This is a genomic window from Pontibacter sp. HSC-14F20 (assembly GCF_019599265.1).
Taxonomy (GTDB): domain Bacteria; phylum Bacteroidota; class Bacteroidia; order Cytophagales; family Hymenobacteraceae; genus Pontibacter.
In genome coordinates this window covers 113,323-169,073 of sequence record NZ_JAHZTC010000010.1, presented here as the reverse complement: position 1 = coordinate 169,073, position 55,751 = coordinate 113,323, and the positions used below count along the sequence as shown (strand labels likewise).

Annotated in this window: 50 protein-coding genes and 1 tRNA gene; 27 read left to right on the top strand and 24 right to left on the bottom strand. The window is 50.3% G+C overall.

Translation table 11 applies throughout. The features are described from left to right. Positions 1-145 precede the first annotated feature (145 nt). From K3G39_RS11990 to K3G39_RS11930, 13 genes are all read right to left on the bottom strand, one after another. Positions 146-1,345 (bottom strand): carboxypeptidase-like regulatory domain-containing protein, encoded by a 1,200-nt coding sequence (locus K3G39_RS11990; RefSeq protein ID WP_220626394.1) that lies wholly within the window; start codon positions 1,343-1,345, stop codon positions 146-148. A gap of 55 nt (positions 1,346-1,400) precedes the next feature. Then, positions 1,401-2,024, bottom strand: a complete 624-nt coding sequence (locus tag K3G39_RS11985) for a hypothetical protein (protein WP_220626393.1) — start codon at positions 2,022-2,024, stop codon at positions 1,401-1,403. A gap of 82 nt (positions 2,025-2,106) precedes the next feature. After that, positions 2,107-2,550: a hypothetical protein gene (locus K3G39_RS11980; protein WP_220626392.1), complete on the bottom strand. Its 444-nt coding sequence runs from the start codon at positions 2,548-2,550 to the stop codon at positions 2,107-2,109. Positions 2,551-2,553: 3 nt separating this feature from the next. Next, a complete protein-coding gene (locus K3G39_RS11975) occupies positions 2,554-3,042 on the bottom strand; it encodes a hypothetical protein (RefSeq protein WP_220626391.1) in 489 nt (162 codons plus the stop codon). Between the two features lie 30 nt (positions 3,043-3,072). Beyond that, entirely contained in the window at positions 3,073-3,588 is a 516-nt protein-coding gene (locus K3G39_RS11970; RefSeq protein WP_220626390.1) for a GDYXXLXY domain-containing protein, read from the bottom strand. Next, complete coding sequence (locus tag K3G39_RS11965; protein ID WP_220626389.1) at positions 3,578-4,654, bottom strand: DUF4401 domain-containing protein; 1,077 nt, start codon at positions 4,652-4,654, stop codon at positions 3,578-3,580. The genes K3G39_RS11970 and K3G39_RS11965 overlap by 11 nt, the downstream gene beginning before the upstream one ends. After that, the gene (locus K3G39_RS11960) at positions 4,644-5,609 is read right to left on the bottom strand and encodes a DUF2157 domain-containing protein (RefSeq protein WP_220626388.1); all 966 of its coding nucleotides are present in this window, start codon (positions 5,607-5,609) and stop codon (positions 4,644-4,646) included. Before K3G39_RS11960 ends, K3G39_RS11965 begins: the two co-directional genes overlap by 11 nt. A 72-nt stretch (positions 5,610-5,681) precedes the next feature. Then, positions 5,682-6,104, bottom strand: coding sequence for an inner membrane protein YiaA (gene yiaA / locus K3G39_RS11955; RefSeq protein ID WP_220626387.1), 423 nt, complete (start codon positions 6,102-6,104; stop codon positions 5,682-5,684). A gap of 82 nt (positions 6,105-6,186) precedes the next feature. Next, complete coding sequence (locus K3G39_RS11950; protein WP_255594271.1) at positions 6,187-6,753, bottom strand: Crp/Fnr family transcriptional regulator; 567 nt, start codon at positions 6,751-6,753, stop codon at positions 6,187-6,189. A gap of 275 nt (positions 6,754-7,028) precedes the next feature. Next, complete coding sequence (locus K3G39_RS11945) at positions 7,029-8,039, bottom strand: TQO small subunit DoxD (RefSeq protein WP_220626386.1); 1,011 nt, start codon at positions 8,037-8,039, stop codon at positions 7,029-7,031. A 567-nt stretch (positions 8,040-8,606) separates the two neighbouring features. Further along, a complete protein-coding gene (locus tag K3G39_RS11940; protein ID WP_220626385.1) occupies positions 8,607-9,260 on the bottom strand; it encodes an ABC transporter ATP-binding protein in 654 nt (217 codons plus the stop codon). After that, a complete protein-coding gene (locus K3G39_RS11935; RefSeq protein ID WP_220626384.1) occupies positions 9,257-9,565 on the bottom strand; it encodes a hypothetical protein in 309 nt (102 codons plus the stop codon). The genes K3G39_RS11940 and K3G39_RS11935 overlap by 4 nt, the downstream gene beginning before the upstream one ends. A gap of 90 nt (positions 9,566-9,655) precedes the next feature. Beyond that, positions 9,656-11,170 carry an alpha/beta hydrolase gene (locus tag K3G39_RS11930; protein WP_220626383.1) on the bottom strand — a complete coding sequence of 505 codons (1,515 nt, stop codon included), beginning with the start codon at positions 11,168-11,170 and terminating at the stop codon, positions 9,656-9,658. A gap of 197 nt (positions 11,171-11,367) precedes the next feature. Between K3G39_RS11930 and K3G39_RS11925 the strand changes: the two genes are divergently transcribed. After that, on the top strand, positions 11,368-12,285 hold the full coding sequence (locus tag K3G39_RS11925; protein WP_220626382.1) for a glutamate--tRNA ligase family protein: 918 nt from the start codon (positions 11,368-11,370) through the stop codon (positions 12,283-12,285). Between the two features lie 86 nt (positions 12,286-12,371). Here K3G39_RS11925 and K3G39_RS11920 read toward each other — a convergent pair whose 3' ends face one another. Beyond that, positions 12,372-12,899 (bottom strand): DUF2911 domain-containing protein, encoded by a 528-nt coding sequence (locus K3G39_RS11920; protein ID WP_220626381.1) that lies wholly within the window; start codon positions 12,897-12,899, stop codon positions 12,372-12,374. 208 nt (positions 12,900-13,107) lie between these two features. On the opposite strand from K3G39_RS11920, the gene K3G39_RS11915 reads away from it, so the two are divergent. From K3G39_RS11915 to K3G39_RS11895, 5 genes are all read left to right on the top strand, one after another. Continuing rightward, on the top strand, positions 13,108-14,466 hold the full coding sequence (locus tag K3G39_RS11915) for a mechanosensitive ion channel family protein (protein ID WP_255594267.1): 1,359 nt from the start codon (positions 13,108-13,110) through the stop codon (positions 14,464-14,466). Between the two features lie 105 nt (positions 14,467-14,571). Continuing rightward, positions 14,572-15,018: a PepSY-like domain-containing protein gene (locus K3G39_RS11910; RefSeq protein ID WP_220626380.1), complete on the top strand. Its 447-nt coding sequence runs from the start codon at positions 14,572-14,574 to the stop codon at positions 15,016-15,018. A 180-nt stretch (positions 15,019-15,198) separates the two neighbouring features. After that, entirely contained in the window at positions 15,199-16,956 is a 1,758-nt protein-coding gene (locus K3G39_RS11905) for an ABC transporter ATP-binding protein (protein WP_220626379.1), read from the top strand. A 222-nt stretch (positions 16,957-17,178) separates the two neighbouring features. After that, positions 17,179-17,808 carry a hypothetical protein gene (locus tag K3G39_RS11900; RefSeq protein WP_220626378.1) on the top strand — a complete coding sequence of 210 codons (630 nt, stop codon included), beginning with the start codon at positions 17,179-17,181 and terminating at the stop codon, positions 17,806-17,808. A 66-nt stretch (positions 17,809-17,874) separates the two neighbouring features. Further along, a complete protein-coding gene (locus K3G39_RS11895) occupies positions 17,875-18,948 on the top strand; it encodes a J domain-containing protein (RefSeq protein WP_220626377.1) in 1,074 nt (357 codons plus the stop codon). Positions 18,949-19,004: 56 nt separating this feature from the next. Here the strand turns inward: K3G39_RS11895 and K3G39_RS11890 are convergent, their stop codons facing one another. The 3 genes from K3G39_RS11890 to K3G39_RS11880 all read right to left on the bottom strand — a co-directional run bounded on the left by K3G39_RS11890 (position 19,005) and on the right by K3G39_RS11880 (position 22,333). After that, on the bottom strand, positions 19,005-20,399 hold the full coding sequence (locus tag K3G39_RS11890) for a CPBP family intramembrane glutamic endopeptidase (protein ID WP_220626376.1): 1,395 nt from the start codon (positions 20,397-20,399) through the stop codon (positions 19,005-19,007). Between the two features lie 319 nt (positions 20,400-20,718). After that, positions 20,719-21,468: a bifunctional 2-polyprenyl-6-hydroxyphenol methylase/3-demethylubiquinol 3-O-methyltransferase UbiG gene (locus K3G39_RS11885; protein ID WP_220626375.1), complete on the bottom strand. Its 750-nt coding sequence runs from the start codon at positions 21,466-21,468 to the stop codon at positions 20,719-20,721. Positions 21,469-21,847: 379 nt separating this feature from the next. Beyond that, positions 21,848-22,333 carry a hypothetical protein gene (locus K3G39_RS11880; protein ID WP_220626374.1) on the bottom strand — a complete coding sequence of 162 codons (486 nt, stop codon included), beginning with the start codon at positions 22,331-22,333 and terminating at the stop codon, positions 21,848-21,850. 171 nt (positions 22,334-22,504) lie between these two features. On the opposite strand from K3G39_RS11880, the gene K3G39_RS11875 reads away from it, so the two are divergent. From K3G39_RS11875 to K3G39_RS11850, 6 genes are all read left to right on the top strand, one after another. Beyond that, positions 22,505-23,041, top strand: a complete 537-nt coding sequence (locus K3G39_RS11875) for a hypothetical protein (protein WP_220626373.1) — start codon at positions 22,505-22,507, stop codon at positions 23,039-23,041. Between the two features lie 180 nt (positions 23,042-23,221). Beyond that, positions 23,222-26,593, top strand: coding sequence for a transcription-repair coupling factor (mfd, locus tag K3G39_RS11870; protein WP_220626372.1), 3,372 nt, complete (start codon positions 23,222-23,224; stop codon positions 26,591-26,593). 190 nt (positions 26,594-26,783) lie between these two features. Beyond that, on the top strand, positions 26,784-28,385 hold the full coding sequence (locus K3G39_RS11865; protein WP_220626371.1) for a PAS domain-containing protein: 1,602 nt from the start codon (positions 26,784-26,786) through the stop codon (positions 28,383-28,385). 71 nt (positions 28,386-28,456) lie between these two features. Beyond that, a complete protein-coding gene (locus K3G39_RS11860; protein WP_220626370.1) occupies positions 28,457-28,864 on the top strand; it encodes a response regulator in 408 nt (135 codons plus the stop codon). A 157-nt stretch (positions 28,865-29,021) separates the two neighbouring features. Then, entirely contained in the window at positions 29,022-29,849 is an 828-nt protein-coding gene (locus K3G39_RS11855; RefSeq protein ID WP_220626369.1) for a hypothetical protein, read from the top strand. 227 nt (positions 29,850-30,076) lie between these two features. After that, positions 30,077-30,511, top strand: a complete 435-nt coding sequence (locus K3G39_RS11850; RefSeq protein WP_220626368.1) for an acyltransferase — start codon at positions 30,077-30,079, stop codon at positions 30,509-30,511. A 14-nt stretch (positions 30,512-30,525) separates the two neighbouring features. Here the strand turns inward: K3G39_RS11850 and K3G39_RS11845 are convergent, their stop codons facing one another. After that, positions 30,526-31,113, bottom strand: a complete 588-nt coding sequence (locus tag K3G39_RS11845; protein ID WP_220626367.1) for a hypothetical protein — start codon at positions 31,111-31,113, stop codon at positions 30,526-30,528. Positions 31,114-31,176: 63 nt separating this feature from the next. Between K3G39_RS11845 and K3G39_RS11840 the strand changes: the two genes are divergently transcribed. From K3G39_RS11840 to K3G39_RS11830, 3 genes are all read left to right on the top strand, one after another. Next, the gene (locus tag K3G39_RS11840) at positions 31,177-31,761 is read left to right on the top strand and encodes a uracil-DNA glycosylase family protein (RefSeq protein WP_220626366.1); all 585 of its coding nucleotides are present in this window, start codon (positions 31,177-31,179) and stop codon (positions 31,759-31,761) included. Positions 31,762-31,820: 59 nt separating this feature from the next. Next, positions 31,821-32,969, top strand: coding sequence for a methionine aminotransferase (locus K3G39_RS11835; protein ID WP_220626365.1), 1,149 nt, complete (start codon positions 31,821-31,823; stop codon positions 32,967-32,969). A 353-nt stretch (positions 32,970-33,322) separates the two neighbouring features. After that, positions 33,323-34,099 (top strand): amidohydrolase, encoded by a 777-nt coding sequence (locus K3G39_RS11830; protein WP_220626364.1) that lies wholly within the window; start codon positions 33,323-33,325, stop codon positions 34,097-34,099. On the opposite strand, the gene K3G39_RS11825 is transcribed toward K3G39_RS11830, so the two are convergent. Together K3G39_RS11825 and K3G39_RS11820 are read right to left on the bottom strand one after the other, a co-directional pair. After that, entirely contained in the window at positions 34,091-34,468 is a 378-nt protein-coding gene (locus K3G39_RS11825; protein ID WP_220626363.1) for a hypothetical protein, read from the bottom strand. The two genes, K3G39_RS11830 and K3G39_RS11825, sit on opposite strands and share 9 nt — an antisense overlap. Then, positions 34,468-36,720: a T9SS type A sorting domain-containing protein gene (locus tag K3G39_RS11820; RefSeq protein ID WP_220626362.1), complete on the bottom strand. Its 2,253-nt coding sequence runs from the start codon at positions 36,718-36,720 to the stop codon at positions 34,468-34,470. Before K3G39_RS11820 ends, K3G39_RS11825 begins: the two co-directional genes overlap by 1 nt. Before the next feature lie 107 nt (positions 36,721-36,827). Here K3G39_RS11820 and murF point away from each other — a divergent pair, with 107 nt between their 5' ends. The 4 genes from murF to ppk1 all read left to right on the top strand — a co-directional run bounded on the left by murF (position 36,828) and on the right by ppk1 (position 43,203). After that, a complete protein-coding gene (gene murF, locus K3G39_RS11815) occupies positions 36,828-38,114 on the top strand; it encodes a UDP-N-acetylmuramoyl-tripeptide--D-alanyl-D-alanine ligase (RefSeq protein WP_220626361.1) in 1,287 nt (428 codons plus the stop codon). A gap of 461 nt (positions 38,115-38,575) precedes the next feature. After that, positions 38,576-39,781, top strand: a complete 1,206-nt coding sequence (hflX, locus tag K3G39_RS11810) for a GTPase HflX (protein WP_220626360.1) — start codon at positions 38,576-38,578, stop codon at positions 39,779-39,781. Positions 39,782-40,510: 729 nt separating this feature from the next. Further along, on the top strand, positions 40,511-41,005 hold the full coding sequence (locus tag K3G39_RS11805) for a histidine phosphatase family protein (RefSeq protein ID WP_220626359.1): 495 nt from the start codon (positions 40,511-40,513) through the stop codon (positions 41,003-41,005). Between the two features lie 95 nt (positions 41,006-41,100). Further along, the gene (ppk1, locus tag K3G39_RS11800) at positions 41,101-43,203 is read left to right on the top strand and encodes a polyphosphate kinase 1 (protein ID WP_220626358.1); all 2,103 of its coding nucleotides are present in this window, start codon (positions 41,101-41,103) and stop codon (positions 43,201-43,203) included. A gap of 80 nt (positions 43,204-43,283) precedes the next feature. Here the strand turns inward: ppk1 and K3G39_RS11795 are convergent, their stop codons facing one another. Both K3G39_RS11795 and K3G39_RS11790 read right to left on the bottom strand, forming a co-directional pair. Beyond that, positions 43,284-44,333, bottom strand: a complete 1,050-nt coding sequence (locus K3G39_RS11795; RefSeq protein WP_220626357.1) for a DUF6268 family outer membrane beta-barrel protein — start codon at positions 44,331-44,333, stop codon at positions 43,284-43,286. A 79-nt stretch (positions 44,334-44,412) separates the two neighbouring features. Next, a complete protein-coding gene (locus K3G39_RS11790) occupies positions 44,413-48,222 on the bottom strand; it encodes a metallophosphoesterase (RefSeq protein WP_255594265.1) in 3,810 nt (1,269 codons plus the stop codon). A 318-nt stretch (positions 48,223-48,540) separates the two neighbouring features. Between K3G39_RS11790 and K3G39_RS11785 the strand changes: the two genes are divergently transcribed. The 3 genes from K3G39_RS11785 to K3G39_RS11775 all read left to right on the top strand — a co-directional run bounded on the left by K3G39_RS11785 (position 48,541) and on the right by K3G39_RS11775 (position 50,480). Then, positions 48,541-49,854: a Pycsar system effector family protein gene (locus K3G39_RS11785; protein ID WP_220626356.1), complete on the top strand. Its 1,314-nt coding sequence runs from the start codon at positions 48,541-48,543 to the stop codon at positions 49,852-49,854. 68 nt (positions 49,855-49,922) lie between these two features. Next, positions 49,923-49,997: transfer RNA gene (locus K3G39_RS11780), tRNA-Arg, on the top strand. Positions 49,998-50,144: 147 nt separating this feature from the next. Continuing rightward, the gene (locus tag K3G39_RS11775; RefSeq protein ID WP_220626355.1) at positions 50,145-50,480 is read left to right on the top strand and encodes a hypothetical protein; all 336 of its coding nucleotides are present in this window, start codon (positions 50,145-50,147) and stop codon (positions 50,478-50,480) included. Between the two features lie 71 nt (positions 50,481-50,551). Here the strand turns inward: K3G39_RS11775 and K3G39_RS11770 are convergent, their stop codons facing one another. Beyond that, entirely contained in the window at positions 50,552-50,920 is a 369-nt protein-coding gene (locus K3G39_RS11770; protein WP_255594264.1) for a T9SS type A sorting domain-containing protein, read from the bottom strand. Between the two features lie 162 nt (positions 50,921-51,082). On the opposite strand from K3G39_RS11770, the gene K3G39_RS11765 reads away from it, so the two are divergent. The 5 genes from K3G39_RS11765 (at position 51,083) to K3G39_RS11745 (ending at position 54,630) form a co-directional block, all read left to right on the top strand. Further along, on the top strand, positions 51,083-52,192 hold the full coding sequence (locus K3G39_RS11765; RefSeq protein WP_220626354.1) for an NAD(P)/FAD-dependent oxidoreductase: 1,110 nt from the start codon (positions 51,083-51,085) through the stop codon (positions 52,190-52,192). A 182-nt stretch (positions 52,193-52,374) separates the two neighbouring features. Continuing rightward, entirely contained in the window at positions 52,375-53,496 is a 1,122-nt protein-coding gene (locus K3G39_RS11760; protein ID WP_220626353.1) for a type III polyketide synthase, read from the top strand. Continuing rightward, on the top strand, positions 53,477-54,178 hold the full coding sequence (locus tag K3G39_RS11755) for a methyltransferase domain-containing protein (RefSeq protein WP_220626352.1): 702 nt from the start codon (positions 53,477-53,479) through the stop codon (positions 54,176-54,178). The genes K3G39_RS11760 and K3G39_RS11755 overlap by 20 nt, the downstream gene beginning before the upstream one ends. 39 nt (positions 54,179-54,217) lie before the next feature. Further along, a complete protein-coding gene (locus K3G39_RS11750; RefSeq protein WP_220626351.1) occupies positions 54,218-54,394 on the top strand; it encodes a hypothetical protein in 177 nt (58 codons plus the stop codon). Between the two features lie 23 nt (positions 54,395-54,417). Continuing rightward, positions 54,418-54,630 (top strand): hypothetical protein, encoded by a 213-nt coding sequence (locus K3G39_RS11745; protein WP_220626350.1) that lies wholly within the window; start codon positions 54,418-54,420, stop codon positions 54,628-54,630. A 2-nt stretch (positions 54,631-54,632) separates the two neighbouring features. Here K3G39_RS11745 and K3G39_RS11740 read toward each other — a convergent pair whose 3' ends face one another. Beyond that, positions 54,633-55,535 (bottom strand): histone deacetylase, encoded by a 903-nt coding sequence (locus K3G39_RS11740; RefSeq protein ID WP_220626349.1) that lies wholly within the window; start codon positions 55,533-55,535, stop codon positions 54,633-54,635. Positions 55,536-55,751 lie beyond the last annotated feature (216 nt).

Here is a 55,751-nt window from a genome sequence, read left to right as displayed (position 1 = left end):
TTTGCTCACATAATGCTCCAGGTACTCTTTATCTGATTCACTCAATTTTATTTCTATCTTCTCCATGCTTCCTCCTGCTTTTAAGGAAGAAACGCAATCATTACCTACTAAGTTGACTGTGTACTAGTGGTGGCCTTGATTAGGGTTAGAGCTTATAGTCGAGCGGCAGCATATCGCCTACTTTCTCCCAGGCCCAGTATCCTTCAAACAGCACATCAAGCGGGTTCAGAAAATTCCCCGAGGCTTCTACTTCTACCACATTTGACTGCAAAGAGAAAACTGATGTTTGGTATGTTGGCTTGCGCGCGCTGGATCCATTTATAAAATTGGAGGTACTGCTGACGTAAGCCGGTTCTTCCTGCTCGCCGGTATACACCACTTGCAGGAATTGCTCAAAAGACAAACGGGCTTTGCCTTTGCCAAGTGTCAGGTACTCGCTGTAAGGCACAGGCTTTATGTCTAACTGTTCTACAAATCGTGGCAAACGGGCGCGTTTCAGGATATCGCTGATGCTATCGGAAACAGTGATCGTGTTGCCATTCGCGTTCAGGTACGCCCGGGCGTCAGCTATTTCTTCTTCAGTTGGCCGGTTGGGGTTAGGCAAGCGGTAAAGGCGGCGCAGGTTAAAACCCTCTTCTTCAAGGCGCTTCTGCTGCAGCGTTCTGGCAAAGTGCATGGCGGAGCCTCTGTAAGCCGATTCCCTGTTCTTATCCCAGCGGCGCTGCTTGCTTTTGCTGCCTTGCATCGGTTCGTAACGTGGGTAACCCTCGAAGGTAATATACCCTTCTTTTGTTCGGTAGGTAAAGTCTGTCAACAAGTATTCGACCTTATAGCCTAGCAAACTATTTTCGATCAGAAGCGGCCCTCTGGCTGAAACTGCCAATACACCACTGCGTTGGTCAAAATCAATGGTCAGTACTTCCGGGTTTAAAAGCTTGCAGCCTCTTGCAATCCAGCTCCGTCCAGGAAAGTTTTCTTTGAATACCTGCAGGTTTTCATACCACTGCGCATCTCGCTTCCCTTGCACTTCTACTACTCCCAGCATATGGGCTTTGGGTGTCAGCTTAAAGAGGATGGATGCAGGCAGGCTATCAGACTGCACCCTGTGCACCAGCGGCTCGTAGCCCAGGTATGAGATGACGACTTCGTAAGTGCCAGAGGGCATCGCAAGCGCAAATTCGCCCTTATCGTTGGTGTTCGTGCCCCGCGTAGTAGTGTTCAGGTAGACTGACACAAATTCTATCGGATCGTTGGTGGCAGCATCCAACACACGGCCTTTCAGCGTCTGGGCCTGTAATGTAAGAACGAACGAGAAGAAGAAGGAGAAAAGGAGTGCCTGTTTCATATATTTGAAACTACTAATATTTCTCCTTTTAGTCAACCCTATACCTTGTGTGCGTTCAATATGCCCGCCACAGCCCTGTCGTATCTTCTGCGGCGGCACCGTCGGCAGGTATAGGAGATTCCTGCAGCACGGGGTTCTCCTCCTGGTTAAAGCGGTCAGCACTAAACATGAAGGACACGATACCTAACAGAAACAGAAAAACAAAAGGGAAAACCATGTTGCGGTAAAAGAACTTGCGCAGCGGCTCATGTAGTTTCTGGAAGCGCTTCAGGTATAGGAATAGCAGTACGCCCACCAAAATGTAAAGCGGAACCACGGCATAGAAAATCACCTGCCAGCCAAACCAGTTCTGGTAGCGGAAAATAAGTGCCAGTAGCCCCGTCACGAGCGAAAAACTACAAAATGCACCCAAAAGCGCCAGCCATACATTCGACACAATGTAGAAAAAAGACAAGCCGACCTGCACCAGCAGTAAGAGCATCAGCACGGCCATGGCAAACACGAACACAAAACTGCCGCCTGTCAGTCCCAGAAATTTCATGGCCACACCTACTACCGCTATCCCCATCGCGATGTAGAGCAGCAGCGTGAATGAGCGGATAAACGAAATCAGCTGAAGCCGTACATCGGCTACCAACGATTGTTTTTCGTGTCTGAAAGGGCGATGTTCAAAGGTCATGACAGTTGTTTTCCTATACCTGTATCATACGTGTGCATTAACAAGCAGGGCGAATCACAGGCTATCTTAGCTGCACTAACGACTATTGCGGGCTGTTCACATATAAGGAGTCTGCCACCTGCAGGAAAAGCGTGTCTCGCACGTTGTTTGTGAGAAGTAGGGTTTGGGTTTCCAGGTCCAGCGTAAGAATTTCAGAAGCAACCGTATCGCCGGTGTCGCGCTTGAGAGCCCCGTTCAGAATGATAAGTTTGAAGAAAAGAATAAAGCCAACCACCGCCACGGTATGGACCAGGAGGACTCCTTTGTTATACCTATCGGCTGGCTTCGTAAATAAGCTTATTAACCGCCTGATCAGCAGCACAGCGCCTACAACCAAAACCAACAAGCCCACCAGGTGGTATGCCGCAGGTGCATGTGCGTATTCCCAGCCAAAGAGCAAGTACGTGAGCCAGACCAGCGCAGCACCACACGCGTAATACAAGAGACCCCGTGCTAAACCTGTTACAAATTGCTTTTCAATACGCATATCCTATCCCTGTAATTTATTTTCGGTCAGGTCGCGGAGTTCTGCCTGCAGGTCGTGTGCTACTTGTTGCATTTCCTGCATGGCCTGCTCTTTGGTTTTGCGCTGCAGCAGGTGCAGTTTCACGTTATCCGACAGCTTGATGTAACCATCGTATTCCACAAGCTGAAAGGTACTCATCGATGCCCTCGACTCACTCACCTGCTTGTAATTATTCTTTTTCAGGAACAGAAAACCGATACCGGTCAGCGGCAGCATTTTACCGAACGTTATACCTGCAAAGCGTACGCCTTCGCGGTAGGTCCTATTTGCCATATCGAATTCTGTGCGATAATGTGTAAACTGCGTGATGATGGCGGTTGGAAGAAAAGCATAAGCCGCTACTGAGCCGTTTATAATCATGGTGACAGCAAGTGCTGTGGTGATCCAGCCGAATGCCCGGGCGCTCCCACTGAAGTAGTGGCCTGTGTTATAGCTATGTAAAGTTGCTACCATACGCATCTGAAATGATGGTCAAGGTAAGGTTTATTTCTGAGATCTCTGCTCCCGATTTGGCACGATGAGCTGCCTGTTTTCATCATAGAGCCCTACGAGTATGCTGTTGCCTGCTTCGTCTACTTTCAGCCCGCCATAGGCCGCTTTTTCGAAAGTTTCGGCCTGCCTTTCTTCAAAAAAGTAGGATTCCGCCCCTAAGTTGAGCGACCAACCGCCTTTGCTATACCTGAGCAGGATTTCGTCGTCGTGAAGCGGTTCATTTTCGGGTTGATAACGTACGAGTTGCGCCACGTTTTGCGAGTCCAGCTGCACGACGGCATAGCCGCGGTTAGGGAGTTTCTCCAGTTCCTGCGCCTGGCTGATGGCGTAGCTGAGCACCATGTAATCGCCCTGCATGAGCGAGCGCGGATCTACCGGAGCCAGGCTGAGCAGCACTATCTGGCCGTTATTTAAAATGTCTTCCTTATCAACTACAGACAAATTGAAAAAGGCCAGCACAGTCACCAGGTTGACCAGCACGATGATACTTTTGAGGTTACGCTTCATGGTTTCGCAGATAACGGTTTAACAGGTATAGACCAGCAAGAAAAAGGCTACCCGTGAGTACCAGCACCCCGGACTTAGCCAGGAGCGTCATGTTCAGGTCGTAGTAGTAGAGCACCAGAAAGTAGGCCAGCGCCAGCAGCCCCACCCAAAAGCCTGTTCTGTGACCGATGTAAAAACTGGAAAGCACCACCAGCAAAGCACCCGGCACAGATGGCGCCAGCACAGTCGGCAGCAACACCACTGCGCAGCAGGTATAGAAAATGGCCAGTGTTTTCTGATCCTTCACGCCACTTTCGCGCAGCACGCGGTGTAGCAACAGCAGCAGACAACCAATCAAAAACAAACCCGACAGCCAGAAGTGGGTGATGTTGGTGGAGAGTAATTTCTGATGCACAAACAGCACCAGCGTGTTGATCAGCGAAAAGACCACCCCCATGCGGACCGGCCCGAAAACCAGCGCAAAGCGCCGCGACAGGGCCAGTAACTTTGCTTCGTACAAACTCATTAGGGTCAGTATACCTGCCAGCACCATGATTAGGGCATGCGACAGGTTGTATACCTTGTGTATAAAAATCAGGCTCAGCAGACTGCCGTTGAGCACCAGCACCGAAATGAACACAAAGAGGCTGCTCCTAGAAAAGACCAGAACGAGCGTTGAAGCTATACCTAAGATCAGAGCCACGGCCGTCGTATTTTCGGACAGTATTCCGGTACCGATGGCCAATAGCACGTAGCCGGCAATGTTTAGCGATACACCGATGGCTTCTGCCGTAAAGGTCTTTTCGATACGCATAAGCACCTCTGCCCCACCCAGAAAACCAAGGCCAAAAATCAGCATGCCTATACCTGAGTTGTAGAGTCCGGCAGCCATCAGAAAGCCCAGCAAAGTGGACAAGGCCAGCATGCCGCCCAAAATGGTGAGCAATTTCACAGGCCAGCGCTTGAGCAGCGAAGTCGAGTGCGCTACTTCTGATGTGATGGCGGCTTCGTCGTAGGTGAAGTCAGGTTGCTCCAGCGAGATCTCCTGCAGCAGGGCTTCGAGTTGTAGAGTTTCTTTATCGGCCATGCCACTGTCGGTTAAGTTTGTCTAAATACTGAATCAGCAAAGTGATGCTGCCCACCACAAAGAGTGTGGCAAACAACAGCATAATCTCCGGCACGTTCTCCCCGATCCGCACCAGGATGGCCGTTACCACCGCTATGCCGCTAAAGGGCAGGGCCGTCAGGTAAAAGATGTCGCGCACCCGCAGGCCGTAGGCTATACCTGCGCCATACATGGCCGCGCCGAGCAGATAAGCCAGGCCATAATCGTGGTCTATACTTTCGAAAAGTGCTGAGATCATACTGACGGTGATGACGGTGATTGCCGCTAGCCCCATCAGGCGCGGAAACCAGCGTTGCTGTATACTGACGCGGCCTCTTGCAGCTAAAACTTCCCAGATGACAACAGCCGATGCATTGAGGATGAACATCACATCCATCACCACGGCAAAGGACCAGTGAGTGGCCACCTGCTGGGTATAGAGCACGGAGGTCGTGTTGAGCAGCACCAGGAATATGAACCACAGCGGCTGAAACCTGGCCACCAACACCCACAGCACCACGCACATCGTCCAGCCTAGGAAAAAATCGTAGGCATTGGCGCCGGTCTGGTAGATCTGCCCAAACACGGCAAAGAGTACGCCCACCAGCATGGTGCTGGCCGTAAGCAGCACGTTCTTCACCGTGCTGCTGAGCTTGGTAAACACTGCCGCAAACGTCACCGCCAGTATCAGCAACTCGATCAGGCCCAGCTTCACGAACTTGTGCATATCGGCCCAGTTGTAGGCAAAGAAGAAGATAATGCCCGAGATCAGAAAGCTACCTCCTAGCCCCAGCAGAAACAGCCGGACAAACTTTATCCAGTCCTGCGGTCCGGCGTATACCTGCTCTTTGCGCAGCCATGCGGCTATACCTGCCTCACGCCAGTTGCTGTGTCTTGCGATGCTGTAGATAATTTCGCGGGAGAGTTGTGATTTCATAGGATCAATTGAAAAGATGCTGTCATTTCAGAATGCAAGCTGATACGCTTTGAGTCTGCTGTAAAGTGGCCTTTAGTAATACTGCTCCGCATCATGCTTTGCAGGCATTTCTCTGCCTAAACTGTCACGGGTATTTTTCTGCACAGCAATGGCCGCGAAAAGGCTTAACAAAAACGACATGCCATAGAAGCCTTTTTCACTCAGAAGCAAGTCTGCATTCCAAAGCCCTACTGTCAGCAGCACGATCGCCAGAATGGTAGAAAACCAGCTAAGTGCATAATAGATATTGGTCACCGGTATACCCTCCAGTTGGTCGCGCACACTCTTTTGGAGCGAGATGGCGGAGAATAAACCAAACATGAGTATGGCAAAATAATAGCCCTTTTCGTTCAGCAGCATGTCGGCATTCCAGAGGCCGATGATGTAAGCGGTAATACCGGTCAGTAAGGTAGTCCAGGAGGCTGCTACAAATGCGTTGGATGGTTTCTGATTCATTTTTGTCTTTCGTTAAGTGATGAATCAAAGGTATAGCAGTCCCTAAAGCTTTCTTTTGACAATTGTCAAAAAAGGAAACCCATCACACCTGGCTCCGGATCCTGCTCAACGTTTCCTGACTGATGCCCAGGTAAGAGGCAATTTGCCCGAGCGGGATTCGCTGCAGAATATGGGGTGAAGTTTCCAATAGCTGTTCATATCGCTCCCGTGCTGTTTTGAACTGCATGGCCATCAACCGCTCTTCCAGCCGAATGTAGTACTGCTCGTTTATAATCCGAACCAGGCGCTCCAAGTCATGGTGCTGGTCAAACAACTGGTTCAGGGCATCGAAACTAATCCCCCACAAGGTAGAGTCTTCCAAAGTTTGGATATTCTCTATACCTGGCTTTCGGGAAATGAAGCTGTAAAAAGAGGTAATGAAGTTATTCTCGAAGCCAAACCAATACGTCACTTCCTTGCCGTCCAGGTTGTTGTAGTATCCGCGCAAACAACCTTGTTCCAGGAAGTATAGCTTATTGCACACCATTCCCTCTCGTACCAAAAAGGCATTTTTTGGAAGCTCCACCCGCGTTAATGCTTTGGAAAGCGCCTCCCATGCTGCGATAGAAATAGGGTGGTATTGGGAGATGCAGTGGTGTAGTGCATTCATTGAGAAAGGCTTTGATTTGGGTATGGGTCAGTGGGTATTAAGAGTATATGAATGAATTTTAGCAGGCGTAGGTACCACGGAAGACAAAGTGACTTAACACTACTGCCCAACAGAAATACCACCTTTTAAATTTAGCAAAAGTTTTATCTCAAGCACTCTCGCCATGGCTTTTTAGCAATACCTTGGTGCGCTTCCTATCTCTCTGAGTTGCCGCAGTCATTAAACAAAAAACTGCCGGAGGTGTCAACGGCAGTTTTTTGTTTCTGAATAGTACGCTAATCTATATTTGCCATCCATTCGGCCCCACTGATGTCAGTCAGTTTCAAGGTATAGTTTTCTTCTATCCGAACTTCTCCTAAATCAACGGTAATGTCAGCTTTGGCACCAAGGGGCAAAATCAAACTATGCTTTCCTGCTTTAATTTTTGCCACATAATGATTGCTGATCCGATCCGCAGGAAATTCAGCTAACTCTTTTTGATCTATCGATTTTACCACCTTGTTATTTCCGTCCAGCACCTCAATCCCAATCAGAAATGAGCCATAAACATCTGCCCCTTCCACCCGGAACAGTTGAAAGGTCAGTTGAGAACCATTGTGCTGAATATTAGAGATTTCAACTTTTGGCTTTACAGATTTATTATGAAGTGTGCCAAACACACCTCCATGGAAATATTGGTTGGTGAACAAAGTAAGCCCCAAAATGAGTATGGACATTGCAAGTACTACCGGACGCAGATTTTTCACAGGAAGATGCCCTGAACCCAGAAACGAAAACCATTTCTTTTGGGCAACAGGATACCGATGCTTCATCAGGTAATGATCAAGGGAATAGGCGCTGCTCCCCGTGAGGAACAGAACAAATCCACTTGACACGCCTAACACACCAATTTGCCATTCGTCCAGACAAGTCGTGCCAAGCCAACCCGAACCTAATAAAATGCCCATAGCCAGGAAAAACACTCCTACGCTCATCAGTCGGGTAAACAAGCCTAAAATGATGAACAAGCCTACAACTGCTTCTACAATCGTAAAAGTTACCATTGAAACCTGCAGGGCTTCGGGGTTAGAGACCAGGTATTCAATGATCGGCTTGATCCCTAAGGCATTCGGAAGAAAGTGATTGAATTTTTCGCCGATGTAGCCGGCTTCTTCAGGAATAAGTTTATTGTCCAGGATCAGACGCCTCCAAAAGGCAGAAAAGTAAGTCCAGCCTATTACCCAACGCAAGGGCAATGTAAAAAGTCCGGCCAAGGTATGAGCCGGGTCTTCAGTATGATATTTCATTGATTTTATATTTTATTAAACGCAAAAAAATGATGCAACTCTAGATTGAAAAATCAGGCTACATCCAATTTCAGTCGTTTATATAAAATATACTTTGGAGGGCTATTGCCGGAGCAATTTTTTGAATATTTGCCGAATACCTTATCCGCACAAATTGCGCCATACTGGCCTTCAGCATCACCAATAGGTTCAATTTGCTTCCTGGCTTGCGCTTGTACGACAGTCGAAGTTCGCTGGTCATGGGAATACTGGCAAGCGCTTATCGGGGCGACGGTTTTTGATTTGTTGAGCGGTTTGGCATATGCCACGTCTACCATCCCGAACAGTGTCCCCTTCACCATACAGGTGCTAAAAGCAAACAAAACAAGGCACATGAGTAAAATGTGCTTGGTGGTAGCGAAATGTTTTGTTGTTTTCGGCATTACTACAAATCTACACATTCCGACTTTGAATTGCCAGCCGCTATGGTTAATGATCCATTTTGCCCTGGATTATACAGTCAGAATGGGTTATGAGCGGTCTTGGTTGCAACACGTGTTGGTTTGTTTAGAGCTATGTTGCTATGCCTTATACCCTGGCATAGCCAAGTTCCTCTATCTCTTCAGCAGTACTGACCAGATGTGTCTTACCGTTCGTCAGCAGGTATAAAGTATCACAAATATCCAACACATGCCTGAACATGTGGTCAGTTATGATGAGCCCTTTGTTTTGCTTTTCCTCTGAAAGGAAGTCCTTTACCTTATCAATCTGTATGGGATTCAGGTGGGTGAAAGGCTTATCCAGCATGGCGAACTGTGAGGCCGATTTCACAATGGAGTAAATTTCCATTAACCTTCGCTCACCACCTGACAGCTTACCTACAGAGGACTTATACCTTGTCGCGAATTCCGGGAACCGATGCACGAAAGTTGGGAAATCCAATTCAAAGTCGCTGAACACCCTTCTTAGGCTAATATGTGGTGGTATGAAGTTGAACTGTGGCAGGTATAGGAGTAAGTCGGGCCGCTTGAAAGCTTCGAACTGGATTTTGTGATCGAATCGGACGGACTTGTCACACTTCAGCGTGCCGTAAATGATTTTCATCAGGCAAGATTTGCCTTGTCCGTTCCGGCCCAACAGACCAGTTATCCCACCTGTTTCGCATTTCATATAGACGTCGGAAAGTACCCTTCTGCCATCAAACGCCAGTTGAATACTGTCTACTTCCAGTTTATGACTCATCTGATTTGGTAGGCTAGTACAGCGAAAAACATGAACAGGAAAAGCTCGAAGCCCAAAGTAGTTGCCCAAAGCAAGGTTCTTGACACCCCCAGGTTCTGGTAATAGTAGTAATGGTTGCTTTTATAGCTGTTAATAAAGTAAAATATAAGACCGAGGGTGGCTACTTTAAACCAAAATAGTAAACCGAATATCATGAAATCGTAATCCCAAAGTAGCTTGATGCAGCAAATCGAGATCACCACAGAAGCCAGCACAAAGCTTCTGTAGAAAGTCCAGATTAGTCTTGCTGTTTTGTATAGTTTCATGATAGTTGAATGTTTAGTGGCAGGTTTGGTTAACGTGCTTTGCTATGAGTTGGCATAGCTAACTTATAGGTTTTGTGGGCAGCCGTATTTCTATAATTCGTATCCGTGTTTTTTTAAGAACTCTTTTCTCAAACCGGCAACTCTGCCAGAAAATCGTCTGTCATACCAAATATAGTGTGGAGCACCTTCTAGTGTTTCGAACACAAGTTCATTGCCTAATTGCTTCATTTGCTCTGCGAAAGAAACGGCTGATTCATATGCTACACTTTGGTCGTTCGTGCCATGAATGACCAGTAGGGGCGGAAGCCCTTTTCTAAGCAAATGCTGCGGTGATATGGATGTTACCATGCTCTTGTTGTTCAGTGCCCTGCTTATCCAGTTAGTGCCTTCATCCCATAGCAAGTCGTATACACCGGCATTTACTAATAAAAGGTTGGGAACCGGACTAAAGCTTAAATTGTCGGAGCTCTCGTTCACTTCATTTGCCAAGGCAGTACTTAACACCAAATGGCCACCTGCCGAGTTTCCGGATGCTACAATACGGTTTGAGTCTATATTGTACCTGCCGGCATTCATGCGCAGCCACCGAATAGCGCTTCGGGCATCTTTTACAGCTTCATAGGGAGTGGTTTCATGCCTGTCTGCCAGCCTGTATTCAACAGCCACAGCAACCCAGCCTTTCTTTTCATAGTCTGCACAATTGTAGAAATTCCACTCCGGCGTCCCCTGCGTCCAGCTACCGCCGCTAAAGTAAACTATTGTGGGCCTGGCTTTGCCGCTATGGGACGTATCGGGCAAGAAGATGTGCAGGTCGAGCGTATAGCCATCCACTGTTTTATATGCTTCAACTATATGGCCTTTATATGAATTGGCGCTTTCGGTATATAGGCTGTCTATGGCCTTGGTATAAGTGGGATTCTGGCAGGTAGAGAGAAAGTTTTTTATCGCGCTGTTGATATTCTTGCTTCCAAACTCTTCCAGGTGATGGTGGAGGTAATGGTAATTCCAGTAGTCTCTACATTCATGATTAGTGAAATAGGAAGGTACTAAGTTTAGGTACGCATCAAGCCGTTTATTATCGGAGGTCCTGTATTGCTCCTTTTTTACTTCAGCAGACGATTGGTGCCGCATGAAAGCTTCTACATAGCCCTTGAAATCTTTACTCAATAAAAGCTCGGGGCTATTAAAATCTTTTAGGTGTTTGTTCAGTTTCCGCCGTGTAGAATTACTTAATTTAATCGCACGTCCTGTATAATTTTCATGAAAGTAAGGATAGTTTAATAGTATAGTGTCAAAAAAGTACTCTATATCCTTCATCTCGTTTGGTATAAATTTCTTGTCAGGTTTACGAAATGCACTGTAGTGTTTATTAGCTAACTGGATAAAGGGTTGCTTTAGAGAATTAAGCTCTTTTAGAAACTCACGCTCTGGCAGGGAGTAGATAGCAGACCTATTGGGGTAATATGCTTTGGAAAAATCATCACTGACAGCTTTCATTTCAGCATAGTACACAGCTAGCAATGTATCCGTGTGCTGTTTGCTTTGTCCATAACAAATTATCATGAAAATGTAAAAAATGGATGTTACTATCAGTTTCTTTATCATGACCTTAAGATGTCTTGGAGTGTCATATTATGGCTGCTAACTCGTTCAAAAGCCTAAACATACGCTTTTCCGCATATTATCAAACATAGCGAAATTCCTTAATTCCCCACCTTATCTTTCATAATTTTAGCAGTTTAAAATTTGACTTAGAAGATACCCGCTATACCTTTGACCTCATCAAACCCAGCGCTATACCTGTGGAAACGAAGCAGCAAATAATAACCCGCATCGCCCCGACCCCCAGCGGCTACCTGCACTTGGGCAATGCGCTGTCGTTTGCCATTACCTGGGCGCTGGCACGCAAGCAACAAGGTATAGTCGCACTCCGCATCGACGACCTCGACAATGCCCGCTTCCGCCCCGAGTACCTGCAGGACATTTTCGACACGCTCGATTTCATAGGCCTCGACTACGACGAAGGGCCGCGCAACCCACAGGATTTTCAGGAGAACTACTCGCAGCTTTTGAGGCTGCCAGCTTACCAGGCGCAACTGGACAAACTGGTGCAGCAAGGTATGGTGTATGCCTGCCCCTGCTCCCGCAGTCAGATAGCGGCCTTGTCGCCGCAGGGACTCTACCCGCTCACCTGCCGCGATGAGCAGCTGCCACTTGATACACCCAATGCTGCCTGGCGCGTTCGTATACCTGACGACACGGTTATCACCTTTCAGGACCAGCTGCTGGGCAACTGCACAGTGCCGCTGGCCCTTGAGATGCCCGACTTCGTGGTGCGCCGCAAAGACGGTATACCTGCCTACCAGATCGCCTCGATCGTGGATGACCTGTCCATGGGTGTGAACCTGATCGTACGGGGCGAGGACCTGATGCTTTCCACGGCGGCACAGCTTTTCCTGGCGCAGCACACCAGAGCCACTGCCTTCACCAATACAGCTTTTGTACACCACCCGCTTATCGTGAGCGAAGGCAACAAGCTCTCCAAATCGCACGATGCATTGTCTCTCACCGAAATGCGCAAGTCTGGACTCACCTCACAGCAACTCTGGCAAAAACTGGCTGGGCTGCTCGGCTGGTACAACGAAGGTATAGCTGACGCACAAAGTTTCCTCAGCAGGTTCCGGCTCCAGGACCTGCCGCGGCACATCACGCAGGTATAGCCGCTTGCAGGCGGGCACAAAAAAGCCCTGCTGCTTTCCAGGCTATACCTGAATCCACAACAGGGCTTCTTGCTTTATATCAGACTTTACTTCGCTGCCTGTACCTTAACCGGCACTTCCAGGTTCTCCCAGCGCAGCACAATGCCATCTTTGGTCACATCGTATACCAAGCGCTCGCTCATCGAAGACGCCTTTCGCGGCTTGGCCATCACGCGCAGGGCATCCTGCTTCTCGTCGTACTGTGTGCCCCACTGCTTGTTTGTTTTGTTAAAAATGATAGTCCACTCGTCCTCACCAGGTATAGTATAGAAACTGTAAGTACCGGCGGACAGCTTTTTACCTTCCACCATCACGTCCTGGTCGGTGGTAATGGTAGTGGCCTCGTTTGCACCTGCACGCCATACCTTGCCATACGGCACCAGCTCACCCCAAATGGTGCGGCCCTTTACAGACGGACTGCTGTAGTTGATAGTGATGGTGGTATTCCCAACCTTGCCTGTGGCAGTAGCAGCCGGACTTGCTTTAGGCTTCGCATCCTGCGCCCAGGCGGTAGATGAAACGAGTATGCCAATGAGCAACATGGCGAGTACATTTGTGATTCTCAGGTTTTTCATAGTGTTATATTTTGGTTTGGAAGGAAAGATAAGCAAATGAGCAATATTCTACTACAAGATTATCAACCAATTAGCTAACGTATACTAGCCGTTTTGGATTGTGCAGGCGAAGCAAAGGTTTTCGGAGCCCGCAAACCTTCCTTTGCAGCACCACGGCTTTTCTTGCGTATAGAAGGGAAAAGCTCAAAAAGAGAAAGCTGCGGAACCTATGCCTTCTTATAATCGAAACAGAAGAATTTCTAAGCGAAACATACGCCTCCCCACTCCCGGCACCGGCACGCAAAGTATGGGGCAGCCACAAAGCTATACCTTTACTCCTACACGCAGAAACCTGCGCACCAGATTACGAAAAAGAAAACGCGCCCGCAGCTCAGCCGTGAAAGGAGCTCAGAACCGGCTACGCAATTTCCGGCAAGCCTCGCTTTTGGCCGTGGCTATTACAGGTTTGATTTTGATGCTGTTTGCTCCAAGCGAGGCAGGTCTGGCACAGGATAACTACCCCGACACGGTTGCAGTAGTAGAAGAGGTGGCGGTGCAGGACCTGGTACCCGGCGATACTGTTACAGCGACCGCGGTGGCGAAAACCGGCTCTTCCAAGGATGCCGCAAAAGAAGCAATCGGAGCGCTGCAAGGGCTCTGGGAAGGCTTCATTTTTAATCTGCCTAAACTAATTATCGCCTTTTTTACCCTCGTTTTAGCCTGGGTAACCGTTCGCGTGCTGCGGGCAATTCTGCAACGCTCAATCGGCAAGTGGCAAAGTTCAAGCGCTATTATATCTTTGGTCTCCATTGCTGTGTGGCTGCTGGCGGTGGGGGTGGCCCTGAGCGTGGTAGCAGGAGACATACGGGCGCTGGTTGGCTCTTTCGGCCTGATTGGCTTGGCCCTGTCATGGTCACTGCAAACACCCATCGAAAGCTTTACCGGCTGGCTCATGAATTCGTATCAGGGTTACTACCGGGTGGGCGACCGCATCCGGGTAGGCGAGGTTTTTGGCGACGTATACCGCATCGACTTTCTGACCACCACGGTTTGGGAAATCGGAGCGCCTTATCAGCCGGGCTTTGTGCGGGCCGAGCAACCTACAGGCCGACTCGTGACTTTCCCCAACAACGAAGTTTTAACGGGCACTGTGATCAACCTGACCGGCGACTTCCCCTTTGTGTGGGACGAACTGGATGTGGGTGTAGCCAACGAGTCGGATATGCCGCTTGCCATGCGCGTGATCGAAAATGTGGCGCTTGAGCTGCTGGGGGATTATATGAAAGCTCCTGCTGCCCTGTACTCGCAGCTATTGCAGCAGGCCGGCCTGGATGACACCGTGCCCGACAAGCCACAGGTCTTTGTCTCCATGGATGAATCCTGGACCAATATTACTATTCGCTATTTGGTAGGGGCACGCGAGCGCCGCAGGTGGAAAAGCGAGCTCACGCTACGTATTACAATGGAGTTAAACAAACCCGAGTATATAAAGAAAATTATACCCGTATACCCACGGCAGCAGGTACAGCTCATCAACCCCGATGGTACTCCTTCACACGTAGTCTCCGGAAGCCACGACGAACCTTAAGACACAATTATTATCATATCAACAATTTGCAAACTTCAGACTTGCTTCAGAATTGCACCGTATACTTGTACCATACCAATTTTTAAAACTTAAAAACAAGTAGTTATGAAAAAGATATTAGTAGGATTTGCTTTCGTAATAGGCTCAGCTGTAGCTGTTCAGGCACAGGACGTAGCCGAGAAGGATGTTCCCGAAGCTGTAAAAAGCGCTCTGACACAAAAGTATGCCAACGCTACCGACCTTGAGTGGGAAAAGCACGGTGAAAACTACGAGGCCGATTTTGATGTGAACCGCATCGACCACGCTGTTATGATCGACCCATCCGGCAAAATACTGATGACCAGACGTGATCTGATGGAGAAAGACCTGCCACAGAATATACAAACTGCCGTCAGCCAGAACTACAAAGGTATGCGCGTGGATGACATAGAGCAGGTTGAGAAAGACGGCAACACCTATTATCAGTTGGAGCTCGACCAGAAAGGAAAAGACAAAAAGATTGTGATGTCAAAAGACGGAAAAGAAGTAACAGACCCAGCTTATTGGGACTAACAACTTATTCCATAAAAATTAAATGGAATGCCCGGGGCTATGCTTCGGGCATTTTTTTGCTCTCGACCGAACGCCATACCTGCCATCTCAGAACACACTGCTCCAAGTAGAAGATAAGCAACCTGTATACTTGCGCCGCATACACGCGTAGGAAGAGAACCCGAACTTATACCATCTTTCATGCGCGTACTCTGGAATTATCTGCAGCCTCACCGCGGGCTGGTTATACTCTCACTTTTACTGGCCGGCACCAGTCAGGTACTGGCTTTGGTCGACCCCATTATTTTCGGGAAGATCATCGACAAATACGCTACGCCACCTTTTACCATGACGAGCGAAGAACGGGTGAAAGGTGCACTCTGGCTGATGCTATTGGCAGTGGTCGTCGCTTTGCTCTCACGGCTGGCAAAGGCTTTTCAGGAGTATTTCACCAATCTGGTGGTGCAGAAATTCGGGGTGCAAATTTTCAATGATGGTCTTAAACAGACCCTGAAACTTTCTTATCAGGAATACGCCGACCAAAACAGCGGCGAAACGCTTTCTATTCTGCAGCGGGTGCGCCGTGATACAGAACGCTTCATCAACTCTTTCATCAACATCCTTTTTTCGTCTTTGGTGGGTGTAGGTTTTCTGGTATGGTACGCCATTACCAAGCACTGGGCACTGGTCCCAATTTTCATTATCGGGATGGTGGTGCTCGGGGGACTTACCAGTATCCTGAGCGCCAAGATCAAAACCATGCAACGGTCCATCAATCGGGCCACCAACAAAATGTCAGGCGTCATTACGGAGTCGCTGCGCAACATTGAACTTGTAAAAAGCCTGGGACTGACCTACCCCGAAATACGGCGTTTGCGTGAGCACACCGAATGGATTTTCTCCCTGGAAATGGCCAAGGTCAAGCGAGTGCGCACGCTCTCTTTTCTGCAGGGCACGGCACTCAATTTACTCAGGCAGTCCATTTTGTTCACACTGCTCTGGCTTATTTTCCGAGATGTGCTCACCACCGGTGAACTGATCTCGATGCAGTTTATTTCAGTCAGCATCTTTGGCCCGCTGCAGGACATGGGCACCATCATCCTGACCTACCGCGAAGCCGACGCCTCGCTCCACAACTTCGCCGAACTGATGAACAAACCAGTCGAGACCCGGCCTGAATCGGCAATTGATGTGGGGCCGCTGCAGCAACTCCGTTTTGAGGATGTAGTGTTCCGGCATAAGGGAGCGCCGCAGAACTCCGTGGATGGTATTTCCTTCGAGGCCAATACCGGTGACACCGTTGCTTTCGTAGGGCCGTCGGGTTCAGGGAAATCCACTTTGGTAAAATTACTGGTGGGCCTATACCTACCAGCCAGCGGGGAAATTCTCTATAACGGCACGCCCGTTAGGGAAATATGGCTGAACGAAGCGCGTCGGCAGTTAGGCTTCGTGACGCAGGAAACGAACCTGTTTTCGGGCACCATCAAAGAAAACCTGCAGTATGTCAAGCCGGACGCCACGGATGAGGAAGTGATCAGAGCAATGGAGAAGGCCTCGGCCACCCACCTGCTCACCCGCTCCGAGCAAGGTATACACACCCAGATAGGTGAGGGTGGTCTGAAAATGTCGGGTGGTGAAAAGCAGCGCCTCTCCATTGCCCGCGCCCTCATCCGGAATCCACGTCTGCTCATCTTCGACGAGGCCACCTCCGCCCTCGACTCGCTTACTGAAGAGGAGATTACTGCCACCGTGAAAGAAATATCGGCTTTACGCGAGCAAATCACCATCCTCATCGCCCACCGCCTCAGCACCATCATGCACGCCGACACCATTTATGTGCTGGAAAAAGGCAAAATAATAGAGCAGGGTAACCACGCAGAACTAGTGGAGCAAAAAGGCCTGTACTACGCCATGTGGCGCCAGCAGATCGGCGAACGCAAGGTGGAGCTGATCCGGTAAGTCGCTCAGCGCCTGCTATACCTGTAAGCGTCTTTTCTGTTAAGTGATTTACTGCTTTATACCTGCTTTGAGCAAAGAGGGCTATGTGAGAAGACTGCTTCGGCAAATGCACAGTTTCATACATCATGCTATCACTTATACCTGCCGCAATACCATGCATTGCAACTTTATACCTGCAGCTCAGGTATGCAAAGCAACTATTTAAAATTGAAGATTATACCTATGAATCGATACCTACTAGCCATCACCGTTCTGCTGACCCTCGCCTCCTGCGGCTCCGACTCCGCCGACGGTAACTATAACCGCGCCGCTGATGATGAACTGATCGAAAGCCAAGTCGACTCCGACACCAAAGCCTCTATCGACAGCGTGGCCCGTGCTACCGACGAAGGCGCTATTCTGCACCCGCTTCCCGACACGCTGACCACTCTGTTGCAACAGCGCCAGCCGCGGGCAGAGGTGGCAGTCCTTACTGACCAAACCATGTCGAACCGCACCCAGCAGGTCGACAATCCGGTATACCTGCGCGGTAACCTGAACGGCAACCGCAACCCCGACTATGCTGTGCAAGTGCTGCAGAACGACTCTATTCATATACTTGCTTTCCTGGATTACGGCACACCGAGTGCCCGTGAAATGAAAGTAGCGGCTTACCCCTCGCAGCAACTGAACGACCGCAGGTATAGCACGCTGCAGCTTAAGCTCGCTCCTCAGGACTCACTTGTGCGCAACCCGCGTCAGCAGCAGTTCACCAACCTTAAAACCGATGGTATATCTGTGCTCGACGGCAACCGCACGACGCTGTACTTGCTACAGAACAACCGTTTTATACCTTTCGACGCGCAGCAGTAAGGTATAGCGCCGGCTAATGCGTAAATTGCAGGTGCTATACCTTGCCTTTATACCTATTACCTGCTTATGCCTGCTTTTAAGTCTGACAAACTTGTTCCCTCGCTCACCCCACAGATCACCTCTCCGGACCAGCGCAAGCTCAGCCAGTTGCAGCAGGAGTTCAACAAAAAAGTGGCGCAAATAGAACAGCTGAAGCAGGAACTGGCCACACGGCGCGACAGCATGGATCTTGCTCAGAAGCGCATCGAAAAGGACCTGCGCCCTATCATCATGCAGCAGGTAGCACAACGTGTGGAGCTAGCCCATTTACTGGACGATGCCTTTGCCTTGCCCTTGTTCAGCTTCAGGGAGAAAGAAAAACTTGCCCAACTGATTGCCAGCATCGCATTTGACCTGATCCAAAACTACGAGCGAAAAGACTTAATTGCCCTGCACGATCGGTATGCCGAAGTGCCGTACGCCGAGCGTGATGCATACCTGGCTGAGGAGGATGATTTTCCGGAGGAAGGTATAGCCGAAGTGGAAGAAGCTATACCTGACAACTGGGATGAGCTCGATGAATTTGAGCGCCTACAGGCCCAGCTGGACCGTGAAGAGGAAGAGCGGGAACAGGCCAGGCAAAACCGCCAGAAAGGCCGCAAAACCAAAGCTCAGCAGGAAAAAGAGGCGAAAGCAAAGGCCGAACTCAGCAACATCAGCAAGGCTAGTCGCCGCGTGTACACCGGCCTGGCCAAGCAGCTGCACCCCGACAAAGAGCGTGACGAAACCAAACGTGCCTGGAAAGAAGAAGCCATGAAGCGCGTGACACAAGCCTACCACCACGACGATTTCTTCGAGCTGCTGCGCCTTCAGATGGAGTTTTTGCAGGAGCAAGGCCAGGCACTCGACAAGCTCCCCGACGAACAGTTAGCTTACTACATCAAAATCCTGAACGACCAGCTAAGCGAGTTGCAGGCAGAACTCAACGGTTTTATCTCTGGTCCCAACGCCAGCTTTTACGACCGCTTCTGCGGCAGCCCCAAGCAAATGAACCAGAAATTTAAGCAGGCAAAGGAAGGTTTAACTTATGAACTGGAGCAGCTGAAGCAGAATCTAAAAGTGCTGCAGGACCCTGTGCAGATCAAAGTCATTCTAAAATAGAACAGCTACTCACTTGTCTCCCTGACCTGTGAACGGCTGCTTTAAAGATTTCTTTGCTACTTAAAAGAAACCACCGCCAGGTCAGCCAGCTCCATCCTGGACTGTAGCAAGATTCCGTATTTTGTTTTCAGATCTTCTTTTGCCTGCTCAAAGTCGCCTTTGGGCAGCTTAAAATTATACTTACCCGACTCCAGGAGATCGTTTTTCGCAATTAGTCCTACCTTAAAGTTTTTCTCGATAGCGCCTACCAATTCGCCCAAGGTCACGTTCTCGCATGTGATACCTTCTTCGTTATACATCACCGTAGACTTCCCAATGTCTGCCACAGCGTTTGTTGCCAGCAGGCTGGAGTCGGTAATCGCCACGTCCCAGGCATCCATTTGCTGCAAGCGATAGGTAACATCAAACTTATAGACTTCCTGCAGTTGTTCCAGTACCAGTTGCTTGTTTTGCTTTATGTCTTTGGAGGCCGCATGGGTTTTAAAATGCAGGTCTATGGCTGTGTACGGATGTCGCTTTTTGTCAAGTTCTACAAGAGATTCCTCTTTATCCAGCAGCGCCAGGATAACATCGTGTAGCTTTTGGTTTTCAAATCCGATTGAGTCGGGGCCCATAAATTTAGAGGCAAGAGCTGTTTGGTCGTGGCGCACGTACTCCTCTACCTGCAAGGTATAATTCACGTTTTGAAGATCTAATTTTTCGAAGCTACTCATCGTGGCCAGCGCCAATCCGAAGAACAAGGCATTGTGGCTCGCATGCAGAAAGTAGCCCCAGAGGAATCCGTACTTCACACGCATGTATCCCATCAGCATACCCCCTATCACTTGGGGCGCAATTAGTATTGGAATGAGCAATACAGCCGCTGATGCGTAGTCAAAATCGGTGAAATTAGCAATGTGAATCAGACCAAAAGCGAAGGCTACCAGGTAAAAGAACACACCGTATACCTTGTTCCACACCTTTTCAAGAAAATTAGTTACTGCGTCGCCGTTTAGTGCGTACAATACCAGTGCCATACCCAATATAACCCATACGCCTATGGCGCCCTCCAGGGGCAGCAGCGAATAGGCAAAACTGCCCAGCGTAATGACCACCACAAAAGCCAGGAAGGCCATGTAGCCACTTTTAAACCGCAAGCCATAACGGAAAATCAGCTCTTCGAGCAATGGCACCGCCAACACACCCAGCAGCAGGAACGCCCAAACCGGGAAAGAGCGCATCATTTCGAGCACGGAATGGGTGTTACCAGTATCCCAACCTATCATTTCTACTAACTCGATGATGCCTGTCAGAGCAAACATGAGCAGCACATCAATCAAAAGCACATACAACAGAATACGCAACTTGATGGAGCGGCTACTAACAGCAGCAGGCTGGTCTTTCGGGTTTTTCAGGAAAAGCCAGATGTCGGAGACAGTTTGTTTTAGCTGGAGGGTAAAGGAATGGAGCATGAATAAAATTTAATTCTGCAAAATGATTACAGCTTAAATATAATTAAAATATAGGTATATCCTATTATTGTATTCGATTACTCTTCATTTTAATACAAAAATCTACCTCCTTTAATTGTAATTCATAATGGTAATAGTTTTGAGAGAGACAAATTAAAGCTAATATCAAAGGCAAACTACTTGATAGATTTGCTCTATTAAGTAATTTGCCTAAAAAGGTACCGCTATAAAAATTTTTCAGCAGCTTCAAACCTCCCCTGCTGCAGCAATGTCAGGGGCTAAACAGAAGGAAACAAACTATAAACCTATATGGAAGCTACTATCTTACGCGCTCCAATACACAGTAAATGTTGTATGTAAAGTATTCCCGCATAAATGGAAAATTTGAAAAGACGTTGAACAACTTCATAGAGAGTTTGTCACTAACGTTGGTTCTAAAATCAGTTACCACCATGCCCTCCACGCTATTGAACATATTGATATATTCTTTTAGAGAACAGCCATTTAAGCCAAGATCATAAATGCTCTGCACCTTCTCCTGGCGGTTCTTGTTGATCTTACTCAGATAATGCTGCTCCCCCAATATAATGTGTGTCCAGGGTAGTTTGTGCTTTAGCCTACGGTGGTCACCCCATGGCGAGTTATACAGAGGACCGAACCCTGTCACGATCTTTCCTCCAATTTTTAATTTATCCTTCATATCTGCCAGCAATACATCCAGACTAAGAATATGTTCAAATGAAGCTTTGGATATGATCAGGTCAAACCCTTCATCAGGCAGATCTCTTAAGTTGCAACAAACAAAACTAATGCGGTCGGCTATCTCAGGGTATTCGCTCTGTACTATTTCTCGGGCATCCTCTATTCGGTTAGGTTCTATATCAACACCTACTACTTGACTTGCACCTCGTTGCGCCATGTCTACCGTAAGTGCTCCATACCCACAGCCAAGGTCGATTACCCTCATTCCCTCGTACTTTATATCCGGAAATCGCTCTAAAAAAATAGGGTTCTTAGAGTTCTTCTCAATCAGGAAATGCTTCATCTTTTTTATAGTTTGCGTTGCCATACTATTTTTTTAGGTTAATAATTGATATGCATTCTCTCTAGTTCTAACCATTCTGATACAAAACCACATAATAGCGCTTTCTCTAAGCAAGACCTATCTTAGCTGTTGGGGTGACCTAATCATCTAAAATCACAATTTAGGATTAGTTAGCAGCTTAATGCTTGTGCTCAGCAAATACACAAAGTTTAAACTTTGTCAATACAATATTTAACTATATAGATCAATGGATTTAAATAAATTACGGTAAACACAATTCTATGTTTATAAAATACAAACAAATAATACCCTTAAATCTTAACAAATCGGTTTTGCTTGGGCTTTAGAAATGCAATAGATCAGGAGATACCTATTGTTTGTATAAGAGAGAGGTGACTTGAGGCTAATTACGAGAAAGGGGTGCTGTCAGATCCTTGATTCCTATCTGCAGTTCCTGGGCAAGAGGCTGTATTCTTAGCATAGCGGTTTCTTTCTTGCTGTCACATGAAAGAAGTATCTTGGTGCCGTCCTCCAACCATAGGAAGCTATCAAACGCAGTGGAAGCGATGGGACGCCAGGAACGGCGCGAGTTGGAAGCAATATATCTGTTCTTCTTGAGGAAAATACACTTTGTGCCAGGGTATGGTTCTCTGGCTCCAACAGTATAGCCTAGCATATTCATTCCTAAGCAATAAGTACCGTGGTAAAGATCAATTTCGAGGCACTTATACTGGACCAATGGGAAGATCCCGAACAGAATCATAAGTACACCAACCACAGGATAGATTGTAAATAGCCATACGCCCCCAGCTATAATAACAATAGCGTATACCTTCGTTCCGAACCCGACAGGATCAGTCAGTCTGTAGCGTAGTAGAGGTGTTTCCATGGAGTGTACAAGGTATAGATTTATGGGAGATTAGCCTTACCAACAGTTAAAGTGAAGCAGTAAATTGCCCATTCGGTTTCCTTGCTTTTCGAATTTGCAATCCGAAAACGGATTACACAATAGAAAATGTACTTTTTCTATTTTATTCAGCAATACCTATATTGTAAACGTATGGCTTACGCGAACTCTCTTCCGCCTATTGTTATAAAGATCTGCAGATGGTTTAATGCCTTCTGCTTACTATTAACTTTTTTAGTATGCCTAGATGTTTTCTTGCTGCCTAAGGTGATTCGAAACGAGAAGATATTGGCTAGAGAAGCAGTATATGTTACGACTCGCTCTAAATTTACAGGAAAATCAAGTAGAACCCAGCTTGATAACGTGACTCTAATTACAGAGAACTTTTACTACCCATACGACAAAATTCAGGGTTTTAATCCCAAAGAAGCTGACTCAGTAAAACTCGTTACCACTTATCTATTCAGTATTGTTAAGACAGGTTATGTCAAAAGATTTGGTGAAGAAAAAGAGTTAATTCAAAATGCAGGCATATTTGGTACTTTCTGCTTTCTCCCAATCAGCTTCGGCCTGATTGCTATTGTCGGAGTAGCCATGCGGAACAATAAGGAACAGCTCTTAAATGCAGCTGTCATGAATTTTCTACTATTACCCATCCATTTGTGGATCATGGGCTATTTCGCCGCCTAGTTCACAGACTTAGATTTAAAATACTTGTAGTATAAAACAATTCCGCTTCCCCGCAACTTTCTCCCTCTCCTCTCAGTTCTGATAAAGCATTAGTTTATTTACCTTTGTAAACTACAACCAGCAGAACACGACTATCGAAAAGTCCTGTGTTCTGCCTTTGCTGTTTTGTGATATACCTGAATGAAAGTAACTGATTTTCTAGAGCTGTACCGACTCGACGGGGTGGTGCAGACCATTGCCGAGCGACTCAAAGCCGATAAACCCTACCGTCTGCAACTCAAAGGCATGGCGGGTAGCCTCGATGCCGTGATGGTCTCGGCAGTCTATACCTTGCACCCGCAGCACCAACTCTTCGTTTTGCACGACAAAGAGGAGGCAGCCTATTTCTATACCGACCTCAAAAACCTGCTCGGCGATGAGAAGGAGGTCATGCTGTTCCCAACTTCTTACAAGCGGCCCTACAGCTTCGACGATACCGAGAACGCCAACATCCTCATGCGGGCTGAGGTGCTCAACCGCCTCAACACCAAATCCGACAAAGGGGAGCTGATCGTGACTTACCCCGAGGCGCTCACCGAGAAAGTGATCAACAAAAAGTCGCTGGTGGAGAACACGCTGGGTGCTAAAGTAGGCGAAAAGCTGGACGTGAACTTCCTGAGCGAGATGCTGGCTGAGTATGGCTTCGAACGCACCGAGTTTGTGTACGAGGCGGGTCAGTACGCTGTGCGCGGCGGCATTGTGGACGTGTTCTCCTACGCCAACGACCTGCCCTACCGCATCGAGCTTTTTGGCGACGAGATCGAAAGTATCCGCTCCTTCGACCCGGACACGCAGCTGAGCGTGGAGACAAAGAAAAGCATCTCGATTATACCTAACGTGCAGACCAAACTGTTGCAGGAAACCCGTGAGGCTTTTTTGGATTTTCTGCCGAACAACACTACCATCTGGTTCAAGGATGTGCGCCAGACGCTGGATGTGATCGACGAGTATTTTGACAAGGCGGCGCAGGCATTTGACAAGTTAATGGAGGGCAGCGGCGGCACCCAAATCGTGTCGGACCCGGAACAACTGTTCCAGACGCAAAAGCAGTTCAAGAAGCTGCTTGAGAAGTTCAGCATCGTGGAGTTTGGCAAGCGCTTCAACTTCAAAGACACCGAGGTGCTGCAGTTCCAGTCCAAGCCGCAGCCTTCATTCAACAAGGATTTCAACCGATTGGTAAAAGACCTGCACGAGCAGCAGACCAAGGGCTTCGTGAATGTCATTGCCACGGAGTCGCCACGCCAGATCAACCGTCTCACCACCATCTTCGATGAGCTCGACCACGACATGCGTTTTCAGCATCTGGCTGTGTCGTTGCGCGAAGGATTTATTGACGAGCAGCTCAAGATCACCTGCTATACCGATCACCAGCTGTTCGACCGCTTTTATCAGCACAAAGCCAAAGAGGGTCGCTCCAAAACCAAAGCAATGACCTTAAAAGAGCTACGCACCCTGCAGCCCGGCGACTACATCACGCACATGGACTACGGCGTGGGCCGCTTTGCCGGACTGGAGAAAGTAGAAGTGGGCGGTCGTTTGCAGGAGGCGATTAGACTGGTATACCGCGACGACGATCTGCTTTATGTCTCCATCCACTCCCTGCACAAAATTAGCAAGTATAGCGGGAAAGAGGGCGGTCCTCCGACTATGAGTAAGCTGGGCTCGCCGGAGTGGGAAAACAAGAAAAAGAAAGTAAAGAGCAAAGTAAAAGATATTGCTGCCGAGCTTATTCAGCTATACGCCAAGCGCAAGGCTGCACCAGGCTATGCCTATACCCGCGATGGCTTCCTGCAGGCCGAGCTGGAGTCGTCGTTCATTTACGAAGACACCCCAGACCAGGGCAAGGCCACCGAAGACGTGAAAGCTGACATGGAACAGCCGCACCCAATGGACCGTCTTGTGTGTGGCGACGTAGGTTTTGGCAAAACAGAGGTAGCCATGCGCGCTGCCTTCAAAGCTGCCTGCGACGGCAAGCAGGTTGCCGTGCTGGTACCGACCACAGTGTTGGCCATGCAGCACTTCAAGACGTTCCGCGACCGACTCGAGCAATTCCCAATTACAGTGGATTACATCAACCGCTTCAAAACGGCCAAGGATATCAAGAACACGCTGCAACGTGTAGCCGAGGGCAAAGTGGACATCCTGATCGGAACGCACCGCATCGCCAGTAAGGACGTCAAATTCAAAGACCTTGGCTTGCTCGTGATTGACGAAGAGCAGAAGTTTGGTGTGAAAACCAAAGAGAAGCTCAAGGAAATGCGTGTGAATGTCGATACCCTCACCCTCACCGCCACGCCTATACCTAGAACACTGCACTTTTCGCTGATGGGTGCCCGCGACCTGAGCGTGATTGCCACGCCACCGCCCAACCGCCAGCCGGTTAAAACGGAGTTGCATGTGTTCGATGAAGTACTGATTCGCGACGCTGTGGCTGCCGAATTGAAACGGGGCGGACAGGTATTTTTTGTGCACAACCGTGTGAAAGACATCGAGGAGATCGCCAATATGATCCTGAAACTGGTACCGGATGCCCGCATCACCTACGCCCACGGGCAAATGGATGGCGAAACGCTTGAAAAGCGCATGATGAAGTTCGTTGACGGCGAGTACGATGTGCTCGTGTCAACCAACATCATTGAGTCTGGCCTGGATATAGCGAACGCCAACACGATCATCATCAACCGGGCGCACATGTTCGGCTTGTCGGACCTGCACCAGATGCGGGGCCGCGTGGGCCGCTCGAATAAGAAAGCATACTGCTACCTGCTCACACCACCTGTGGCCGGTCTGCCAACCGATGCCCGCAAACGCCTGAGCGTGCTCGAAGAGTTTTCTGATCTTGGTGAAGGTTTCAAGATTGCCATGCGCGACCTCGACATTCGAGGGGCGGGTAACCTGTTGGGTGGCGAGCAAAGCGGCTTCATTAATGATTTGGGGTTTGAAATGTACCACCAGGTGCTCGATGATGCCATCAAAGAACTGAAAGAAACCGAATTCCGGGACCTGTTCCTGAAAGATAACCTGGCAGAGTTTGTGGAGCCGGTACGCGACTGCAACATCGAGACCGACATGGAGGTGCTTATACCTGACTGGTATGTGGGCAACATTTCCGAACGCCTCAGCCTCTATAGCAAACTCGACAGCACCAAAGACCTGCAGGGCCTGGAGAAGCTACGTGACAGTATTATAGACCGCTTCGGTCCGCTGCCCCAGGAGGTACAGAAACTGGTCGAGATCGTGAAGTTGCGCTGGCAGGCCCAGCAGCTGGGTTTCGAGAAGCTCACTATCAAAAAAGAAGTGATGAAAGGCTACCTGCCGAGCGAGAATAACGATGCTTACTTCCAATCCGAGACCTTTGGCAACATCCTGAAGTATGTGCAGCAGCACTCACGCCGCTCACGCCTGAAAGAGGCCAAGGATAAACTGATCGTAATTGTGGAAGACATCCGGAACATTGCCGATGCCCGCGAAGTGTTCGATAGCCTCGACGTAAAAGCCACTGTAAAGGGATAGGCGCTACCCTAGCAAACCCTTAGGAACGTATAATCTGGTCAGTTACGCAGCCCTGTATGTTATTATGGCCTGCGTAGCTGACCAATTATTTTTTTTGAGCGTTCAACATTTAAGGCAATATTTAAACTAAATTTTTCTATTTTAGATGATTATACGCTACGAAAACTGAACTTAAGCCAAATTTATACCTGTGCCATCAAAAATCGCGACATCCCCACCTACGCTAGAGCCCATCTTTAGGGCCCTGACCGGACTAAATCTTGTCCTGACGCCTGACCTTGTCATTGTAGAAGCTACAGATACGCTGCTTGAGAAAATCCACTTGAAGCGCGAAGAGATTATGGGCCAGCCGGTGTTTCATATCTTTCCGAATAATCCCGATAACCCGCAGGAGGACTCCGAAGGCTCCATATATCACTCCATGCAGCATGCGCTGGTCTACAAAAGACCTTCCAGTGTCGAAGAGCTCCGTTACGATATTCCGACAGCAGAGGGCTTTAAGGAGTGCTACTGGAATGCAACCAGCGTTCCCATCGTTGATGCAAATTGGGAAGTACAGTATCTGTTGCAGGAGATACACGATGTAACCGACAAAGTTCTGATTGAGCGCCTGCACCAGCAAAGTCAGGAACAGCTTAACCTGATCAGCAACGCGACCAAAGCCATTGCCTGGGAATACGACATTGTAAACAATCGTATGAGCTGGGGCGAGGGGCTTCTGGAGATTTTTGGCTACAAGCCTGAGGAAATGGGGCAGAACGGCGAGTCCTGGGATTCGAGGGTGCACCCGGATGATTTCGAGGAGGTGCAACGCAGCATACAGCAGGCGCTGGCCAACAAGCAAAGCGCCTGGACGGGCGAGTACCGTTTTCAGAAAGCAGATGGCACTTACGCCTATATTCTGGACCAGGGCTACACAACATATAATATTGAAGGTGAGCCCATTCGCACCATCGGTTCCATTATTGACATTACACAGAACAGAGACACACAGGAGGCTCTTCGGGAAAGCGATGCCCGTTTTCATCATCTGCTGGAGGTGCTCCCTCATATGGCCTGGACGGCCTCCCCCAAAGGCAAGGTGCTTTTCTTCAACGAAAACTGGTATAGCTATACTGGTATGCAACGCGGCCAGACCGATGGCTGGATCGGCGTAGTTCATCCGGAAGACTCGGCTATGGTGCTCACCAACTGGCACAATGCCGTGGCTTCAGGCACTACTTTTGAGATAGAGTACCGCATACGCGGCCACCTGGACGGCAGCTACCGCTGGTTTCTGGAACGTGGCCTGCCGATGCGCGATGCTAGCGGAGAAATCTCACTCTGGATCGGCACCTATACAGACATAGACGATCAGAAAAATCAAGTGGATGAAAGTAAGGATGATCGCCTGGAGAACATGCTGCGCCTTTCGCCGGTGCACCTGTGCATGTTGTATGGCCCGGATTATGTGTGCCAGTATGTGACGCCCGGCGTATACAGGCTCTATGGCAACCGAAACTACATTGGCCGCACCGCCCGCGAACTTTGGCCTGAGTTTGAATCGATCGGCTTTTTTGAGCTGCTCCACAAGGTATACACCGAAGCGCGGACCGTATACATAAACGAATACCGTACACAAATTGACCAGGATCTGAATGGCAACCTGCGCGATGCGTACATTAACTTTAAATACCAGCCTTTGTTCGACAGCACATCTAATGTGGAGGGTATTATGATATCGGCCATTGAGATCACCAACATGGTGATTGCCAGGCAAAAAGCAGAGGCGTTGGCCAGGGAAAAATCCTGATCCTTCTGTTTTTTTGACTTTGTTTAAAACAAAAAAGGCCATAATTTGTAAAAGAACTCAAAATACCAACTATGAAATCAGTAAAAACTATCCTGCTGATAGACGACGACGATACGACCAACTACCTGAACCAGCGCCTGCTCTCCCGCATGGAAGCCGCATCGGATATCAGGGTGGTCACCAATGGTGAAGAAGCCCTCGACTACCTCAATAAAGCTTTTAACGGTGAGGAGAACCATCCCAAGCCGGACCTTATTTTTGTTGACATCAAAATGTCGGTGATGGATGGATTTGAGTTTCTGGATGAGTACCAGCAGTTTGAGGATGATAAAAAGCTGCGAACCGTCATGCTCATGTTAACTTCTTCAGCAAGCTTTTATGACCTGGAGCGGCTCAAAAAATATCCGGAGGTACGCAAGCATTACTCCAAGCCCCTGACAGAGGCCGATGTGCGTGAAATCATGGAGACTTATTTCTAGCATTGCCCCGGATGAAGACATAGGAGGCGCCCTTGCAAAGGAGCGTCTCTTTTTTTATACCTGAGCCTAAGCCAACTATAGCCTCTGTAGCCCGTAAAAAATAACGCCATCGCATGGCAATACTTTTTACACCGCTTTTTAAAACGCAAATAAAATCATGGAAAACAGAGGAGAAAACCACGGACGTCCAGGTGCTGAGAACCAGCGCATTGGTCGTGAGCTATACAACAAGGACAGAGAACAGCAGCCGCAGCGCTACGCCTACAGAGGGCAAAACCAGAGTCAAAAAAAGTGGGATGAGCACAACTACTTCCATACCGGCCCAAGCCCGAGGGGAGCACAGGACCGTGACCGACAGGCTGAAACCGGACGCCATTATACTGGCAACAGACCGGCACCCTACCAGAGCGACCAGGGAGCCTACCAGTCCGGTCACTACGGCAGCCGCAGCGAAAGCCCTTACCGCAACGAAAGCCATTACCTGAACCACGGCTACAGAGGCCAGGAAAGTAGCAGCCAGCAGCCATACCGTTCGCAAATGGGCGGTGGTTCGCAGCCCGGCAATTACAACGAGCCTCCAACCTCGCAGGATAGCCTGTGGCGTGAGGGGCCAGGTACCCGCAGCCGCTATAAAGAAGACGACTACCGCTACGGCAGCGGTTCGCACAATTGGTACAATGAAGGCCGCTACTCACCAGACGTAGAGCCAGAAAACCGTGACAAGCGCGGATTTTTTAAGCGCATGCGCGATACCTGGGACGATATCATGCAGTCCGACAACCCGGATTATGAGCCACACAACAGATACGACCCTGAGCGCCGTGCCGAGCAATTGAGTACCCGCCAGCGTTACGGCGGAGAGTCGTACCGCGACCGCAATTTTGACCGTGGCTACGAAGGCGGTCCGCGCTGGGCCGATGAAACCGACTCCGGTCACGATGATTATTACAAAGATGCTAACAGAAACCAACGCAATCTCCGTTAATGCGTATAGCAGACAGATTAGGTTACTTTGGTAGTAGATTAGTAATGAAGGCAGCCCACCGGCATCGGTGAGCTGCCTTTTTTTGTGCTGAAGTTATACCCTGACAAACATCAGGCTCGTGTGCCCGTACATAAAACCCGGTGCTGCAACATGTCTGCCTGCAGCCACTCCGACCTGCAGCACCGGTGCTTGTTATTAGATGTTCAAGGAAATAAAAAGGAAAAGAAATGCATCACGAGGAAGAAGAAAGACATCATGAACGCCCACACCGTTCGCATACACGCCACGAAACAGAGCAGCAGAACTTTCGCAATCGCTGGGAAGAGCGCCGCCCTTTTATGAATGACCGGGAGAGAAGGCATTACGAAGAAGAAATGCGTTTGCGGGAAGAACGGGAGCGACATAAGTACAGACAACAACAAGACGAGCGACAGCAGCATGAAAATATCAGCCGTCACCAACACGGTTTTTCTGACGATCACCATGCTCCCCACAGAAGAGACGAGCGCCGTGAATGGCGCGATGGCAGTGAGCATTTCAGACCGGAAAACCAACATTCTCGTGACAGGTGGCAGCAGCATGAGCAACTCCCTCCACTCCGCGAGCAGCGCCGCCGTCAACAAAGCCGTCACGATGAAGACTGGGAAGAACGCGGCTGGTAATTGGATCTTGTGGTTTAAAAGCGCTTCCTGAACCCGGCTCCAAACGACACCAGTTCCGGAATGCCGGGCACCAGGTTAAGCGATAGGTCATATTGCCCTTTTAGCTGATAATTATATTCCACTTCGCCGCCGTACCAGTAAAACTTGTACTGCCAGTCACCGCTTTGGTTAAAGTAGCCATCGTCTTCGTAGTTTTGCAGTCGGTTCCAGTCGCGGCGGTAGACCAGGGTAGGACCAAAGCCGCCATTGAGTGAGTGCCGCCCTGTTTTGAAAATCTGCCCGCGCCACCCCAAATGCGTAAAGCCTGCCAGCGAAGAGGCACAGTCGGAGTACAGCCCCTGCTCTAGCCGCACACTAATGACTTCGCGCACCACAAAACGGTCGTAACCTACTATACCACCAAAATTCAGGACGGCTATACCTTGCTCGTCGAGCCTGTTTTTGAACAGTTCCGGGTATGGTGTCTGGCGCAAGTGCACCGACAAACCAAAGAACTTGACAGTGAAAGCATTTTTATAAGTAGGCGGCGACTGCGCACAACCCGCAGGTATAAGCGAAAAGCACAGGAACAGGAGAAGCACAAAACGTATAAAATGCTGCATACAACCTGATTATACAGGATAGAACGCATTTTGTTAGCAGATCGCTATACCTTTGCACTTAGTATGACCACTCCGTTAGATATTCTACTCGAACAGGTACGTGCCTGCCGCCTCTGTGCCGAACATTTGCCGCTCGGGCCAAGACCGGTACTACGGGCAGCACCCTCCGCACAACTGCTGATCGTGGGGCAGGCACCAGGCACTAAAGTACACATCAGCGGTATACCCTGGGATGACCAGAGCGGCAAGCGCCTCAGGCAGTGGATGGGTATAGCACCGGAAGTATTTTATGATGAGCAACAGGTGGCGATCATCCCGATGGGCTTCTGCTACCCCGGCAAAGGCAAAAGCGGCGACCTGCCTCCCCGCCCCGAATGCGCCCAACACTGGCATCAGCAACTGTTGCCCCTGCTACCCAACGTACAGCTTACACTGCTGGTCGGCAAGTATGCACAGGACTACTTTCTAGGCAAAAGAGCCAGACCTACTCTTACCGAAACCGTAACTAACTGGGCCGATTATCTGCCTGGGTACATGCCGCTGCCCCACCCTTCGCCGCGCAACCAGTTCTGGGTGCGACGCAACCCCTGGTTTGAGCAGGACGCTATACCTGTGCTGCAGCAGCTCGTGGCGCAGGCCCTTGGCTAATCTATACTTGGAATATTCCGTTTAACCTCTATCTTCGTCATTCAGCACAAAACCTACCAATGATCAACTACCCAAGCAGCAAACTACCCGATGTCGGCAGCAGTATTTTCGCTGTGATGTCGGGGCTGGCCAATGAGCACGGTGCCATTAACCTGTCGCAGGGCTTCCCGGATTTTAACTGCCCTGGTGAGCTGATAGCACTCGTGACCAGGTATATGCAGGAAGGTTACAACCAGTACGCCCCGATGCCCGGCATGCCGGCTTTGCGTCACAAGATCAGTGAAAAAACAGAGAAGGTATATGGCTACCGGCCGGACCCGGACCAGGAAGTAACGGTAACATCCGGCGCGACAGAAGCGCTGTTTGCAGCCATCACCGCGGTAGTGAAAGCCGGTGATGAAGTAGTGGTGCTGGAGCCTTGCTACGACAGTTATGCACCTGCTATCCGCTTAGCAGGCGGCATCCCGATTTATGTGCCCCTGGCTATACCTGACTTTAGCATCGACTGGGAACTGCTGAAGAAGAACATCTCGCGCCGCACCAGCCTGATCATCATCAACACACCCCATAACCCGACTGGCGCCGTGATTCAGCGCGAGGACCTGGAAAAGCTGGCCAACCTGACTGATAGCACCGACATCCTGATTTTGAGCGATGAGGTATACGAGCACATGGTCTTCGACGGAAAAGAGCATGTAAGTGCTTTGCAGGTAGAGTCGCTGCGGCAGCGGGCCTTTGTGATTTCTTCGTTTGGAAAAACCTATCATACCACCGGCTGGAAGATTGGCTATGTGGTAGCGCCACCGGCTCTTACAGCAGAGCTGCGTAAGATGCATCAGTTCATCACTTTCTGCTCCGTTACACCGCTACAGCTGGCCATTGCCGACTATATGGATAACGAGGAACACTACCGCACGCTTCCTGACTTCTACCAGGCCAAGCGTGATCTGTTTTGTGAACTGGTGCAGCCATCCCGGTTCGAACTTATACCTTCGGCCGGCACTTATTTCCAGTTGCTGAAGTATGACGCAATCTCTACTGAGCACGACCTAGATTTTGCGAAACGACTAACACAGGAAATCGGCGTAGCCTCTGTGCCTGTATCGGCCTTCTACCATAACAAAACCGACCACCACTACCTGCGCTTCTGCTTCGCCAAAAGTGAGGAGACGTTGCGCCAAGCAGCGGAGCGATTGGTAAAGTTGTGATTGGGTGATGCTCCGAACTACACACCCTTGGCAGGTATAGCAAGACTTACTTGCACTTCAGCTACGAAGATGAAAACTTAGCCAGGTGCACCAATTGACAATACACTGTTTGAGCGGTCAGCGAGTTTGTATTGTCTTGACTTTTTTGCTTCCTTTTTGTGTCAAGACAAAAAGGAAGTGCCCGCCGCACAGGCGAAGCTATAAAACAATGCCAAGTTAAGAGGAGCTACAATAGAGATTCGAAGCAAAAGCGTATCTAGCTTGCAGCTAAAATTCATTCAGAATGACAAGGAGTTAGATCGTCATAAAATGTCAATATAACCGTAAAACGTTATTCCTTATACCCTTCTACAATGCAAGACTTACGCATCACCATCATCCAAACCAGTCTGCACTGGCAGGACGCTTCTGCAAACCGAACCATGTTCTCGGAGAAGCTTGCCGCTGCAGCACCCACGACTGACCTGATCGTGCTCCCTGAGATGTTCACGACAGGTTTTAGCATGGACGCTGCCGGGCTGGCGGAAGAGGCGGAGGGGCCAACCCTGCAGTGGATGAAGGAGGAAGCAGCCAAGTATAGCGCCGTGCTGACGGGTAGCGTGATTGTTCGGAAAAATGGACAGTACTACAACCGACTGTTCTGGGTTCGCCCCGACGGCACTTACGAGCATTACAACAAGCGTCACCTGTTCCGGATAGCGAAGGAGCACCACAGCTATACCTCGGGCAAAGAAAAGCTGCTGGTAGAATTGAAAAGCTGGAACATTTGCCCGCTGGTGTGCTACGATCTGCGTTTTCCGGTATGGAGCCGCAACACGGGCAGTCAGTATGATTTGTTGCTGTACGTAGCCAACTGGCCCAAGCCACGCAACTATGCCTGGAGTACGCTCCTGCAGGCACGCGCTATTGAAAACCTGAGCTATGTGGTGGGTGTAAACCGCGTCGGAACAGATGGCAACGGACACCCTTACACTGGCGATTCGGCCATCATCCACCCCAAAGGACACAAGCTAATCGAAACTGCTGAGGCCGAAGGTATACACACCATCACGTTGAGTAAACAGGAGTTGACGGATTTCAGAGAAGCTTTCCCGGCGCACCTTGATGCGGATGACTTTACGCTAAACTAAGTCGGTAAGAAACTGACGCAGGGCTTCTTCGTCTGCCAGTAAGGTATAGGCTATACCTGAGCGGGCCTGCAACATGCGCAGCAAACGGGGTTGTTGGCCAATAAGCAAAATGTGTCGTTGCAGATGCGGCAAAAGTAATTCCTCCAGCAAGGGCATCAGCCGGTTTAACTCTCCTGATCCACCTTTTACACACACAACCGTCTCCGGATTTTCCTGAAGCAGGCGCACGGCGTACTGTTTCAAGGTGGCATCGGAGTTCGCGTCTACATCAAATACAGGTATAGCCGGAGCGTGTTGCCGTACCAGTTTCAGGATGGGCTTGTCGAACGAGGACTCCTCCGAAAGATCTATCAACAGAAAGGACTGCATCAGTGTACTACCAGTCTACGGGTTTCTTGAAGGCCGTCGCGGGAGGTGGCACGCAGCAGGTATACGCCTGCTTTCAGGTGGCTCACGCTTAAGGTATGTCGGCGATTAAAGTTGGCGGTCCCATCATATACTTTGCGCCCAATCATATCGTAGAGCACCAACGATACCGACTCACTTGCCTGTACCTGCACAGGCTCCTGCATACCTGCCACCGGGTTTGGGTATACCTTCAGTTCCAGGCCGTTTGCCTTGTCATTCGGGTTGCCGTAATTGCCGCCGGTTTGTTCCAGCAGGTATAGGCCACCGCCCTGCGTACCGATGGCCAGGTATAACTTATTGGGTCCGCCCAGCTCAGCCACAGCCAAGCCAAGTCCGCGCCCGAAGCGGGACGTTTGTGCCTCTCCAGTAAGTTCATTTTCCAGCACTTCGGTTGTCTCGGTAAAATCCCCATCGAGGTTATCCAGAAAATCATGGTAAATGCGCAGGGCACCACTATCGTCTACGGTGAGCAGATCAAGCCTGGCGTTGCCGTCAATGTCTACTACCACTGGCGACAGGTTGCGGCGAAAGAAGTCAAATCTGATTCCTCCGATGTTCTGTTTCTCGAGCACAAATTCATTGCCGGAAGAGCGGTAGTAGTCCAGTGTGCCGCCGGCTTTCCCGACCAGCATATTGACGCGCTGTGCGTCTACTTTAAACAGGTAAGGGGTATCGCCATTGGCCAAGGTATGCAGATGAAACAGTCGGGCCGTGCTAAACGCAACAGGCTCACCGGCTTTCGCATTGTTCACAAAATAATCGATGTGCGTGGTGCCGGCAGTAGCATGGTCTGAGCCGAACTGCGCACGGTAAGTCAGGACGAGATCAGGCACACCATCCTGGTTGACGTCGAAGAAAGACGGCTTCAGCGAAAGCATATTCTCTTTGGAAAGGGCCAGGTAATCGTCGGTGACAAACGTAAAGGCAGGCTCGGCTAAGGTGCCGGTGTTGCGATAGAGGCTAAGTGTTGCCACAAACCGACCGTTGCGATCCGAACGTCCGTTGCCGACCAGCAGATCAATTAAACCGTCGCCATCGATGTCAGCAAAGGCCGGATAAGCGTTTTCGCCCAGGTCAATCATCTGGCCTTGCAGAAAGTTGTCCTGCGCAAACTCAAAATTGAGTTGACTGGCAGTGCCCGTGTTTTGGTAGAGCCAAGAAGAGCGCTGCAGCTCCAAGTTACCTTCGTTTTCGTTGCTGTTGGGTGCCACGAGCAGGTCAGGTATACCATCGAATGTCACATCTTCGGCATAGGCTGCCGGAAAAAGGTTGAAGCGGGCGGCACGCGTTCCAAATGGGAAGGCTGGTTCAAAGCTGTCCATACGGGCCAGGGTGCTAGTGCCTATGTTTTCCATCATCACCAGGTTATCGCAGGCCACCCCTCCTATTAACAAATCTTTCACGCCGTTGCCATTCAGGTCGAGGGCTAGCAGCGATGAGCCGTCATGACCAGAATGCAGGGGTGCGGCCATGCGGCACTGCACGCCAAAGCCATATGCGTTACAGCCTTCGCATTCGGTGATCTGCCCCCACCAGTCGGATCCGAGAGCAAACTCCAGGGTACCGCAGGGCTTTCCTTCTTCTGCCTGCATGTTCTGGTAATATTCCAAGGTATAGCCCCCCGAAAACTCCGAGAGCAGGATATCCAGGTCACCATCGCCGTCCATGTCCACAATGGCAGGTATATCGCCAATGTTCATCTGCATGTTAATGCTGTTCACACCATTGCGGCTCCGGTAAAAGAGGGCGTCCTCCGCCAGCACAAAGGTCGGGTATTTGTTATTGCTTGCCTCCTGGCGGTATACCCGTATACCGAGTGGTGTGCTCGTGAAAATATCTTTCAGGCCATCGCAGTTGTAATCGCGCAACAGCACCCAGTTTTCCAGCTCTTCCGGAAACAGGACCTCATACTCAGGGGCATATTGATAGCGCCACTGACCTCCCTCCTGTACCGCCAGGTAGGTATAGACTTTGCGTAACATGCGGTCAAAGACAAACAGGTCGTCGCGGCCATCTCTGTTCAGGTCGATGGTGGAGAATTGCGGTGTGTTGAGCCCCCCGCCCCAGGGGTTACGCAGTTCCGTTTCACCAGCTTTTACAGGTATATTGGTGCGCTGCTGAAATCGCAATGATTCCTGTGCAGACACACCAGGTATAAGCAGCAGGAAAAGGAGGATAGACAGCAGGTAGCGCATAGACAGTTTGTTGAGCAATCGGGCTGTTGCTTTTGCCGTTTTGGGTGTATATTGCCATGGCGGCTATAGGCTATACCTGAGCTTGAGTAGCTGCCACCAATTTTCAGACTAAAAATACGCATTTCATGCCGAACAGCATTGATTTTCTTTACCAAAAATACCTCGAGTGCCGCCAAGTAAGCACTGACTCCCGCGCCTCACAAGACCAGAATCTGTTCTTCGCCCTGAATGGGCCTAACTTTAAAGGAGCCAAGTTTGCGCAGGGCGCCCTGGATAAAGGTGCCAAATATGCGGTGGTAGATGACCCAGCGCTGGCTTCTGACAATGTGTTTGTGGTGGAAGACACGCTGCAGGCGCTGCAGGACCTGGCCCGTCACCACCGCCAGCAGCTGAGTATACCTGTGATTGGGATTACGGGCAGCAACGGCAAAACCACGACCAAGGAGCTAATCTATGCCGTGCTGAGCCAGAAATTCAATACCCTCTATACCCAGGGTAACCTCAACAACCACATCGGCGTGCCGCTTACCCTGCTGCGCCTCAAGCCTGAGCACGAAATGGCGATCATCGAGATGGGCGCCAACCACATCGGCGAGATCGCTTTGCTCAGCAGCATTGCGATGCCGACGCATGGGATGATCACGAACATTGGCAAAGCGCATCTGGAAGGGTTTGGCAGTCTGGAGGGTGTGGCCCGTGGCAAGAGCGAACTATACGTGCACCTGCTCGAGCATGGCGGCACCGTGTTCGTGAACACCGGCAATGAGCACCTGCTACGCATGAGCCGCCGCATCGAGCACAAAGTAACCTACCCTGCTCCCGGCGACTTTTACCACAGCGAGCTGCTGGAGGCTTCGCCTTACGTGGTGTACAAAGACGAAGAAGACAACACCGTGACTACCCAGTTGGTAGGCAGCTACAACTACGAGAACATGGCCGCCGCCGCCTGCATTGGCAAGCACTTTGGGGTACCGCTGGAAAAAGCCAACACAGCTATCGCCAACTATAGTCCGGTCAACAATCGCTCGCAGGTGATGCAGAAAGGCAGCAACACTCTCATCCTAGACGCCTACAACGCCAACCCAACCTCCATGGCGGCAGCTATACGCAACTTCGGCGGCATGAATGCTCCGCGCAAAGTTGTGATTGTAGGTGATATGCTGGAAATGGGCAGTGAGAGTGCCACAGAGCACAAAGCTATCGGGGAGATCATCGCCGACCAAAATTTTGAAACGGTACTGCTTTGCGGACCGGAAATGAAGCATGCTGCCGAAGCAGACAACCGCTTCCACTATTTTGCTACGAAAGCTGAGCTGCAAAGCTGGTTGCAGGCAAACCCGGTTTCAGAAAGTTATGTGCTGGTGAAAGGCTCAAGAGGTATGGGACTGGAGACGCTGGTGGAGGTGTTGTAGATTAAGTGCTAGTTTTAGCCACTCCTATACCTAAGCACAAGGCCCGCGATCCAGACAATCGCTCACCTTGTGCTTTTGCTTTTATTCAAAATTTTTATCGCCTATTTCTTACTTCTTTCCTCGTTACCGAATCGGTGACCTGTACAAATATGCTGGTATTGCAGGAGTCTACAAACCAGCCACGCTCGTTGCAGAACGAGTTGGATATTATTTCAAGCAGGCCTTGCATGTGATCACTCTAATGCTTCTCGGTTGGTTTAGTGGAAGTATAATGACTCTTTTAGATGAGTATGAACTAGGCTTTTTCCCCTTTCTTCTGAAATTTTTCACCTAACTTGCACCTGTCCCGCCAGCATTGTAGCATGCTATACCTGTTACTTTTTGGCCGGGGCCGAAACCAATTACGTACAAGGACTCAAGCCAAAAAACGCTGACCAAACTGCTACGCTTAACATCTGAAAATGGGTAAACAAAAATACTACGAAACCGCCAAGCCGCAGGAAACCGCCGTGCTGGTAGCGGTGCCTGCTTACAAGCAAACCGACGAACAAACCAACGAATACCTCGACGAACTGGCCTTCCTGACCGAAACAGCTGGTGCCGTAACCCTGAACCGCTTCATCCAGAAACTCGACAAGCCCGACATCCGCACTTTTGTGGGCAGCGGCAAGCTCGAAGAGATCAAAGCTTATATAAAGGAGCACGACGTGGACATGGTGATCTTCGACGATGACCTGAGTGCCTCGCAGGTGCGCAACATCGAGCGCGAGCTGCAGGTGAAGATCGTGGACAGAAGCTTACTGATCCTCGATATTTTCGCGCTGCGGGCCAAGACGGCACAGGCTCACACACAGGTGGAACTGGCTCAGTACCAATACCTGCTGCCCCGCCTGACCAACCTCTGGACTCACCTTTCCAAACAAAAAGGTGGTATCGGTATGAAGGGTCCGGGTGAAACCGAAATCGAGACTGACCGTCGTATTGTGCGCGACAAGATCTCCTTGCTGCGCGATCGATTGGAGAAATTCGAGAAACAGAACTTTGAGCAACGCAAGTCGCGTGCAGGTATGGTGCGTGTGGCGCTGGTAGGGTATACCAACGTGGGCAAATCCACACTCATGAACCTGCTCTCCAAGTCCGACGTGTTCGCCGAAAACAAACTTTTTGCGACCGTAGACGCCACTGTGCGCAAAGTTGTGCTCGACAACATCCCGTTTTTGCTCTCCGACACAGTAGGGTTCATCCGCAAGCTGCCAACCAAGCTGATCGAGGCCTTTAAGTCTACGCTCGACGAAATCCGCGAAGCCGACCTGCTAGTACATGTAGTAGACGTGTCGCACCCTTCGTTTGAGGACCAAATTGCCGTGGTAAATAACACCCTGCTCGACATCAAATCTGCAGACAAACCGGTGCTCCTGGTGTTCAACAAAATAGACCAATACCTGGAGCAGCGGGAGCAGGAGATGCAGGAAGAAAGCGCAAATAATGAAGAAGGCCACGAAGTGCGTCCATCCATCGAAGACCTCAAAGCCACCTACATGGCGAAGATACACGCCCCGGCCCTGTTCATTTCGGCGACCAACCGCATCAACATCGACGAGTTGCGTGCCGAGCTGCAGCGCCGTGTAGCGGAAATCCACTTCGAGCGGTATCCAAACAACGTGTAACCCAGCTTCTGGAAGCAATAGAAAAGGGAACGGTCCGGTAAGGATTGTTCCCTTTTTTTGTGATAGCTAGGTGGCGGTTAGACTTCGCAGCGCCTTACAAAGTTGTGAGTGACTGGTTACTGCACAGGTATAGCTTCGTAGCAAACTACCACTGGCAGGTATAGCAAGACTAACTTGCCCCTTGAACTATGAAACAGATCACCTAAGCCAGGTGCACCATTACGACACTCCACTGTTGGGGGTGAAGGGGTCCCCCTGTCAAGAGCGTTCAGCGAGTGGGGGTAGGGGCCCTCGATTTGGAGGGTCTTGATTTTTTTGCTTGATGGGGCTAGGGCCCCTACCCCCATCAAGGGAAAAAGTAGGTGCCCGCCGCACAGGCGAAGCAATGAAACAAAGTAAGTTTCGCCATAGTATAGCTGACGCTACAAGCAATGTATAAACTGCCTTCAACTCCAACCACATTTACGCAACCGCTAAGCTTTCGCTATACCTTGGCCAGAGGCCCCTCTATACCAGTCATGAGCGAGGACACTCGCGCCATTAAACAAATCTCACCCCGCTATACCTACAAATAAACCTCACACTATCAAATCACCACCTGCAAGCCCTGCTGGCAATCTCCACCTCCTCCGTCACAACTATTTTCTCTCGCTTTCAGTAAACAGCGTGTATAGCAGACCCGCTATGTAATGGACGTGCTGCTGTACCTTTCTGAAAGAGAATCACCTTATGAAAACCTTATATATTATGCGTCATGCCAAGTCCAGCTGGAATTTTGAGGAGCTGAGCGATCATGACCGACCTCTTAACAAACGCGGCCGGACGGATGCTCCGCTCATGGGGCAAGAACTGGTGGCTAATAATGTCAAGCTGCAGCTTATTCTGTCGAGCCCTGCGGTGCGGGCGCTGACCACGGCTACCCTGGTGGCCCGCGAACTCGACTATGATGCCGATGATATTGCAATAGATGACCGTATGTATGGCGCCAGCGCCGAAGAACTGCTTGAGATAACCCGCGAGGCACCTTCTGAAGTGGATTTCATGCTGATGGTGGGCCATAACGAGGCACTTTCGGAGTTTGCCAACATGCTGTCGCCGGAGCATGTCTCCAGTATACCTACTGCCGGCATCGTGGCACTTCGCTTCGATTGCGATAACTGGGCCGACATTAGTCCCAGCAATGCCAAACTTTTGTTTTACGACGTACCCAAAAACCACAAATAACACAGCACAGCGGCGTAGCCAGGTATAACCCCATACCCGGCCGCCCTACTTATACCTTTACAATAATTGCCCCGCACCGGGCAACAAACCAAACCATGGAAACTAATACCGAAGATAAAAAACCAACCACCTTGCCGCTTATCAACCGTGAACTGAGCTGGCTGGCATTTAACTACCGCGTGCTGCAGGAGGCAAAAGACCGCACTGTGCCGCTACTGGAACGCATCAAGTTTATGGCCATTTTCTCGTCTAACCTCGACGAGTACTTCAAAGTACGCGTGGCCACGCTCAAGCGACTCATCAAACTCAAAAAGAAGACCCGCGAAAAACTGTCCGAAGACCCTGCTGATACCTTTGAGCAGGTGATGCAGGAGGTAAAGCGCCAGCAGGAAGAATTAGGAGAGGTATTCAGAGAAGGTATACTGGCTGACTTGCGGCAGCAAAACATCAATCTACTTACCGAAACAGAACTAAACAAAGAGCAACAAGAGTGGGCACGCAACTATTTTGCCGAGCAAATACAGCCTCATATCCTGCCGCTTTTGCTGGACGATACCGAGACGCACCTGTTCCTGAAAGACCAGACCGTATACCTGGGTGTGCATCTCCTCGACCCTAAAAGGAAAGGGCTGAAGCCGGACCGTTTTTCTATGCTCGAGATACCTTCTAAAAAGCATGGCAGTCGTTTTGTGAAACTCCCAACAGTGGGCGATCAGCGTTATGTGATGTTCCTCGACGATGTGATCCGTTTCTGCCTGCCTGACCTGTACCCCGATTACAGCAGCTTTGAAGCGCATGCCGTAAAAGTGTCGCGCGATGCTGAGCTGGATATTGAAGAAGAAGTATCGGGCAGTTTGATGGCTAAAATTCAGAAGAGCCTGAAGAAACGTGAAACCGGCTATCCGGCCCGCCTGCTCTACGACCCTGTCACACCCAAACCGATGCTCGAAGCTATTATGGCGCATACCGGTATTTCGGAGGATGAACTGGTGGAGGGCAGCAAATACCACAACTTCCGCGACTTCTTTCAGTTCCCGGACTTTAACCTGCCGGACCTGAAGTACTCCCAGCAGCCTACGCTGGTGCATCCGCTTTTAGAGCAGGAAGAAAGCCTGCTTGAGGCTATGAAAAAGCAGGACTACCTGGCCCACTACCCCTACCAGTCCTTCGACTACGTGCTGCGCTTGTTTGATGAAGCTGCCAATGACCCCAAAGTGACCGCCATGAGCGCCACCCTATACCGCGTAGCCGATGACTCAGCCATCGCCCAGTCGTTGGTGAAGGCTGCCAAAAGCGGAAAACTGGTAACGGTGGTAGTAGAACTCAAAGCCCGCTTTGATGAAGAATCGAATATCTTTTGGGCAGGAAAATTGCAGAAAGCCGGCGCCAACGTCATTCTCGGTTTGCCTGATCTGAAGGTTCACACCAAGCTGGGCCTGATCACCCGTAACGAGGACGGCAAACTGGTAAACTATGCCTACCTGAGCACAGGCAATTACAACGAAGATACTTCCAAAATCTACGCCGACCACGCCCTTTTCACCTCTAACAAAACCATCACTCAGGATGTAGAGCAGGTATTCAACTTCTTCATCGATCGCCAGCACGACAAGAAATTCAAGAAACTACTCATGGCCCCCATCAACATGCGGGACCGCTTTGTGGAGCTGGTGAACCGGGAGATAAAAAACGCCACCAAGGGCAAGCCTGCTAAGATGATCCTCAAGATGAACGCCCTGCAGGATGAGCGCATGATAAAGAAATTGTATGCAGCCAGCCAGGCCGGTGTGAAGATCGAGTTGCTGGTGCGCGGCATTTGCTGCCTGGTGCCGGGCGTGGAGGGGCTCAGCGAAAACATCCGGGTGCGCAGCATCGTGGACCGCTACCTGGAACATGCCCGGGTATACATCTTCCACAACGAGGGCAAAGAAGAATATTACGTTGCCTCCGCCGATTGGATGACGCGCAACCTGAGCCGCCGCGTGGAAGTGGCTTTTCCGATCCTGCAGAAAGACCTGATTGAGCAAGTGCGCACCATCATCGACCTGCAACTTGCCGACGATACCAAAGCCCGCGACATAGACAACAATTATGTAGAACAGGCAAGCCCCACCCATATCCGATCTCAGTACGCCACTTACGAGTATTTGCGCAAGCTTATACCTGAAGGGATGGAACCGGCCAAGAAATCGGAGTAGCTATACCTGTTCTGAAATCAATAAAGCCCGACTTGCTATACCTGCCAGTCGGGCTTTGTTGGTTCTATACCTTGCGTTTTTTATCGGTTCTTGCTGCGCTCGAGTAGTTTGCGGGGTGGCACTGCGTAAAGCTCTATTCCGATGTAGCCCGCTCCGTTTAGCGAATTTTTGATCAGTTCGTCGCGTGAGCCCACATCGTCGAAAGCGCGGTGGCGGTAGTATTGCCGGAAGCCGCCTTCCACTGCGAACCACAAAAAATCATAGATCTCCTGCTCCAGTCGCAACAGGCCTTTGATGTCGGTGCGGCGCAGCTCGATGTCGTTGAACTGCGAGAGCGGCGGTTCGCTGCCGTAGAGGTTGTAACTGGCGCCCTCAATGCGGTAGCCGGTGTAGAGCAGCGTTTTTTCGGATACATTGTAGCGCACCCGAATATTAGCCGGAAAAATGGACTCGACACCCCAACGGTCGTTGAAGGTGCGGTTGTACAGGATGCCCGGGTAGATGCGCTGCCGTCCGAAGGTATAGCCAAGCTGCAGACCCACACCCCAGGCAAAGTCAGGCGATCTTTTCCAGCCATAGGCCAGGTCTACAGATGTTTTCAGGTAGTCCGACACATTCACATTGTCGCGGGTATAGTCCCCGTTCAGCTCGCCTTTGGCGCGCACCAGCATAAAGCGCACCTCATCGAAAGAGTGCAGAAAGGCCAATTGCAGACCCAGGCTCTTCAGGTTTTTGTCTTCCAGGTTGCGGTACAGACTGTAAGAAGCCGGTGATACACTCTCAAAGTTGAACTCCTCAAACTTATGATCTATACCTAAGATCAGCTTATTGTTTGGCTTGTTCATGATGGGAGCCAGCGCCCGCACAAAAAACTTATTGTGCCGCCGCACACGTGCCCGTCCATTGCCCACCTCCGGGTGGTCCGACTCCGACTCCATATCGAACTGCGGCAGGCGCTCGTAGCCGATCACAATGCCCCGGCTCTTGCCCATGCCCCTTACGCCCGGGCTGGCGTATTCTTTGGTTTGTTTCTCTACATCAGTCAGGTCCTGTTCTGTTTCCTGTGCTAGTGCGTGCTCCCCTATCAGGAGCAAAGGTATAAGGAGTAGTTTAGGTAGGGTTAATTTCATAGTTCGTGGTTTGTTACTAGGGGTAAATGCAAAAAGTGCCTGATCTGAGGCACTTTTTGCTATACGTCTTTAGATTTTTTTAGAATAAAAAGCCGAAGCTTAATGTCCACAGCCGTTCCACATCGCCTTTGGCATAGGTCACTACAATCACATTTTTCTGCATGATATCGGCCCACACACCGCCGCCTATACCTGTATGCAGGCTACGGAAGAAAGCTGATTCGCGCTCACCATCCACATATACACGTCCCACATCATACAGGCCCAGCACCCCGATCCGTCCCGGTGTCAAGTATAGGTTAAAGTCAAAGAGCGACAGACGGGCTTCGGCATTGGCAAAGATTGCGCTGCGGCCGGCAAAGCGGGTACGGCGGTAGCCGCGCATGTTATCCATACCGCCCAGCGTGTTGGCCTGGTAAAAGCGGAAGTCACCGAAGTTATGCGCTGCCCCTACACGGCCAGCCCAAGTGAGCTGAAAAGGAAAATTAGGCGTCAGATAGAAAGCAAACTCAGAGCTTATGTGGGTATAGCTCAGCCCTTCGCCATCGGTCTGCTTATTGTAGCTCATGCGGTTGTGCAGGCGCATCCCGATGCGCGGGTTTTTCTGATTGCCCTCTCCCAGCACATCCATATCAGCAAAAGCCATTATGCCCACATAGTGTTGCGATTCGAACCGGCGCTCTTCCACGTCATAAGTACCTGGCTCCATCCGTCCGCTCAGCGCCTCGTTTACCAGATAGGTATCATGTTCTGAGTTTACTACCCGGAAGCGATCGTACGTAGGCCCTATACCGATTTTGAAGAAAGGCGCCAGGTTGTTGTTGAGCGTTGCTCCTACGTTTACCCGCTTAAACCGGACACGGTAAAAGGAATCGTCTTCGCCATCCTGCTGGCGGGTACCGTTGCCGTAGCCGTAGAAGTTGCGCTGGTACTGCGGCCCTTGTATGGCAGCATTCACACCGATGTTCCAGTTGCCGAACACCTGCCGCACATCGCCGGTATAGCGCACATTAAAGGAATTTGTATAAAAGGCATAGTTGCCTTCCAGCAAGTGCTCCGAAGCATAAGGCGACTTTCGGAACTTGTGTGTGCGGGCCAGTATACCAGCTCCCACAAACAGCCCATCGTCCACGTTATATTCCAGCGACAGACGAGGCCCCAAGTAAGGCAGTTTGTAATTGTCACGGTCATAGAAATTAACATCCGGACTGATGCTGGTGCGGACCTTTGTTTCCGGCCCGAAGTTGAACACGTTGCCCTCTTTTGTGTCGTACACGATCGTATACTGCTTAAGGCCCGCTACACGCGAGTTATCGGTGATTACATCTTCGTCGTTGCCTCCGATGATGCGCACTACGATGCCTTTGTTCACGTCTCCCCTCACTTCAAAAATATCTTTGCCGCGTTGCCCGTACAGGCGCAGTTCTTTGGTTTCGGAGGTATAGAAAGTGCGCTTGTAAAGTGTGTCGCGCAGCACGCCTTCTTTGTTGATCTTGTATACCGTGAGGTGTGTTTCCTCATCGTTCAAACGATTCACCACAAAATGCTCGTGCTTGTCGCTGCCGGCAACGTCTACCATTTCAGAGATGTGTTCGTAATAAGCTTCGGCCGCCTGTGGCAGCTTATCGCGACGTGAGCGTAGCTTGGCTTTGATATCCTCACCCGAAATAGCCCGCACCTCTTCCGGCCACTGGTTGATAGCCTCTTCAATTACCTGATCCGTCACACCGGCTTTGATCTCTTCAGCAATACGAATCCAGTCCTGCCGGGTGATGGCTGCCGTAAAGGAGCGATCGACGGTAAGAGCACTCAGGTTAAGACCTACAATGTCAGGGAAGTCATGGCCGAAGTTCTGGACGTTGCGCACGCCCCACTTCCGGGTAGCCAGCCAGGGTATAACACCATCGGCTTTGAAGAACACCTGGTCGCGGTCTTCGGGCACCGGAATGTATACCTTGCCGCTGTCGGTCTTCTCCTCTTTCCAGCGCCACTGCCCCTCGTGGCGGTCCCAGTCGCCTACCAGCATATCGAACAGGCGGGCACGCACAAACTCCTGCTGGTTGATTTTATTATCGTTATCCTGCCGCAGCTCTTTCAGCACTTTATCGGTACCTACCAGGTTCTCGGCAAAGCCCAGGCTTTCTACATCCTCGTGGTTTTCGTCGGCATCCTCTTCCAGAAAAGCCAGTGTGTTGCTGAACTCATCCATGTACTGGCGCAGGTATGGCGTTTGCGGAATGTACACCAGTTTCGGGTTGGTATGGAATACGCCGGCTCCATCTGCCAGCCTGGGTATGGCCAGTGCGCCATAAGGGTGTTGAGCCGAAACCTGGTCCTGTAGTAAGGCTTTGGCAGCGGTTTGGCGCAGGTACTCCGGCAGTGCCATGGTCGGGTCTTTGTCGACGGTGCGGAGCGTATACTCGCGTGCGTCCGGATTCCGCACTTTCAGGGAAGCTGTTTGCTTGCCGCCCCCCTTCTGGTATGGGGTAAGCCCGCCTAGTTCGTTTCGCATGTCCAAAAGTGGTACCTCTACCGGTGTGGCCCACTCGCGGCGGTAGTGGTCGCCCAGCATGGTGCGCCGCAGCCCCCTGGCAGTATAGCTTTCGTTGGCAGCCACCACGATGGTGCTGTCCGCGTAGTTGGTTTCGTCTACTATCGCTGTTCGCTTGCGCCGCGGCTCCTTGGCGTAGAGCGGTGTCCGGAAAGTCATGGTGCCCTCTGAGCCGTCGCCCTCCGGCGTCCAGTATTCCACCCAGGCCTCCCCGTTTTCGTAATACATCAACTTGGCAAAGCCCTTCACCTGATGGGTGTACATGGCGTTGCCGCCCGGTTTTACGTGCTGTATCTTACAGCCTGATCCGCTAACAATGTGTGCCAGCTTATTGTGCTTGAAATGCTGCAGGGAGTGCTCGTGCCCAGCAGCATATACGATGTTATCATACTTATCAAATATATTGAGAAGCCCCTCGATGTAAGCGTTGTAGCGCGGATGCGGAATGTCCTGCAGGATGCCGCCATACTTGCGGGCAAACGGATAAATGGAACCGATGACAGGCAGCGGCAGGTATATCCAGTCACGTAGCATGGTGAGCGGGAATACGTGGTCTTTCAAGGTGAAGAACCCACCATGGTTACCGCGTGTGAACAAGGGATGGTGCGCCACCACCACGATGTTGGAGCCCTGGTGCTTTTCGATAATATCTTCCAGCTTCACCAGGAAGTCGGCCTCCGTAGATGCCCAGCAGTTGCTGCCCGCTCCGTAAGGACGCTCCCAGGGGTGCAGCCACCACTCTGAGTCCAGCGCAATCAGCACGACATCATCGCTGATCTTCACCTCATAAGGACCAGGGCAACCATCGCCCGGCACATAGAAGTCACCGCCCACCACAATGCCTTCCTCGGTCAGGTACTCGTTCACGTAATTCTGCTGGCGCACTACAAACTCAAGTCCGCCGCGACCACTGTGGTTCCAGTCGTGGTTGCCCGGAATCATGTACTTCTCTCCTTCGTAACCACGCAGTACATCCAACTGGGCGTTGAGGCGCTGCTCCGATACCTCACGGTCGTAGCGCCCCGGCTCGGGCAGACCGTTGTGATACACGTTATCACCTAAAAAAATGGTCGCACTTTGTGCACCGGCTTCGTTCATCTGCTTCTGCATGAGCTTAAGCGATGGCTCCTGCTCTTTCAGGTCAGGCGCGCCCACATCACCAATCAGGAATACAGTGTAGTTCACCTTGTTGTCAGCTTTGGGCTCGTTTTGTTGCCAGTCTAGCACATCACGACTGTAATAGGGTTTTTTGGTGGCACAGGCTTGCAGAAGCACTAAGAAAAAGCCTACAGCCAAAGGTCGCAGGATAAGAGGTATAAGGTGAAGACGGTTTTTCATAAGATCTGTGTGTACGGGGTGTCCTGTCTAGCGAAAGCAAGTGCGCCGGCAACAACATATGGTGTGGCAAAAAGTCTGCTGCCGTCCGGCAAGGACTAAAAGCGTTGGCTGGTCTTGGTAGTGCATGGTTGGTATCTGTGCCTGAAGGTAGCGGGGGCTACGACAGGGCTGAGATAAATAACGTAGGGCAGCCGCTTTAAGTTATTGCGTTACTATATAGGGCATTGTATGCGTTGTAGCCAGCCTTTTCAACAAAAAGTGGTATTCGCCGTAACGGCAAAAGAATATTAGCACCACCTTCAACCGCCGCTCACAACTATGCACCAATTGCAGAGCTCCCTGATAATGGCGGCAGACACCATTATGGAAGAACAAGATATCGTCAAACAAGCCAGTGAGTACGTTTTCAGGCTTTTTAAGGAACAGTTGTCCAAAAAGCTTGTTTACCACAATTACAAACACACCTTTGAGACTGCTAAAGAAGCCCGGAAACTGGGCGAACTGTATAATTTAAGTCCTGAAGAACTGCAGGACCTGGAACTGGCTGCCTGGTTTCATGACACGGGCTATCTAAAAACCTACGACGGACACGAAGAAGAAAGCGTACGTTATGCCACTTCGTGGTTACATGAAAAGAATTATCCGCCCGAGCGCATTGCTTGCATAACGGACTGCATCATGGCCACCAAGCACGGCACTAAACCGGAAACACTGCTGCAGGAGGTCATTGTGGATGCTGATATGGCCAACATCGGCAAGGAAACCTTCTTTGCTACGGCCGAGCTGCTGCGTGTAGAGTGGGAGATCTTCAAAGACAAGTTTTTCACGGACCAGGAATGGGCGCAGTTTCAGATGGAGTTTCTGCTTTCCACCACCTTTTTTACTGCAAAGGCCCAGCACAAATATGCCGAGCAGCTTGGCCTGAACATACAGGAGCAGCGCAACCAGCTGCACAGGGAGTCAAAGAAGCAGAAGAAGGAGGAAAAAGAGCAGCGCGAGACACTGGCACAGCCCAAGCGTGGTATCGAGACCATGTTCCGCAACACCTACCGAACGCACCTGAACCTGAGCGCTATCGCCGATAACAAGGCCAATATGATGATCAGCCTCAATGCCATCATCATGTCCGTGATCATTACATACCTGAGCACCAAAACCTCTATTACCGGGGCGGAATTTGCCCAGCACCGCTCACTGCTTATACCTGTAGGTATGCTGCTGCTCACCACACTTGGCTCGGTGATCTTTGCTATTATTTCGGCGCAGCCCGAGGTTACGAGCTTCTCCTTCAACCGCAAGAAAATCAACAGCAAAAAGGTGAACCTGCTCTTCTTTGGCAACTTCACTAACATCCCGCTCGAGGATTTCCAGAACGGTATGCACGAGATCATGCGCGACAAACAATCACTTTACACAAACATGATCACCGATATCTACTACCTGGGAGAGGTGCTGAGCCGCAAGTATAAGATTCTGCGCGTTTCCTACTCCATTTTTATGGTGGGTCTGATATTGACTGTAATCGCATTCGGTATCTCCATTGCCTTTTACGATGAACCTGTGATGGGACCTACTCCACAGGAACAGATACCGCAGCAACAGACACCGCAAGAACAGACTCCACAGGAGTAGACCTGCTTGTAAATAGTAGGAATTAAACTAAATTTGTACAGCTTTTGAAAATATAATTCCTGACAACGGGCCCTGTAGTTCAATGGATAGAATAGGAGTTTCCTAAACTTTAGATAGCAGTTCGATTCTGCTCAGGGCCACCATTTGATTGTTGTTTTTCGGCGTGATTTGGGAACTAAACCGCACCAGTCCGTCTTAATAGTAAGAGTCTGAGTTACTTCGCGAAGGCACTATATTTTAAGTTTTATATTTTATTCGCTATATTGGAGCTGAAGCCACTCTCAAACACCATGAAAACAACTTTAACTGTATGTATGCTGGCTCTCTTTGCCAGCCTTGCTGCCTGCAACAGCGAACAGAGAAGCATGGAAGTAGACGGTTCTGAAGCTACCGTTGCCAGCGAAACCGGAGAGCTTCCGGCAGATGTGCTGTATGCTACCCGGCCCCTGATGGGCGGAGAGATATACAAAACAGCCAGCTTCCAGGCTAGTAGCCTGCTCCACTTCGATACCACACAGCTTATTCAGGTACTTGACACATCCGATGTGATGTTTGTGAAAGCCCGGGTGCACCGCGACACCACCGCTTACACTGGTTTTGTGTCCAAAGCCATCTTGCCGGAATAGTCTGCTCCGATACATAACAAAAAAGTCCGCTCAGCATGCAGAGCGGACTTTTTTGTTATGTATGTGTTCTTTTATTTGACTACAACCCTTCTTACAGAACTGTAGCCATCAGCCTCTATCTTAACATAGTACAGTCCCTTGGCAAGCCGGGTCAGGTCTACGGTTTTAGTTGCGTGAATGTCCGGACGGCTGATCACTTCCTGATGCACCTCGTTTCCGATCACATTCAAAATGCGCAGCTCGACCTGTTGGGCATTGAGTTGGGCAAACGAAATTGTAAAAACTCCGTTGTTGGGGTTAGGATATATAGCAACCTCTTTTTCCTGTTGCTCCAGGCCCTTATTCTTTGTTTCAGTCTGCACGGGAACGGGGTCGCGTACCTGGGCAAATGCCAGCAGAACTGTCATAGAGAAAAAGAGAGTAAGTATAATTTGCTTCATATTGAAAATTAAGATCTTGTCTTTCTAACTTATATACAAAAGTTGTTCCATAATGTTAACGTTTGGAGCAATAATTTGTTCTTGCATTTTACACACCAAATCAGATGCTTTCACCAATTAGTTGAAAGTTTTTTTGGACTTAAAGTATATAGCCGGTCAATTATGCAGATAGCCGTTATCGGAGGGGGCCTTGCCGGACTGACCAGTGCCATTGCGCTGGCCGGGCAGGGATTTGCTGTGACACTGATCGAAAAAAAGTCCTACCCACTGCATAAGGTATGCGGAGAGTACGTTTCGAACGAGGTATTGCCTTATCTGCGCGCTATCGGAGCCGACCCGTCGGGGCTTCAACCAGCCTATATTTCACGCTTTATGCTCACCTCCCCCAAGGGCGTCACGCTGGAGTCGCCGCTCGACCTGGGTGGGTTCGGCGTGAGCCGCTATACCCTCGACCACTTTCTGTATGAAGTAGCTCTGGCAAAAGACGTACAGGTACGGCTACAGACAACGGTGCAGGACGTGCAATTTCGGGGCAACCAATTTGTACTAAAATTATCGGATGGCGACACGCTTGCTGCGGAGGTAGCGCTGGGCGCCTATGGCAAACGCAGCACCTTGGACCGACAGTTGAGTCGCTCTTTTTTTGCTAAGCGATCGCCTTACATTGGCGTAAAATATCACCTCCGCTTTGACATGCCTTCCAACCTCATTGCCCTGCATAATTTTCAGGATGGCTATGCCGGCATATCGGCCATTGAGGACGGGCGCTACTGTTTCTGCTACCTGACTACCCGTGAGAACCTGCGCCGACATGGGTCTATACCTGCCATGGAGCAAGCTATTCTACATCAAAACCCGCACCTGCGTCGCATATTTTCAGAAGCGGAGTTTCTGTATGAACAGCCGGAAGTCATCAACGAAATATCCTTTGCTACTAAAACCTGTGTGGAAAACCACATGCTGATGTGTGGCGACGCAGCCGGTATGATTACACCACTTTGCGGCAACGGCATGGCCATGGCCATACACGCAGGCAAGCTCGCGGCTGAGCAGGTGGTGCATTACTTTCAAAATGGTCGCAATCGCCAAGCACTGGAAACAGGCTATACCTTGGCCTGGAAAAAGCAGTTTGAGCGCCGTTTGCAGGTAGGTCGTGCGGTGCAGCGGCTGTTTGGCAACCCTTTGCTTTCGGAAGTGGCAGTGGGCACGCTGCGCTATTCTCCGGCAGCAGTGCGCCTGATCATGCGCCAAACCCACGGACAGCCTTTCTAAGCTGAACATCTTAAAGCAGCGGCTTTCGTACTTATCCAAACCTGTGGTTGTATCTTCAGATGAGACAAGCACAAACATTATGATTACCTGCCTGTTGCTGCTATACCTTATGACAGTCGGGTGAACTACAGGTATAGCACCCCTATTGCGCTGAAACAAACTATTAGAACACACAACAGCTTATGAAAAGCTATATATGCGGTATTGGCACGGCTAACCCGCCACACAAAATCCCGCAGATGCAGGTGGTCGACTTTATGGCTGCGGCCCACCAGCTCGATGAACAGGGAAGTCGCAAACTCAAAGCACTTTACCGGGTGTCAGGTATACGCCAGCGCTACAGTGTGCTCGAAGACTTCACCCGCCAGAACGGCGACTATACCTTCTTCCCCAACACCCTCGATTTGGAGCCTTTCCCGACTGTGCAGCAGCGCATGGAGGTATACCGCAAACACGCCCTCGACCTATCGGAGCAAGCGGTGCGCAACTGCCTGGACCAGGTTAGCGACACTTCCCTGCAGAGCCTGACGCACCTGATCACCGTGAGCTGCACCGGCATGTACGCTCCCGGCCTCGACATTGAACTGGTAGAGCGACTTGAACTGAACTACAGTGTGCAGCGCACGGCTGTCAATTTTATGGGCTGCTACGCGGCCTTCAACGCCATCAAACTGGCCGACGCTATCTGCAGAGCTGATCCGAGTGCCCGAGTGATGCTGGTGTGTACCGAGATCTGCACTATCCATTTCCAGAAGAACCCGGAGCAGGACCACCTGGTATCTAATGCGCTGTTTGGGGACGGCGCAGCGGCCGTGCTCATGCAGGGCCAACCTTGCCAAGAAGTGAGCCTAGAGCTACAGTCTTTTCACTGCGATCTGGCTCCGGCAGGCAAGCGCGAAATGGCCTGGCACATCGGCGACACCGGTTTTGAAATGACGCTCTCCTCTTACGTGCCCGACCTGATCAAAAACGGTATCAAACAACTGACAGATCGCCTGCTGCAGGGACTGCGCACCACTGTTTCGGAGATCAAGCTGTTTGCCATACACCCTGGCGGTCGCCGCATTTTGGAAGTGATAGAACAGGAACTGGGCATGACCCGCGACGACAATCGCTTTGCTTACCGGGTGCTGCATGAGTTTGGTAATATGTCGTCGGCGACGGTGCTGTTTGTGCTGAAGGAACTGATGGCAAGCCTGACCACGCAGGAAAAAGACGAACCGGTGCTAAGCTTTGCTTTCGGCCCCGGACTGACATTGGAATCGATGTTACTGAAGGTGCATTATGCTGAAACAAAGGTCTAACCAAGCCGAACTGATGGACGACCTCAGCTTGTCAGGTGATGAGCTACGGCGCAACCTCGAAGAACTGGAAACCATCAACACCTGGCTGGGCGGGTATAAGGTGGTGCTCGATGCACTGGAAAAGCTGCTGGCCGGGTATACAGGCCCTCCTTTGCGTTTGGCTGATATCGGCTGCGGCGGTGGCGACACGCTGCGCCACATTGCCAAGTGGGCGCGCCGCAAAAACATTCCGGTGCAGCTCACAGGTATAGACGCCAATGATTTTATGGTGCAGTACGCCCGGCTGCGCTGCGGCGGCTTTCCTGAGATAGAGTTGGTGCAGCATAATGTGTTTTCGGAGAGCTTTCAGCAGCAACAGTATGACATAATCGTTTGCAGCCTGTTCTGCCACCACTTTACCGACGAGCAACTCGTGAGCATGTTCCGACAGTTGCACCGGCAGTCAGGTATAGCTGTTATCGTTAACGACCTGCACCGGCACTGGCTGGCTTATCATTCCATTAAACTATTAACCCGCTTTTTTTCAGGATCTCACTTGGTTAAAAACGACGCTCCGCTTTCGGTTTGGCGGGCTTTTCGAAAAGATGAGTTGCAGCAACTGGTGCAGGAGGCAGGTATAGATAGGTATAACCTGCGCTGGATGTGGGCTTTCAGGTGGCAGCTCCTTTTGAAAAAAGCTTAACAATTAGTACCTTAACAAGGTATACAAACCAACTCCCTTATGATGCGACGGATCAACGTGCCTTACCTGCTTTCGGTACTGCTGGCTGCCGTGGCGTTTTATTTCGCCTGGTCCCGTGAGTTTGTGACGAATGTATGGCTGGCACTAACCCTTATTGCAACGCTGCTACCGGCTATCTATCTGGTACTGCGGCACGCCCGCAACTGGTATAGCTGAATCGCTCACTTAACCCTTTTGACATGAACAAAAGCACGCTCAACTTCTGGATCCTTTTCATAGTTTCCATTATTATCTCAGTCCTGGTTATCTCTGTCTTTGTAAAAGTGCTCAAGATTGCGCTGTTTGTGATCCTGGTACTTGTACTGGCTCCGATCGTTTACATTGTGCTCAAGCTGCTGCTCCCGGGAGCAAGAGGTAAGAGCGAGGACGATAAGCTGAAATCCAGACCCTAGGCTCAGAAAAAGAGCTGCTGCGCCAGCCGGAAGGTGTTGGCGTGCGCCTCTATAATGTGCACGATCTGTTTGGAGTAGCCGCCGCCCATACTTACCGTGACAGGTATACGGTGGCGCGCGCAGGCCTCCAGCACCATGCGGTCGCGGACTTTGCAGCCCGCTATGCTCATACCCAGTTTCCCGAGCTTGTCGGTCGCCAGCACATCCACCCCCGATTGAAAAAACACAAACTCCGGTTGTTGCTCATCCAGCAGCCGTGGCAGGTGCTCTCCCAGTAGTTTCAGGTAAGTTTTGTCATCTGTGCCCTCCGCCAGTGGCACATCCAGATCCGACTGCTCTTTGTGGAAAGGATAGTTGTGCCCGCCGTGCATGCTGAAGGTGAACACCCGCGGCTCGTCCCGGAATATCTGCGCCGTGCCATTGCCTTGGTGCACGTCCAAATCCACTACCAGTACTTTTTTGATGCCCTTATACCTGAGCAGATGATTGGCCGCAATGGCAATATCGTTGAGCAGACAGAAGCCCTCGCCCCTATCCGTAAAGGCATGGTGCGTACCGCCGGCGATGTTCATGCCGATACCGAACTCCAGCGCAAACAAGGCAGCCTGCAGCGTACCATTCATGATCACTACCTCCCGCTGCACCAGCTGCTCTGATAACGGAAAACCCGTTTTTCGGATCTCCGACGGACTCAGTTCCAGGTTGCGCAGGCGCTGCCAGTAGGTGGCGTCGTGGGTGTCGAGGATGTACTGTTCTTGGAGAGGCTCGGGCGCGAAGAGGTTGTCGTAGGTGATGGTGCCTTCGTAAAGCAGCTGCTCGGGCAGCAGGTCGTACTTGACCATCGGGAAGCGATGGCCTTCGGGCAGGGAGTGGGCAAATATCTCGGACCAGGCAATTTTCAACATCGTGTAAAATTAACATTTATACACCGAATCTGGTTTATCCACCACCTCATTTTACTTTGGAGCAAGCGTCTAAACCTGCTCTTGCATTATCAGATTCTGGTCTGCTTTATGGCGCTGTTTCGCACCGCTTACACCTGATTTTCAGTGCAATTATGTACGCACAACATTATGTAAAGCACCCTATGCACACCAGTGCATAAATTCATGAAACCCTAT

Coding starts and splice junctions, on each gene's coding strand:
- K3G39_RS11990 (WP_220626394.1), bottom strand. CDS start 1,345: ATGAAACAGGCACTCCTTTTCTCCTTCTTCTTCTCGTTCGTTCTTACA.
- K3G39_RS11985 (WP_220626393.1), bottom strand. CDS start 2,024: ATGACCTTTGAACATCGCCCTTTCAGACACGAAAAACAATCGTTGGTA.
- K3G39_RS11980 (WP_220626392.1), bottom strand. CDS start 2,550: ATGCGTATTGAAAAGCAATTTGTAACAGGTTTAGCACGGGGTCTCTTG.
- K3G39_RS11975 (WP_220626391.1), bottom strand. CDS start 3,042: ATGGTAGCAACTTTACATAGCTATAACACAGGCCACTACTTCAGTGGG.
- K3G39_RS11970 (WP_220626390.1), bottom strand. CDS start 3,588: ATGAAGCGTAACCTCAAAAGTATCATCGTGCTGGTCAACCTGGTGACT.
- K3G39_RS11965 (WP_220626389.1), bottom strand. CDS start 4,654: ATGGCCGATAAAGAAACTCTACAACTCGAAGCCCTGCTGCAGGAGATC.
- K3G39_RS11960 (WP_220626388.1), bottom strand. CDS start 5,609: ATGAAATCACAACTCTCCCGCGAAATTATCTACAGCATCGCAAGACAC.
- yiaA (WP_220626387.1), bottom strand. CDS start 6,104: ATGAATCAGAAACCATCCAACGCATTTGTAGCAGCCTCCTGGACTACC.
- K3G39_RS11950 (WP_255594271.1), bottom strand. CDS start 6,753: ATGAATGCACTACACCACTGCATCTCCCAATACCACCCTATTTCTATC.
- K3G39_RS11945 (WP_220626386.1), bottom strand. CDS start 8,039: ATGAAATATCATACTGAAGACCCGGCTCATACCTTGGCCGGACTTTTT.
- K3G39_RS11940 (WP_220626385.1), bottom strand. CDS start 9,260: ATGAGTCATAAACTGGAAGTAGACAGTATTCAACTGGCGTTTGATGGC.
- K3G39_RS11935 (WP_220626384.1), bottom strand. CDS start 9,565: ATGAAACTATACAAAACAGCAAGACTAATCTGGACTTTCTACAGAAGC.
- K3G39_RS11930 (WP_220626383.1), bottom strand. CDS start 11,170: ATGATAAAGAAACTGATAGTAACATCCATTTTTTACATTTTCATGATA.
- K3G39_RS11920 (WP_220626381.1), bottom strand. CDS start 12,899: ATGAAAAACCTGAGAATCACAAATGTACTCGCCATGTTGCTCATTGGC.
- K3G39_RS11915 (WP_255594267.1), top strand. CDS start 13,108: ATGCCTTCTTATAATCGAAACAGAAGAATTTCTAAGCGAAACATACGC.
- K3G39_RS11910 (WP_220626380.1), top strand. CDS start 14,572: ATGAAAAAGATATTAGTAGGATTTGCTTTCGTAATAGGCTCAGCTGTA.
- K3G39_RS11905 (WP_220626379.1), top strand. CDS start 15,199: ATGCGCGTACTCTGGAATTATCTGCAGCCTCACCGCGGGCTGGTTATA.
- K3G39_RS11900 (WP_220626378.1), top strand. CDS start 17,179: ATGAATCGATACCTACTAGCCATCACCGTTCTGCTGACCCTCGCCTCC.
- K3G39_RS11895 (WP_220626377.1), top strand. CDS start 17,875: ATGCCTGCTTTTAAGTCTGACAAACTTGTTCCCTCGCTCACCCCACAG.
- K3G39_RS11890 (WP_220626376.1), bottom strand. CDS start 20,399: ATGCTCCATTCCTTTACCCTCCAGCTAAAACAAACTGTCTCCGACATC.
- K3G39_RS11885 (WP_220626375.1), bottom strand. CDS start 21,468: ATGGCAACGCAAACTATAAAAAAGATGAAGCATTTCCTGATTGAGAAG.
- K3G39_RS11880 (WP_220626374.1), bottom strand. CDS start 22,333: ATGGAAACACCTCTACTACGCTACAGACTGACTGATCCTGTCGGGTTC.
- K3G39_RS11875 (WP_220626373.1), top strand. CDS start 22,505: ATGGCTTACGCGAACTCTCTTCCGCCTATTGTTATAAAGATCTGCAGA.
- mfd (WP_220626372.1), top strand. CDS start 23,222: ATGAAAGTAACTGATTTTCTAGAGCTGTACCGACTCGACGGGGTGGTG.
- K3G39_RS11860 (WP_220626370.1), top strand. CDS start 28,457: ATGAAATCAGTAAAAACTATCCTGCTGATAGACGACGACGATACGACC.
- K3G39_RS11855 (WP_220626369.1), top strand. CDS start 29,022: ATGGAAAACAGAGGAGAAAACCACGGACGTCCAGGTGCTGAGAACCAG.
- K3G39_RS11850 (WP_220626368.1), top strand. CDS start 30,077: ATGCATCACGAGGAAGAAGAAAGACATCATGAACGCCCACACCGTTCG.
- K3G39_RS11845 (WP_220626367.1), bottom strand. CDS start 31,113: ATGCAGCATTTTATACGTTTTGTGCTTCTCCTGTTCCTGTGCTTTTCG.
- K3G39_RS11840 (WP_220626366.1), top strand. CDS start 31,177: ATGACCACTCCGTTAGATATTCTACTCGAACAGGTACGTGCCTGCCGC.
- K3G39_RS11835 (WP_220626365.1), top strand. CDS start 31,821: ATGATCAACTACCCAAGCAGCAAACTACCCGATGTCGGCAGCAGTATT.
- K3G39_RS11830 (WP_220626364.1), top strand. CDS start 33,323: ATGCAAGACTTACGCATCACCATCATCCAAACCAGTCTGCACTGGCAG.
- K3G39_RS11825 (WP_220626363.1), bottom strand. CDS start 34,468: ATGCAGTCCTTTCTGTTGATAGATCTTTCGGAGGAGTCCTCGTTCGAC.
- murF (WP_220626361.1), top strand. CDS start 36,828: ATGCCGAACAGCATTGATTTTCTTTACCAAAAATACCTCGAGTGCCGC.
- hflX (WP_220626360.1), top strand. CDS start 38,576: ATGGGTAAACAAAAATACTACGAAACCGCCAAGCCGCAGGAAACCGCC.
- K3G39_RS11805 (WP_220626359.1), top strand. CDS start 40,511: ATGAAAACCTTATATATTATGCGTCATGCCAAGTCCAGCTGGAATTTT.
- ppk1 (WP_220626358.1), top strand. CDS start 41,101: ATGGAAACTAATACCGAAGATAAAAAACCAACCACCTTGCCGCTTATC.
- K3G39_RS11795 (WP_220626357.1), bottom strand. CDS start 44,333: ATGAAATTAACCCTACCTAAACTACTCCTTATACCTTTGCTCCTGATA.
- K3G39_RS11790 (WP_255594265.1), bottom strand. CDS start 48,222: ATGAAAAACCGTCTTCACCTTATACCTCTTATCCTGCGACCTTTGGCT.
- K3G39_RS11785 (WP_220626356.1), top strand. CDS start 48,541: ATGCACCAATTGCAGAGCTCCCTGATAATGGCGGCAGACACCATTATG.
- K3G39_RS11775 (WP_220626355.1), top strand. CDS start 50,145: ATGAAAACAACTTTAACTGTATGTATGCTGGCTCTCTTTGCCAGCCTT.
- K3G39_RS11770 (WP_255594264.1), bottom strand. CDS start 50,920: ATGAAGCAAATTATACTTACTCTCTTTTTCTCTATGACAGTTCTGCTG.
- K3G39_RS11765 (WP_220626354.1), top strand. CDS start 51,083: ATGCAGATAGCCGTTATCGGAGGGGGCCTTGCCGGACTGACCAGTGCC.
- K3G39_RS11760 (WP_220626353.1), top strand. CDS start 52,375: ATGAAAAGCTATATATGCGGTATTGGCACGGCTAACCCGCCACACAAA.
- K3G39_RS11755 (WP_220626352.1), top strand. CDS start 53,477: ATGCTGAAACAAAGGTCTAACCAAGCCGAACTGATGGACGACCTCAGC.
- K3G39_RS11750 (WP_220626351.1), top strand. CDS start 54,218: ATGATGCGACGGATCAACGTGCCTTACCTGCTTTCGGTACTGCTGGCT.
- K3G39_RS11745 (WP_220626350.1), top strand. CDS start 54,418: ATGAACAAAAGCACGCTCAACTTCTGGATCCTTTTCATAGTTTCCATT.
- K3G39_RS11740 (WP_220626349.1), bottom strand. CDS start 55,535: ATGTTGAAAATTGCCTGGTCCGAGATATTTGCCCACTCCCTGCCCGAA.